This window comes from Neobacillus sp. SM06 (genome assembly GCF_050496765.1).
GTDB lineage: Bacteria > Bacillota > Bacilli > Bacillales > Cytobacillaceae > JAEVLT01.
On record NZ_JBNWEO010000018.1, the window covers coordinates 1 to 57,671 of the forward strand.

Consider the following 57,671-nt stretch of genomic DNA (forward strand, 5'->3'; position numbering starts at 1 on the left):
GTGCTACAAGAAGTCAAGACAGTTTTTTTGAAAAATTAAGGTGTATACAAGATTAATTACTTAGATATTTCTATAATACAAAGGTCTTGATCTCCTCTTCCTGTATGGAAATTGAGGGGAATAGCGCCAATTAGACATTGTCCACAGGTGGAGGACATAGTATAAGCGAAGGCGTGGGAGAAATGGTTTCCTCCTACACCCAAGATCACCCCAAAGCGCTGAAATGTTGGTAAAATTTCATCCTCTTCATAAAAGATTGGTTCGTTAGAACGAATCTTTTATGAAGAGGGCAGCAAGCGAAGCGCGGTAGGATTTTTTAAGTTTAGATATAAATATAAGACAACTTTCTTGACGAACACCGCTACTGTTATTCACATGTGGATAACAGTACAACATCCCGGTTATACACAGCAGCTGGTGTATGGTTATCCAATGACTGGTGTGGTAAGTAGTGGTTGTGTAGATGGATATAGCGTTCCACACCTTGCCTCGTTTCTCGCGGGCTAGTATAGTCGTTGATATAAATCTCATTGTACTTCAGGCTACGCCAGAACCGTTCTATAACGATGTTGTCCTTTGCACGGCCTTTGCCATCCATGCTGATGCGGATTTCGTTCTCCTTTAGCAAATCTGTGTACTGTGGGCTGGTAAAGTGGCTCCCTTGATCACTGTTAATAATGGCGGGTTTGCGTTTGGCTAGCGCCCTTCTCATAGTCTCTAATACGAACCCGATTTCAAGGCTTTGATCCAATTGCCAATCCACAATGAAGCGAGAATACCAATCCATGATGGCGTAGAGGTACATCCAGCCTTGCTTCATCCGGATATACGTGATATCCACACTCCAAACCTGGTCGGGCTGAGTAATGTTTAGCCCTCGAAGTAGGTAGGGGTAGATCCGGTGCTGGAGATCCCGTTTGCTAAGGTTCGGACCGGGATAGATAGCCATAATACCCATCTCTCGCATGTACTTTCTTACTGTATTTTCGTGAATAAGATCCCCTTCTCGATTCATAATGGCAGCTATCTTTCGATAGCCCAGAAAAGAATGCTTTGTGTATAGCTCATCAATCCGGTGCTTGAGGCGAATTTCCTCCGGAGAGGGAGGGACCGGCTTATAGTAAAGACTGGTGCGGTTTAGATTAAGTAAATCCGCTTGTACGAGGATGGAGTGTTCGGAGCAATCCCATTCTATGAGATCAATACGCTCTTCACGAGTAAAGTTAGAGGCCAGATTTTTTTTTAAGCCACGACAATTGGGTGGTTAACTTACCAACCTCGGCGTAGAGTTCATTGATTTGTTGTTCATATTCTTTTTTCATTTTGGTGATACCTTTACGATCATCAACAAACAGCTGTGAGAGGTTTTGTACCACCTCGGATTTCCACCGGTTGAGGACATTGGTATGGATCCCATGCTCAGAAGCGAGCTGTGAAACTGACTTTTCTTCCTTTAGGATTTCCAGTACAATTTGCGCTTTTTCTTCTGGGTTAAACTTTCTTCGAGTGGTTGACATACAACTAAGAAACTCCTTTTTTATTGTCTAGTTTATATGTAGCATTATAAGACGAACAAGGAACATTTATTCTGATTGATATTGATAATTTTAAAACGATAAATGACACACATGGCCACCAGATTGGCGATGAAGTTCTAATTCAAGTAGCCAATCTCATTAAATCGAATATTCGGGAGAGCGATGTTGGTGCCCGGTGGGGCGGAGAAGAGCTGGCCATTTATTTGCCAAAGGTTCCTTTAGCTTCAGGAGTGGAAATTGCCAAAAGGCTTGTTGAAAAAGTGGCTGAATTGTCCAATCCGCATGTGACCGTTTCCTGCGGTGTGTCCTATTGGACGAAAGAAAAAATCGATACCGCAAAGTTTTTGTTCAAACGAGCAGATGAAGCGCTATACGTTGCAAAACGGACAGGAAAAAACAAAGTTGTTACCCAAGAAGAACAATCCTTGGAAGCCCATGTATAACAGCATTAAGAAGTATAAGATGGTAAAAAAAGGCACTCGCAAATTGCAAGTGCCTTTTTATAATATCACCAGAATTTATAGGTTGACCCTTTTTTACATTTCCAGAAAATTATGACATAGAGTCTATTCTTAAATGAATCTTTTTTAAATCCGTAACATGAAAAGTATATATGCAAGGAATTTATTCCATAAGTAGGGTGTTTCGTGGTTGACTGTTTGATCTCCGCTCCAGGCGGTTTTTGCCCGGTTGCTTTCTAAAGATGCTGAACCAGCAGTTCGACAAATTCCTCTAATTTTTCTTGATCCACCTCATCGAAACGGTTTTTTTCTGGTGCGTCGATGTCTAATACACCAAGCAATTCTCCGTTTTTGATCATGGGGATGACGATTTCGGACTGTGATGCAGCGTCACAGGCAATATGGCCGGGAAACTGATTGACATCTTCCACCCGAATCGTTGTTTTTGTTGCCGCAGCTGTTCCGCATACTCCTTTTCCGAAGGGAATTCGGATGCAGGCAGGAAGCCCTTGAAAAGGTCCTAAAACAAGTTCCTCGTTCGTATCGGTTAAATAAAATCCAACCCAATTGATCCGATCAAGAAATTGATTTAATAACGCAGAGGCATTGCTTAAATTGGCGATTTGATTTGTTTCATCATGCACAAGTGCCTGCAATTGTTTTTTTACAAGATCATAATTTTCCACGCGCGTTCCGCGATATCCTTCGATATTAAACATATATTTTCACCTTATTCTTTGAAGTTTCACTTTTTCTTTCATTTTAGCAAAAAATCGTGAATTTAGGGAGACTTTGTCGACAAGATCTTGGAGGAATCTGAAAGAAAGGCGAGAAATGTTTAAAGGACGCAGAAAAAAAGGTAAATGACTTTTTTCGGAGGGAGCAATATGAAAAAAAATTCGAAAGATGCGATCGTCCAGGCGGCCATTTCTTTATTTCAGACAAGTGGATATTCCGGAACGTCCATTCGGGATATTGCCAAAAAAGCAAAAGTAAACCCTGCTAATATTTCTTATTATTTCCATAGCAAACAAGGATTGCTTGAATATTGCTTCACATCGTTTTTTGAACAATATCTTGCCATTATCGAAGAAGCGCATTTGCAACTGCAAGAGGGAGCCGTTAAGTGTTTAAAGCAAATTTCCAAAGGCATTCTTCATTATTTCAGCAAAAATAGTTCATTGGCGAGCTTTGTTTTAAGGGAAATGTCAATGGATTCCCAAGTCGCAAGGGAAATCATGTCCACTTATTATGCAAAGGAAAAGTTTTTTTTGCAGGAGGTTTTTGAAGTTGGAATGGAGCGAAAGGAATTTCATTTGCAATCGGTTTCGTATGCAGTTATTCAGCTGAAGGCCTTATGGGTAATGCCGTTTATCAATGCGCCGTATTTGCGAGAGGTTTTCTATTTATTTCCAAATGAGTATTTTTTTGCTGAAAAGTATACTGAGGAAATTGATCAGTGGATTGACAAAACTTTGTGCTGCAAAGAGGTTGTCGTTTAGCGCTGGCAAGCTAAAAACGAATAAAAAACGGTCCTCTCATTCTTCAAATCAGAATGATATTCCACGAAATTGATGCTCCACATAGTTATTTTTTTCCGGCCAACGTATTTTTTTGAAAATCCCGTTTTTTTTTTGTTCTTTTATGCAAAAAAATTGAAATTAATAGTCAAAAAATGTCGTTTACATGGTATCATTAAAGCATTGAAATTGAACGAATCATTTTTGCATACATAAACGTTGAGCGGCATTCAAATGAATTGGTGTTTGAACAGGGGGATTACGCGTGAAGTACATCATTGGATTTATCATTCTTCTGCTAGTTATCATTGTGACAGGTTATTTTATAAAGAAAAAGTATTATCGGGAAATGGATCGGTTGGAAGCATGGAAAATTGACTTAATCAATCGCCCTGTACTTGACGAAATGTCGAAAGTGAAGCAGCTCAATATGACGGGCCAAACAGAAGAACTGTTTGAACGATGGCGCAGTGAGTGGGATGATATTGTGACGGTTCGCCTGCCAGACCTGGAGGAATTGCTATTTGATGCGGAAGAGCATATTGACCGCTACCGGTTTCGCAAAGCCAAAGAAGTTCAGTATCTTATCTCGAAAAATTTGCAAGAAACAGAGGATCAGATTAAACGAATTCTTAATGAGCTAAATGAACTAGTCGGCAGTGAAGAAAAAAATCGGGTTGAAATCGAACAATTGAGAGAAACGTATCGGGAAGCAAAGAAAGAGCTGCTGGCACATCGATATACGTTCGGAAAAGCTGAAAAGCAGCTTGAAAGCCAATTAAATGATGTCATTGAAAAAATTCAGGAGTTTGATGATAAAACCGAGAATGGAAACTACTTGCAGGCAAGGGAAACGGTTCTGTCAATCAAAAGTCAACTGGAGCTGATTCAATCCGAAATGGAGCAGATCCCTGACCTCTTACATGAATTTCAAACGGCACTCCCCTCTCAATTAACTGATGTTCGGGATGGTTTCCGCGAAATGGAACAGCAAGGCTACTATTTAGAGCATATCGAAGTGGAAAAAGAGCTTAGCGAGCTTGAGAAACTAATTGCCGTATGTTTGAACGATGTGGAGCAAATTGAGGTCGACAAGGCTGCGGAAGGACTGAAGGATATAAAAGCAAGAATTGATGTGCTTTTTGACTTGCTTGAAAAGGAAGTACACGCCAAGCACTACATCATTCAGAACGAAAAAGAAACAGAACAATTGCTTCTCGATCTTAAAGAAGGAAACAGTCAGCTGAACGATGAAGTAAACGAAGTCGGCCAAAGTTATCATTTAACGGATGAATTTTTCCAATCCAGAAGGAAAATCGAAAAAGAACTCCATGCCGCATACAAGCGGTTTGAACATTTGGCGGCAGAGCTTGAAGACAACGATACGGCACAAACCGTTCTAAAAGAAGAACTGGCGGAAATTAAGGAGCAGCTTGATGCAGTGCGCAATGATCAGGAAGCGTTTTTTACCAAACTGCACGCGTTACGGAAAGATGAAATGGAAGCAAGAGAGAAGATTCAGGAATTGAGGAAAAAAATTGCCGAAGCGATCCGACTTGTATCAAAAAGCAATATTCCCGGGCTGCCTGATGATTATGTATTTCTTTTTGAAGAAAGCAAAGAAAGTATTGAAAATGTGAAAAAACAGCTGGAAGAGAAACCGCTCAATATTTCAGCGATTAACCAATTTTTAGAGATTGCCGTCTTGACAGTTGAAAAACTTGTCGCCACGACGACGGAATTAATTGACAATGCCTTTCTTGCTGAAAAAGTGATCCAATATGGCAACCGCTACCGCGGCAAATATTCCTCTGTTTCAAAAGGATTGGAGGAAGCAGAGGAGCTATTTCGCAGCTATGACTACCACAAGGCTTTAGAACAGGCAGCAGCGACGATTGAAGCAGTTGATTCCGAAGCATTAAGAAAAATCGAAGCACTGTTTTCAAAAGATTAGCCAGAAAAACCGATTCCGCTTTTACCGGATCGGTTTTTGTTTGCCTAAAGGAATGGTAAAATAACAATGGCATTTTGTTTGTGTGGGTGAATAGTTAAAAATTTACCGAGCCTTGGTTTATAACTCCAAGAAGAAATTCGTTTAGATAAGAGAGGATCGTCTCATGATTTATTTCGATAACAGTGCGACAACGAAACCTTATCGGGAGGTTCTTGAGTCGTTTTTAACCGTTTCAAGTGAATATTTTGGCAATCCGTCTTCGCTGCATGGGATTGGAGCTCAGGCGGAAAACTTGCTTACCCAAGCAAGAACGCAAATAGCCGATTTATTGAATGCTAAAGCATCGGAGATCTTTTTTACTTCCGGAGGTACAGAAAGCAACAACATGGCGATCAAAGGTGTCGCAATGAGACACCGAAACAGAGGCAGGCATTTGATTACAACCGCCATTGAGCATCCTTCTGTTGCGAGGGCAATGGAGCAGCTGGAGCAGCTTGGGTTTGAAATTACCTATTTGCCTGTTAACCGACAAGGAATGGTAATGGTGAGTGAGGTAGAAAAGGCGATTCGGCAGGACACCATTCTTGTATCCGTCATGCATGTGAACAATGAAGTCGGAACCATCCAGCCGATTAACGAAATTGGCGCACTGTTAAAGAACTACCCGAAAGTGCTGTTTCATGTGGATGCCGTTCAAAGTATCGGAAAAGTGCCGCTTCATCTGCATGAGTGGGGTGTCGATCTTTGTTCCTTCTCTGCCCATAAGTTTCACGGTTTAAAAGGAACCGGCTTGCTGTTTATCCGCGAGGGGGTGCAGCTTGATCCGCTATTAGCGGGCGGTAACCAGGAATGGAAAAGGCGGAGCGGGACAGAAAACGTAGCTGGTGCAGTGTCAACCGCCAAAGCTCTAAGGATGCTGCTGGAAAAAGGAAAAACCGGTACCTTAATGATGAAAAGAATTCAAAGCTTGTTAACGGATGGGCTTTATGAAATAGATGGCGTACAGGTTCAAACCTCGCCAAGCATCGCAGCGCCGCATATTGTTAATTTTACAATTGACAGTATTAAGGCGGAAACGTTTATTCATATGTTGGAAAAAGACAATATTTATGCTTCTACAACAAGTGCATGCTCATCCAGAAAACAATCGCCGAGTAAAACCCTTTTGGCAATGGGTGTATCCGAACAAGAGGCACTGCGGTCAGTTCGGCTGAGCCTGTCCTTTGACAATACAGAAGAGGAAGCACGGTTTGTGCTCAAGGCGATTAAAAAAGCCATTTGGCAGTTAAGAAAGGAATGACAGGAATGCTTTACGATCATATTTTAATTCGATACGGGGAAATTTCAACAAAGGGGAGAAATCGCAAACAATTTATCGATAAGCTTCGCGACAGCATTAAAGCTGCACTAAGCGCTTATCCCAAAATTAAAATACAGGCTGAAAGAGATCGAATGTTTATTCAATTAAATGGGGAAAATAGCGAAGAAATGATTGTAATTTTACGCAAAATATTCGGAATTCAATCTTTTAGTCGGGTTATAAAAGTCGAAAAAGACATTGAAAAAATGAAAATGGCTGCTTTGGACTTAGCAAAGCAGTTTTATCATGACGGACAAACATTTAAAATCACCGGCAAACGTGCTGATAAAACATTTGATTTAAGTACTGATGAGATCAATCATGAGTTTGGCGGGCATTTATTAGCGAACATTCCCGGTTTGCGTGTAGATGTAAGAAATCCGGATATCAATGTGCAGATTGAAGTTCGGAAAGAAGCGGCTTATTTATCGTGTGAGACGATTGCCGGAGCTGGAGGATTGCCTGCTGGTTCCAGCGGAAAAGCTATGCTGATGCTATCCGGCGGAATCGACAGTCCCGTTGCCGGCTATTTATCCATGAGGCGCGGTGTCGAACTCGAAGCGGTTCATTTTTTCAGCCCCCCCTATACAAGTGAACGGGCGAAGCAAAAGGTGATAGACCTCGCCGAAAAATTGGCGGAAATTTCCGGATGGATCAAGCTTCATATTGTTCCCTTCACAGAAATCCAGGAAGAGATCCGAAGACAAGTTCCGCAAAATTATTCGATGACAACCACGCGGAGGCTTATGCTGAAGATTACCGATGAAATACGGAAAAAAAATGAAGGCCTAGCGATCATCACAGGTGAAAGCCTTGGGCAAGTGGCAAGCCAAACATTGGAGAGCATGTTTACGATTAATGAAGTGACGAATACACCGGTTTTAAGGCCGTTAATCTCAATGGATAAAACGGATATTATAAAAATTTCCCAGCAGATTGGCACTCTCGACATTTCGATTCGGCCGTACGAGGACTGTTGCACAATCTTTGTTCCCGCCTCTCCCAAGACAAAACCACGAAGGGAAAAAGCGCAGTTTTTCGAAAGCTTTGTTGATTTTGATCAGCTTGTTGCTAAAGCCGTTGAGGAGACGGAAATTTTAATGATCAAGCCGGGAAGTAACGCCCCGTCATCGTCATCGCCATGGAAGGATCTATTCTAAAAATTGGGTTTACTGCCAGCATTCCAAGATTTTGTGAACAATTACCAACATCTATATCGAATGAAGCCATGTGATTCTACACATTCTATACTCACAAGGAGGTGAAAATCACATGGCAAACAACAGTAATTCAAATCAATTGTTAGTTCCTGGCGTACAGCAAGCACTTGATCAAATGAAATATGAGATCGCTACTGAGTTTGGTGTACAACTTGGTGCTGAAACCACTTCTCGTGCAAACGGATCTGTTGGTGGTGAAATTACAAAGCGCCTAGTTCAAATGGCTGAACAGCAAATGGGCGGAGGATTTTCCCGCTAAAAAGTGAATACAATGGCTACAAGAGAGTGGGACAAGTTCCCCTCTCTTTTTATTTTCTAACTATTATTTTCATTTTTCTAAAGATTTTGTATAATTAACTTTAGGTGTTGGACAATTCTATGTTAGGGGGAGAGGTATGAAGAGGGAAGATTTAATTGCTCCTGAAAAATACAATTTGGTTTCCGAAGTAGAACGGTTTGCGGATGATCCGGAACGGATTGCACTGATGTGGGAGAATGAAGCCGGACAAAAAAGACAACTAACGTACAACGAATTGGTCAAGCAGGTGAATCAGATTGGCAATGTTTTAAAAAGTCATGGGCTTGCAAAGGGGGATGTTGTTCTCGTCATGATCCCGAGGCTGATCGAGGCCTATACTGTTTATTTGGCAGCGCTAAAACTTGGTATTGTCGTGATTCCAAGCTCTGAAATGCTGAGGGAAAAAGATCTCCAGTATCGAATTTCCCACGGGGATGTAAAGGGGGTTGTCAGTTATTACGAATATGCCTCTCAATTCGAGCATATTACTGGCTCGGTTGTTAAATTTGCGCTTGGCGGCAGCCATCCAGGCTGGCTAGATCTTGATGAGGAGCGGAAGAAAGCATCGAAGGAACTTGCTTTTGGAGATACGCTTCGGGATGACATGGCCTTCTTATCTTATACCTCTGGGACAACAGGAAACCCAAAAGGGGTTGTTCATACACATGGATGGGCTTATGCACATCTGAAAACAGCAGCGAAAAACTGGTTGTGCATTGAAGACGGTGACACCGTTTGGGCAACGGCGGGACCTGGCTGGCAAAAATGGATTTGGAGTCCCTTTTTATCGGTGTTAGGTTCTGGGGCAACGGGTCTTGTCTATCATGGAAGATTCGAACCGGAGAAATACCTGCAAATCCTTGAAAAATATGATGTGAATGTCTTGTGCTGTACGCCAACGGAATACCGTTTAATGGCGAAGGTCGATCACTTGCAGGAGTATAAGCTGCCAAATCTGCATAGTGCCGTATCAGCAGGTGAACCGCTCAACCGCGAAGTCATTGACACGTTTCGGAAATATTTTAACGTAGATGTTCGGGACGGATATGGACAAACAGAAAATACATTGCTTGTTGGTGTGACAAAAGAGATGGAACTAAAACCGGGTTCAATGGGGAAACCGACGCCAGGGAACCGGGTGGAAATTCTAAATGAAGAAGGCGAAATTTGCGGCGTTGGTGAAGTTGGGGATATTGCTGTGCATGTTGAATCACCGGCATTATTTAAAAATTATTACAAGGATCCTGAAAGGACGGCCATGCAGTTTCGCGGGAATTATTATATTACCGGAGATAAAGCGAAAAGGGATGAGGATGGCTATTTTTGGTTTGAGGGTCGTGGTGATGATATTATTATCAGCTCAGGCTATACTATCGGCCCGTTTGAAGTGGAAGATGCTCTTGTGAAGCATCCTTTCGTAAAAGAGTGTGCAGTTGTTGCAAGCCCGGACGAAATCCGTGGAAATATAGTCAAGGCTTTTGTTGTTTTAAAGGATGGAATTGATGCAAGTGAACCGAACTTAATCAGCAATCTTCAGGAACATGTGAAAGCGCTGACAGCACCTTATAAATACCCAAGAAAAATTGAATTTTTAAAAGAACTTCCAAAAACCACATCAGGAAAAATCCGCAGAATTGAACTTCGCCAAAAAGAAATACAGCAATTTAAAGCATAATGTGGCATTCAAACAAAAGCAGGCGCTTTTTTGCGCCTGCTTTTGTTTGGCCTCTGACGTAGATTATAAGCGGAAAGTAAGTTCCTGCAGTGAACGGTGGTTAGGGACTTACCTAATGCCCAATTCACAGGATTACCAGGTCAAAACGGTCATTAGGGGTTTTCCTAATATTTCTATTTAATCAGCCAAATCAAAAAGGACCAGGCTTTTGCCCGGTTTTTCTTACAAAAATGTTCTTTTCACTTTTTCCCAAAACGAATTGTCTTTAAGTTTCAAGGTTTTTATTTTTTGCTCACTTAATTTGATTTGAATTTTTTCAACATGGCGGATGCTTAATGCTTCATTGTCCATTCCCATTGTTGGGTGGTCGTTGCCTTCAGAAACAACTTTCAATGTCAGTGTCCGTTCTTGGCCGAGAATAAATGATGAACCAAGCGTACGGTAGCGGTTATTGTTAATTGAAGCCAATTCGCTTACTTGCATGCACGAAAGAAGCGGATCGACAACGGCTCCATTGACAGATTTATTATAGGCAGTGCTTCCGGTAGGAGTAGCAACAATCATGCCATCGCCGCGGAAGGTTTCAAAATGTAGCTGATCAATGAAAACATCAATAACCAAGGTTTTAATAATCGCTGAATGGAGACTGAATTCATTTAAACAACGGAAGGTTCCTTGCCCATCAATCGTTACTTCAATCACTGGATAACGCCTGACTTCCACCAGCTCATTTGCCATCGCCTCAATCATTTTCGAACGATCTTCAATTTGAAAATCACAATACATACCAAGCCGGCCAAACGTTGAAATGCCTGCATACAAGCAGTCATCGCGGAACCCAGTTTTTCGGACAGCCTGCAGAAAAGTCCCATCACCGCCGATGCTGGCGATAATATTGGCTTTGCGGAAATCTTCCACGATTGTAAAATCATATCTTCTCGCCAAATCATATAGCGGTGCAACCTGTGATAAGGAAGCAGGGTCTTTTTTATGGTAAAGAAACAAATTGCGGCGTTGATCCATTAGCCATTCCTCCGTTTAAAAATACAATAAGTTTTTTTACTATTTCTCATTTCTGTTTGGTAAAATAACAAGAAGTAACCGATTTCATCTTAACATTTTTTTGAAACGAAATGAAACAATGTCCGTATAAAAAGAGACATTTGAAAAAGGGGGCATTCGTATTGTCGGGAAAGCGCTGGGCAGCGTTGGGAATTGCTGCTGCTTTGTTTGTTGTGTCTATTGTGATCAATTTTTTATCCTCATTTGCGTATAAGGGTGTCAAGACCGATTTTACCGATTTACTTGCTGCAAGTGACCAGCCGTTTACAGAGGAAGTCGTAAAAGATGGAAGTGAATTGAAGAAAATTGCGATTCTTGATGTGAATGGGGTTATCCAGGATTCGGGTGATGCCCAATCCTTGTTGCAAAGCTCGGGTTATGATCACCAATTGTTCTTGAAAAAGCTGGATTATGTAATGAAAGACGATGCGGTGAAAGGGGTGATCATCCGCGTCAATTCTCCTGGCGGTGGAGTAGTGGAAAGCGCGGAGATCCACGATAAGATTTTACAAGTTGAACAAAAGGCCAAAAAACCTGTCTATGTTTCAATGGGGTCGATGGCGGCATCGGGCGGTTATTATATTTCCACAGCTGCCAACAAAATCTATGCCAGTCCAGAGACGTTAACGGGTTCACTTGGGGTGATTATGGAAAGCATCAATTACTCAGATCTTGCTAAAAAATACGGCGTTGACTTTGTCACAATTAAAAGCGGCCAGTTTAAAGACATTATGAGCCCAACGAGAAAAATGACGCCGGAGGAACAGCAAATTCTGCAAACTATGGTGAACAATTCCTATGAGGGGTTTGTCAAAGTCATCTCCGAAGGACGTCATATCCCGGTGGAACAGGTCAAGAAGATTGCCGATGGTCGCGTTTACGATGGTCGTCAAGCAAAGGACCTAAATTTAATTGACGGTTTCGGCTATCTTGATGAGGTGATTGCCAAAATGAAAAAGGCGGAAAAATTGACTGGCGCCAAAGTGGTCCGCTATACAGATCATTTGGGAATCGGCTCCTTATTAAGTTTTCAGGCACAAAAAATAATTGGGAATAACGTGGAAATGGCTGGGTTTATGAAAATTTTAACGAAACCCAATTCACCCCGCTTGATGTATTTGTATGCCGAATAGGAGGGGATGAAAATGGACATTCAAGAAAACCAGGAAAACAATTGGAAGTTGGAAGAACCAGACGATAGCAGCCAGCCATTGCCGTCAAAAGCAGATGTCCGTCCTTCATTTCGCTATGCGGGATTTTGGATGCGCTTTTGGGCATACCTCCTCGATTTGGTGGTTGTCGGGAGCCTGAACCGCTTGCTGGTTAAACCAGTCTTCCGTTTGCTTGACATTCCACTCGTTGATTTTAATTTCTTTGCGCCAATATCGATTGTTACCGCGATCGTTTATTATCTTTACTTTGTCCTGATGACCAAATTTTTCGGTCAGACGCTTGGAAAAATGGTTTTTGGATTAAAAGTAATCAATTTAAAAAACACCCGATTAACATGGGGAACGGTGTTATTCCGTGAATGGATCGGCCGGTTCATTTCTTCGGCTATCATTGTGGGATATCTGATTTCGGCTTTTCTGCCGAAAAAGCAGGGGCTGCATGATCTATTTGCAGATACGACCGTCGTTCACTCCGAGTACCCAGGATAAACAACACATCTTAGAAATGCTTAGGAGGTGTTGTTAGGGGGGGGCGGGAATTTATAAAATTTTTTAAAAACCAGCATCATCCCAAATTTCAGCTTGGTTTTGAAAAGGTTTTACTTGGTTTAATGCTTGCATATAAAAATAGTAAATAAACAAAACAGGATGGGGCGCGGTATTTCCCACGCTTTGCGCAACATTTGAAAGGGGAGAAGAAATTGATGACAACGAAAAGTTCATCAAGTGAAGTGATTGAAAAAACAGAAAAGTTCGGAGCCCATAACTATCATCCATTGCCAATCGTTATTGCAAAAGCAGAGGGGGTATGGGTTGAAGATCCGGAGGGATTCCGTTATATGGATATGCTGAGTTCATATTCGGCATTGAATCAAGGACACCGTCATCCAAAAATCATTCAGGCATTAAAGGATCAAGCTGATAAGGTAACGCTGACATCACGCGCATTTCACAACGATAAACTTGGAATATGGTATGAAAAGGTTTGTCAATTAACGAACAAAAATATGATACTCCCAATGAATACAGGGGCAGAGGCCGTTGAAACGGCTATAAAAGCTGTACGCCGTTGGGGCTATGAGGTAAAAGGAATTCCAGAAAATCAGGCAGAATTGATTGCTTGCACCGGTAACTTCCATGGCCGGACGATAGGCGCCGTGTCACTATCATCCGAGGCGGAGTACAAACGGGGGTTTGGCCCGTTGGTACCAGGTATGAAATTAGTCCGATACGGTGATATTGAGGAATTAAAAGCAGCGATCACACCGAAAACAGCGGCCTTTATCATTGAACCGATCCAAGGAGAAGCAGGAATTGTGATCCCACCTGAAGGCTATTTAAAAGCGGCGTTTGAAATGTGCAAAGAAAACAATGTATTGTTTGTTGCCGATGAAATTCAATCCGGTTTGGCCCGTACGGGGAAAATGTTTGCCTGCGATTGGGAGAATGTTATTCCAGATGTATATATTTTAGGAAAAGCACTGGGCGGCGGTGTATTGCCGATTTCGTGTGTTGCAGCCAATTCCGACATTCTTGGTGTTTTTAACCCGGGTTCCCATGGATCTACCTTTGGTGGCAATCCGCTTGCCTGTGCTGTTTCGATTGCGGCAATAGAAGTGATTGAAGATGAAAAACTGGTTGAAAGATCGCTGGAATTGGGTACCTATTTTCTTGAACAGCTAAAGACGATTGAAAATCCGGTCATCAAAGAAATAAGAGGGAAAGGTTTATTTATTGGTGTAGAATTAACTGAGTTGGCAAGACCGTACTGTGAACGGTTAAAAGATGAAGGATTATTGTGTAAAGAAACACATGATCTCGTTATTCGTTTTGCGCCGCCGCTGATCATTGAAAAAGAAGAAATTGACTGGGCTGTTGAGCGGATTAAAAAGGTTTTATCCTAAAAATAGTCTGATTAAAACGAAGTATAAACCTAATCATTAGGTTTATTTTTTTTTATTCTGCCGATACTAGTAGGCTGAAAGGTTGTGAACGGATTGAAATGGCTGGTCTTTGCAGTGATCATTGGCTTGTTTTTGCTGATCCTCGTCCTTTTTACAAAGTTAACAATCTATATTAACTATTATCATCGAAACGATAATGATGATTTGAAAATTGAATTTCGGGCTTTGTTTGGATTATTTAAGTACAAAAAAGACATTCCGCTCATTAAAGTGGATGATGATTCACCAAGTATCATTTTAAAGGGAAAAACGAAAATGGGACCGCAAGAAAGTGAATCGGATCTGCAAGTAAATAAAATAACGCCGAGCAAAGTTATTTCCAGTTTAAAAAATTTCCGGGAAATCCTTGAGCATGTTATTCAATTTAATGTGGTACTACGAAAATTTTTAAGAAAAGTAACCATTCAACAGTTTCATTGGTCAACGGTTGTCGGTGTCGGAGATGCGGCACTTACCGGGATGCTGACAGGCGGATTGTGGGCGGTAAAAGGAAGTATAGTAGGCTTATTGAGCCGCTATTTTCGATTGAAAGAAAAGCCTGAAATCAAGATTCTGCCGCAATTTCAACAAATGATCATACAGACAGAGCTTTCATGTATGTTTCAATTCCGGATTGGGCATGCTATAATAGCAGGATTAAAATTAGTTAAATTTTGGAAGTGCGGACTCCCTCATCTTGAAAAGAATACTGTTTTATCAGATGAAAAGACGAAGTCCGTGTAAAAGAGGAGGAAAACTTCGATGTCTGACCACCCAATCCAAGGATTGATGACCACAGCAATGGAAAGTTTAAAAGAAATGATTGATGTCAATACGATTATTGGAGATCCAGTGGAAACGCCTGATGGCAGTGTGATTTTAACGGTCTCAAAAGTAGGTTTTGGTTTTGCTGCAGGAGGAAGCGAATTTAAACTGGATCAATCACAATCTTCCTCGGGCAACCAAGGGCAGGGGAGCAGCAGCCAATCACACCCGTTTGGCGGCGGAAGCGGCGGCGGTGTTTCAATTACGCCTATCGCTTTTTTAATTGTCAATTCTCATGGTGTGAAAATGCTCCATCTCGATGAAAGCACTCATTTGTATGAAAAAATTCTTGAGGTTGCACCGCAGGCAGTTGATAAAATCCAGCAGATGTTTTCCAAAAAGGATGAGAATAATCAGCCAACCGCCCAGCCGGTACAGCAGAAACAGCAAGATTTAGAATTTTAAATTCGGACAAAGTTAGTCTTCGGGCTTCACGAGGATTAACTTTTTTTCATCATTTATTTTAAGAGAAAATCTTTGCAAAAAAGATTCTGAAAAGTTATAGTAGCAATGTACATATTACAAAGGAGGGTGTTGAAATGGCAAACGTTACGTTTAAGGGGAATCCTGTTACACTACTTGGAAGCGAAGTAAAGGTAGGGGACAAAGCACCGAATTTTACTGTGCTTGCAAATGATTTATCAGAGGTTACACTTGATGACACAAAGGGACAAGTTCGTTTAATCAGTGTAGTGCCTTCGCTTGATACAGGTGTTTGTGATGCTCAAACACGCCGTTTTAATGAAGAAGCGAATCAATTGGGCAATGTGAAAATTTTAACGATCAGTGTGGACTTGCCATTTGCGCAAAAGCGCTGGTGCGGGGCAAATGGAATTGAAAATGTGCAAACATTATCAGACCATAGAGATCTTTCGTTTGGAGAAGCATACGGAGTAGCGATTCAGGAGTTAAGACTATTAACACGCGCTGTTTTCGTTGTCGATTCAACTGACACTGTCACATATGTGGAGTATGTCCCAGAAGCAACCAATCATCCAAACTATGAAGCAGCGATTGAAGCTGCTAAAAGTGCAAAATAATCTTAAATGTGTACCCCTTTAGAGAATTATTCTAAAGGGGTTTTTTGCCTATCTAGATTCTATTCGCAAAATCCGAACGCCTCCCGTTATTAACCATCTGTATTGATGTCCTGGCCTGCGAGTTTTGATTTGAATAAATAATCAGTTGTTTTTGAAAACTAGAATAGTGATTATTAAAAATTTCAAATGAAAATTTAATTGTCCGGTTCTTGCTAATTGGTTTTTGAAGTTTAAAATGAAATCGAGAACCAATGGAGGACTAAAAATGAGAACACAATTTGCCATTTGGGCGGGGAAAATAGCCGGGAAAATAAGTAAAATGATTGGTTTTGGGGGCAGTACCATACCTGGAGTTATTGCAAGGATTGTCGATGGAGCCTTTTTACGCCATTTACGGAGAAATGCGAAAACCATTATCTATATTACGGGGACAAATGGAAAAACAACAACGACTAATTTGATTGCCAAAATACTCGAAACTTCAGGTAAAACAGTAATTGCCAATCGTGAGGGGGCAAATATGGTGACAGGAATTTCTGCAACGATCGTTCGTAATGCCCCTCTTCTAGGGGTATCGTTGCATGATGTTGCAGTAATTGAAGTTGATGAAGCCAGCTTACCCCGAGCGTTGTCAGAATGTCAGCCAGATTATTTAATTGTAACGAATTTTTTTCGCGATCAGCTGGATCGATATGGGGAAATTGATATGTTAATTCAAAAAATGATCACAAGCCTTCAATCAACAAAGGTTAAATTGATTTTAAATGCCGATGATCCATTTGTACACAGGTTTGCTGCGTTGCCAATTGAGAAATTGTATATTGGAATGAGCGAAAATGCATGTCAGTTTCCATCCTATAAAATGGGGGAATCTAAATTTTGTCCAAATTGCATGAATGAGCTTTCTTATCGCTATGTCCATTTTGGACAGCTTGGTCACTACGAATGCAGTTGTGGATTTTCTCGCCCTCATCCTGATTTCTCTGCAGAAAAGGTCTATCAAAATGACAAAGGAATCCATTTGCTAAGTGATCGGGAATATTATCAAACTACCTTGAAGGGATTGTATAACGCCTATAATGTGTTATTTGCGATTAGCATCTGCAAGACTCTTGGAGTAGAGTCAAATGTAATCCGAACAGGATTGTTAACCTATCAATTACTGGCTGGAAGAATGCAGGAATTTATTATCGATCATGTTAGCTGGAAGCTTAATCTCGTCAAGAACCCTGCAGGTGGTAACTTAACACTTGCTGAATTTATGCGTACAAAGGAAGAAAAACAATTGATTTTTTGTTTAAATGATCTTTTGGCGGATGGCGAAGACATTTCATGGATATGGGATATCGATATGGAAATGGCAAATCAGGAGGAAGTAAAATTTTTCATAGCCAGCGGAAAGAGAGCCCACGATGCAGCACTTCGAATGAAATACTCTGGTATTCCGACGGAAAAGATTGTCATTATTCCTGATTTAAAGGAAGCAGTCTTAGAGGCAAGACGAAATGGCCTGCCAACAAATATTATGGCTACCTATACATGCCTTTCACCGATTGGCGCTCTTTTACGGGGAGAAACAGGGAAGGAAAAAGTTTATCGGCGTTTCCATTTTTGGGGTTTAACATTAAGAAATAGAGGTTAATGTGAATTACCCCCATATTTTCGAAAAAAAATATATCCCATAAACTAAGACACGAATAGGCAAAATCAAATTCTTCTCCCTATTCGTGTCTTTTTATCTATTTATAGTCAATTTAAAAGCGAAAATGATTGGAATTACCCCGAAAGTATATTTTTTAAGCTTCATTCTTATATTTTGTTCGCTTTTTGTTTAAAAATCGATTCCAAGTGGATTGATTCGCTTCATTTTCTAATTTATCATAAAGAGGCTCAAGTGTTTTGCCAGTTTTCCTTTCAAGAGCCTTTCCAATTAAATAGTCGGCGATTTTCGGGTTTTTTGATAAAACGGGGCCATGGAGATAGGTTCCAATAAGGTTGTTATAGTGTAAACCTTCCTCACCGCTTTGACCGTTATTCCCATAGCCGTTAATCACTTTTCCTAAAGTAGGGAGCCCGTGGTAAGTTTTTCCCCCGTGATTTTCAAAGCCGATAATATGACCAAAAGGTTTTGAATCCACGAGGAGATTTGACATGAACCTGTCTTCCCCGGATTTTGTATAGAATGGTAGTATCCCCATTCCTTTTAATTTTTCTCCATTTTTCATTTCATAATATTCACCTAAAAACTGATAACCGCCACAGATGGTTAACCCGGAGACCCCATCTTCAATCCAAGCCTTGATTTCACTCACAATTGATTCCAGCCTAGCAGTAGCAATGGATTGTTCTCTATCGCTGCCGCCGCCAATCATAAATAGATCACAGCCATCCCGATCCACATCTGCAGGATCATTGATTTCTTTCACTTCCAGAGTAATGCCTCTCCACTCACATCTCTTTTTCAGACAAATAATATTTCCTCTGTCTCCATATAAATTTAATGTATGTGGGAAAAAGTGGTACAAGGTTAACTTCACGATTTCCATCCTCTTTCTTGTTAAATGATGTGAATTAAAACCAGTGGAGAAATTTGTCGTAATATACGCTCTAACATATTTTATCATCATTCTTATTCGTCGGTACATTTTAATGGAATAAGTTTTTTCTCATGCCTTTGTCATTTTACTTAATCGTATTTTAATCTGCTTTAAACCTTAAACTTGTGAATAAGAAGCAAACTCGCTAAAATGTAGAGAGAATGTCAGGAGGCATAAAAAGAAATGCAGATATCACAAGTTGAACAACTGTTTGCTTTATTTAATGAAACCGCAATTATTTTACAAGAAGAGTTTTCGTGTACTTATCTGGAAGCACTTGTTGAAACGGGTGAGAACCTCTTTCAGCAAATGGTTCTTCAAGATGAGTTAAGTGAATTAACGAGTAAAAGATTAAAAAATCGCTATCAACAAATTGATCTCAATCAATTTTCAAAAGAGGATATTCGGAAAGCCTATCAACTTGTTATATTAAAAGGCATGAAGGAAGCCGTACAGCCGAATCATCAAATGACTCCAGATACTGTAGGAATGTTAATCAGCTATTTAGTTGCTACCATAATAAACAAACAAGTATTCACCGTACTGGATCCGGCAGTTGGTACTGGAAACTTACTAACAACAGTGTTAAATCATCAACCACAGAAAAATATTGAATCATTTGCTGTGGATGTTGATGATTTGCTGCTTAAATTAGCCTATATAAATGCCAATTTGCAACAGCATCCGATCCAATTTTTTAATCAGGATAGCCTTGAACCCTTATTTATTGATCCGGTTGATGTGGTAATCAGTGATTTGCCTGTAGGCTACTATCCGAATGACGTTCGGGCAGCAGCTTACCAATTGGCGGCAAAAGAAGGGCATTCGTATGCGCATCATTTGTTCATTGAGCAAAGTGTCCGCCATACAAAGCCCGGCGGATATTTATTTTTTATTATCCCTAACGGATTGTTTGAAAGCGAACAGGCAGGACAGCTGCACGAGTACATAAAAGAAAATGTCTTTGTTCAAGGTGTGTTGCAGCTACCGTTTAGTATGTTCAAAAATAAACAATCGGCCAAATCCATTTTTATTTTGCAAAAAAAAGCAGAGGGAATTCAACCGCCAAAAGAAGCGATGCTGGTGAAACTTCCAAGCTTGTCGAATGCAAGGGAAATGGATGCGGTCTTAAGAAAAATCAATCAATGGGTTAAAGAAAATAAGCGATAACTTAAGCCGGTGCAAACGTGCATCGGCGCGTTTTCTTTATTAATTATCATAATTATGTGAATAGATGAACATTTTTCAGAAAGCGGTTTAATCAAAACTACTCCTTGAAATGTGGTACATACAATGATTAAATGAGGAATTGGAAGAAATATTCGTGATTGGTTTGTACAGAATAAGGTTGTACTAATCAACTTTTGTTTATCATTGATGTTGTTATATAAAAGGAGCGGTAGCAAAATGTCCAAAATTATTGCCATTAATGCCGGCAGTTCTTCTTTAAAGTTTCAATTATTCGAGATGCCGAATGAAGAAGTGATTACAAAAGGAATTATTGAAAGGATCGGCTTAAACGACTCGATTTTTACGATTACCGTAAATGGAGAGAAAATAAAAGAAGTTACTGACATACCAAACCATGCAGTCGCGGTCAAAATGCTGCTTGACAAATTGACAAATCTGGGAATTATTCAATCGCTTAATGAAATTGAAGGTATCGGTCATCGCGTTGTCCATGGAGGTGAAGCATTTGGTGATTCTGCCTTGATTACCGATGAAGTTTTAGCAGAAATTGAATCATTATCCGAATTGGCGCCATTGCACAATCCAGCCAACGTAACGGGAATTAAAGCATTCCAACAGGTGCTGCCAACTGTTCCAGCCGTTGCAGTTTTTGATACGGCCTTCCACCAAACAATGCCTGAAAGTTCATTCCTATACAGTCTGCCATATGAATACTACGAGAAATACGGCATTCGTAAATATGGTTTTCACGGGACTTCCCATAAATATGTGTCTGAACGTGCGGCTGAACTTCTTGGCCGTCCAATTGAACAATTGCGCTTGATCTCCTGCCATCTTGGAAATGGCGCAAGCATTGCCGCCATTGAAGGCGGTAAATCCATTGATACGTCCATGGGCTTCACGCCGCTTGCCGGTGTAACGATGGGAACGCGCTCCGGCAATATTGACCCAGCACTCATTCCGTTTATTATGGAAAAAACGGGAAAGACAGCTGAAGAAGTGCTGGATGTATTAAATAAAAAGAGTGGTTTGTTAGGTGTATCCGGATTTTCAAGCGATTTACGCGATATTGTTGTACAAGCAAACCAGGGAAATGAACGGGCACAGCTGGCATTGGAAGTATTTGCTAACCGCATCCATAAATACATTGGTTCGTATGCATCTCGCATGTGTGGGGTTGACGCGATCATTTTTACAGCCGGAATTGGTGAAAACAGTGATGTGATCCGTGCAAGTGTTCTGAAAGGATTGGAGTTTATGGGCGTGTATTGGGATCCATCATTGAATAAAGTGAACGGACAAGAAGCGTTTATCAACTATCCACATTCACCTGTGAAAGTTATTATTATTCCGACAAACGAGGAAGTCATGATTGCCCGTGATGTCGTCCGCCTTGCACATATACAATAATCGATTCATCTTAGGCAAAAGTCTTTTTCACGGCTTTTGCCTTTTTTTATGAATTCTTTTTCGTATGCTATACTGAAGAAAAACAGTTTTTTTGATCGGGAGGGATGAGAGATGGCGCTGACCAAGCTGGAGGAAAGATTGCTGCGTGAGATCCATGAATGGGAAAATCAGCTGGCTCGTTATGAACCAAACGATTTCCAGCTCACTTTTGAAAAATATTTTGAGCAGTCTTTTTCTATGCTGCCTGACGAAATTCAACAGCAATTTTTTTCCGCGATTGATAACTGGCTGTTTCACCTGCATGCAATGATTCAAGGATCCCAACTTCAGGCAAACGAAAAAGAACGGATTCTCTCAGCAGCCCAAGTCTTTAATCCTTCGATTGAAACGATCAAAGATTTGAAAACATTGGAACTGAATCAATTGCAGTATATTGCCCAGCAGCAAATCGCCAGGCATCGTTTTTATTCGTTTGCCCAAGGGGGATTATCCGGTTCGGGCAGCAGCGCATTGCTAGGAATGGATATTCCGGCAATGGCCGTCATTAATTTGCGGGCAATTCAGCTGATTGCCATGAGCTTTGGATTTGAACCCAATACCCCTTACGAAATGATGACTTCTCTGAAAATATTTCATGCAGCAACCGTTCCGAAACGAATGCAGCATGCTGCTTGGAAAGAAATAATAGCCGATTTCCATGTTGGACCAGAGCCTTATTTTTATGAAGGAAGTGAAGCGATCATCGAAGCTGCCTGGATGGAACAGCCGCTTCAACAAATGCTGAAAGCAATGGTGATCTATTTGTTTCGCCAAAAGACGGTTCAGGGGATACCGATGCTGAGTATCGCAATCGGCGCGGGAATGAATTATCGATTTACCAAAAAAACAACAACCTTTGCCCATCATTATTATTTATTGCGTTTTATGCAAGAGAAAGAGGAGAGTTTTGATGAGTACTCAAGAACATAAACAGCAAGCACCGAAAACCGTTCGCTGCAAAATTATTACCGTTAGTGATACAAGGAATAAAGAAACAGATAAAAGCGGTAAGCTGATGATAGAACTTCTCGAGCAAGCGGGTCATCAAGTTGTCGATTATGTGATCGTCAAAGATGAAGAGGCGCCGATTCGGGAAGAAATTGAAAAAGGCTGCAGCCGGGAAGATGTGGAGGTGGTTTTAACAAATGGCGGGACAGGAATTGCCAAGCGGGATGTAACCATTGAAACAGTCAAACAACTGCTTGAAAAAGAAATCGTTGGGTTTGGGGAGCTGTTCCGGATGCTCAGTTATCAAGAAGATATCGGTTCGGCAGCCATTTTATCACGGGCGATTGCCGGTGTGATCAACAATAGGGCCATTTTTTCAACTCCAGGCTCATCCGGTGCCGTAAAGCTTGCGATGAACAAGCTGATCCTCCCTGAAATGGGTCATGTTGTCCGTGAGTTGAAAAAGGATTTGTAATCGCCTATCCTTTTTTAAATCGAATAGTCCCTCATTGTTGAGGGACTATTGGTGAACTTTCGGCGAAATGGTTTGATCGGCTCTATACCAAATCCACAGATCATTGATGATCGAAGCAAGTTCTGAAATTTCACTGTTCAGTTGGCATGATCGTAAGAAACTGCCTTCATTGGAAAGTTCGGCTTGCTTTTGGTTGATGAACTTTTCCAGATCGGCAATGCGGTCCGGAATGGAACCGCGAATTTTTTCCCATTGAAGCAATACAGCTTGCTGTGTTTCTAAGGAGTAGTCTTCCCAGTCGGATTTTAAGTTCGGAAGCGAAATTCCAAGTCGTTGATCAAAAGAAAAATGTTCTTCCATATTGAACCTCCGTTTTTTGGCTAATTTATATCCATAAATTCTGAACGCGTAAATTCAACTACGCCTCTGTCTTCGTCCAAAGGACTCGCCAGTCGGCGAGTTTTCATTTATTCTTACTACTTATTCTACTACAGCTTTTTACCGTTTTTCATGAATCTTTTGCCTTTTAGAAAAAAAGCACTCGATAAAATCGAGTGCTGCTTATTTTGTATCACCTATTCTTCTTCTTTTTCGGTTCGAACGACGAGGACATCACACGGGGCATACCTGGTAATATGTTCGGAAACACTCCCGATAAAAAATCGTTCGACTGCATTCAAACCGGTTGCACCGCAAATGATTAAATCAACTTGGTTCTTTTTCGCAATTTCTTTCGGTATTTTTACTTTAGGAGAGCCAAATTCAATGACATACTGCACTTGTGAAAGGCCTGCTGCTTTTGCGAGTTTTTGATAATTTTCAAGCAGTTCGGTCGCAAACTGATCGGCTCTTTCCGCAATGGTTCGATCATACGCCTCAACCGTTGCAAATGTTCGTGTATCAATGATGTGGGCTAATAACAGTTTTGCGTTGTTCCGTTTGGCAATTTCAATGGCTTTTTTAAAAGCCCACTCCGCTTCCGTCGATCCATCGATGGCTACCAATATATTTTGGTATTTATTCCCCATATCAACCGCCTCCTTTTCTAAATTATACCATATTAAAATTGAATATGTGTTTCAATTTATCGAACAATAATGGGGTACCCACTATTCAAAAAGGAGCCGTATAGCCATGAAAGAAAATGAATTTAAAAGCCAAAATGTGTTTGAATTTGATGAACAGGGAGCCGTTGAAGTGAATCGGCAAATAATGGATTCGTATAACAGCGGATTTATTGATCAAAAAGAGCAGGTCGTCAGCGGTGAATCTGATCAAATGAGGTGAGGTTGACCATTATTCGTTTTAGTTGGCTTGTATCATCGTGTATAGGACGGCCGAAAAAAATGTTGGAGGCATGATATTCACCCAAGAGTCCGTTTTTTTCCTGCATATCCTTTAAGTGTATAAAGAAATGAGGAGGAAAATGGATGAACACATATGCGCATTTGATGCCTGGAAATGGTTTTCAAAGGGAACCTGGATATTATAATCCAATGGATTCAAGGATTGGACCATGGGGATTTGGTCGGCCATGGGGATATGGCTTTGGCGGTCCATTCTTCGGCGGCTTTTTGGGCGGCTTAACGGCTGGAGCTTTACTAGGACCATATGGCGGCTTTGGATATGGATATCCATTCTTTGGCGGCTACCCATTTTTCTATTAAAAGAAATGATACAAAAGCTTTGCCCGTTATCGGCAAAGCTTTTTAAGTAAATTCAAATAGAAAAATTAACAGGGACAATTGCAAAGGTGCTATAGTTAGAATAGCTTTTTGTTTTGGCAGTGAAAAGAGGAGGAGGTATTTTCATGCGAATTGGGGTACCGAAAGAAATCAAAAACAATGAAAATCGGGTGGCTATGACGCCCGCTGGGGTTGTCAATTTGCTAAAATTCGGCCACGAGGTATGGATTGAAAAGGGTGCCGGTTTAGGGTCTGGGTTTACCGATGCAGACTATATTGCAGCGGGAGCACAAATGGTGGGTACTGCTAAAGAAGCTTGGTCGATGGACATGGTCATGAAAGTAAAAGAGCCCCTTCCAACTGAATACTCATACTTTCGTGAAGGACTGATTTTGTTTACATATTTGCATCTCGCCGCAGAAACTGAACTAACAAAAGCACTAATCGATCGCAAAGTTACCGGGATTGCCTACGAAACCGTACAGCTTCCAAACAGGTCCCTTCCATTGCTTACGCCGATGAGTGAAGTGGCTGGGCGGATGGCACCGCAAGTAGGGGCTCAGTTTTTGGAAAAAGTAAATGGTGGAAAAGGCATCCTTTTGTCTGGGGTTCCAGGTGTGCAAAGAGGAAAAGTGACGATTATTGGCGGTGGTGTTGCTGGAACAAACGCGGCAAAGATGGCGATCGGGCTTGGTGCAAAAGTTACGATCATCGATTTAAACCCAGAGCGTTTGCGCCAATTGGATGATATTTTTGGATCGGACGTAACAACGCTTATTTCCAATCCTTATACTATTGCTGAAGCGGTCAAAGAATCTGACTTGGTCATTGGTGCTGTATTAATTCCGGGAGCAAAAGCGCCAAAGCTTGTGACAGAGGAAATGATTCAATCAATGAATCCAGGCAGCGTTGTTGTGGATATCGCAATCGACCAGGGAGGCATCTTTGAAACAACCGATCGGATGACAACCCATGATCATCCAACATATGAAAAGCATGGGGTAGTCCACTATGCAGTTGCGAATATGCCGGGAGCTGTGCCGCGAACGTCTACGATCGCACTGACAAATGTCACAGTTCCGTATGCACTTGAAATTGCCAATAAAGGATATCGTCGGGCTTGCCTTGAAAATGAAGCGCTACTGAAAGGAATCAACACCCTTAATGGTTTTGTGGCGTATAAAGCGGTAGCGGAAGCCCATGGGCTTGGATATGCCAATGCAAGCACCCTTCTAACAAACTAAATGGAAACTCGCAAATTTGCGGGTTTCCATTCGGCTTCGCAGTAAATTTCCAGCCAGGCTATCTGATAATCTGCAGTTCTTTTGGGTAGTGGGTAAGAACTCTGACTCCATTTTCAGTTATGTACACATCATCTTCAATCCGCACCCCTGCGACTTCAGGTACGTATATTCCCGGTTCGATAGTAAAGACCATGCCTTCTTCCAATTTAAGATTATTGGTTTCCGTTATGGAAGGGTACTCATGAACACTGATTCCAAGGCCGTGCCCCAATCGATGGGGAAAAAACTCCGCGTATCCTGCTTCGCTGATCATGCGGCGGGCCGTAAGATCGACTTCCGCAGCCGACTTTCCCGGTTTGCTTGCTTCAATTGCGGCGAGCTGGGCTTTTAAAACGGTATCGTATAGTTCCTTTTGTTTTTCGCCGATTTCCCCAAAGGCCACCGTTCTTGTAATATCTGAACAATACCGGTCAACTACAACGCCGAGATCGAATAAAACGAAATCCCCTTTTTGAATTTTTGTTAAACCAGGGGTGCCATGCGGACTTGCGGCATTTGCGCCAGTCAACACCATCGTTGCAAAAGACATCTCGGTTACCCCTTTTTTCTTTAAGGCAAATTCAATGGCAGAAAGGATTTCCAACTCGGTTTTTCCTTCTTTTAGTTCATGGACACCGACCTCGACAGCGTAATCGGCAAGGGCGCAGGCTTCCTCAATCGTTTTGAGTTCTTTCGCATCCTTGATCATCCGAAGTGTTCGGAGCTTTTCTTCAACTGAAAGGAAGACGGCCTTTGGAAAAAGCGCTGACAGTTGTTCATATCGTTCTACGTTGAGATGCTCTTTTTCAATCGCTGCTTTTGTGATAGTGTTGCATCTTTTGTTAATCGCTTTCTGGATCAATTCCCACGGGTGGTCAATGTCGCTGTAGCCAATGATCTCATCGGTCCATCCTGATTTTTTCGCTTCACCCTTTTCCATGGCTGGACAAAGAAGGAATGGTTCATCCTCTTGGAAAACGGCTAATGCCAGCAGCCGTTCGTGTGGATTACTGTAAAAACCGCTTAAATAAAAAATATTTTCCGATGATGTCAGAAAACATAACTCAATATCGTTCTGTTTCATCCACACTTGCAATTTTTTCATACGCTGATTCATTAAAAAACCTCCTTTAAGGTAAATCCTAAATTGAGAGTAGCAATTTAATGGAAAAAAGTAAACAAGAAGCGCTTTTTTGAAATCGTATTAGTTTTCAATTGGCGGCTCCATTCACTATAATGAAATTGGTGAAAGCGAATACTTATTGTTTGGAGGAAAAATTGACATGAAAGTTTCTTATCATGGCCATTCTGTTGTTCGAATTCAAACAAGTGGGAAGACCATTATGATTGATCCGTTTATTTCCGGAAACGATTTAACCGATTTAAAAGTAGAAGAGGTTATGAAGGGAAAACGATCTACCATGCAGGGGACACAGCTTTATTCTCTGATATGAAGCTGATTGGAGAGCGGCATCCGATTGATATTGCCTTCCTGCCGATTGGTGACAATTTTACAATGGGGCCTGAAGATGCGGCTTATGCTGCTAAATTATTACAAGCAAAAACAGTTGTGCCGATTCACTATAACACGTTCCCGCCAATTAAACAGGATCCGCATGCGTTTGTCCAAATGCTGGAGGATGGAAATGGAAGAGTGCTTCAGGCGGGGGAAGAAATTGAAATTTAATACTGTGGGCTCCGATCATCGGAGAAAATAGACTTTTTTGTCTCTTCCAAGCATACAAATGAAACAAGCAGTTTTGGAGGAGGAGAGTGGAAGAAATGAAAAGAAACAGGTATTTGCTTTGTCTATTGGCTTCTTTCTTCTTGCTTTATTATGCTGTGCCGCGCCTTTCGGTTACAGCTGAGGGTCCACAAGGTGTTTTTGCGCTTGCTTGGCTTGTTTTGGCACTTTTTGTGATTGCCGGAAACCTAACCGGTTTGCTTTATCATCCGAAACGACCTGCAAAAGCTGGCAGGCCGCAGTCCGAACGATTCAGAAAAAAAACCCGCTCCTATATGAGATAAAACACGACAGAATGACAAAATGGTACTCCGCAGTTTTAATGCTTCGGAGTTTTTTTAGGTATTAGTCGAGAACCCTCGTGACTTCAGTCATGGGTTGTTGACTCCCCATATTCCTATCCTTTGAAAATGCCTCATTGAATCAAATCCTGTTAAACTTTATAATTGATTTAATAAAGAACAATGTCATCGGATTCTATTCATAAAGGGTGAAGGTCTTGGCTACAAAGCATGAACAAATTTTACAATATATTGATGAACTTCCGATTGGAGAAAAAATATCGGTACGGCAAATCGCCAAGGCGATGAATGTGAGCGAGGGAACGGCTTACCGTGCAATCAAGGATGCAGAAAACAAAGGATATGTCAGCACGATTGAAAGAGTCGGCACCATTCGCATTGAACGAAAGAAAAAAGAAAACATTGAGAAGCTCACCTTTGCAGAAGTGGTAAACATTGTCGACGGCCAAGTTCTTGGGGGAAGGGCTGGACTACACAAAACATTAAACAAATTTGTCATTGGCGCGATGAAGCTGGAAGCAATGATGCGCTATACCGAAGCGGGCAACCTGCTAATTATCGGCAATCGCACAAAGGCGCACGAGCTTGCCTTGAAAGCAGGGGCGGCAGTGTTGATTACCGGTGGATTTGATACAGAGGATGAAGTAAAAAAGCTCGCTGATACACTGCAACTGCCGATTATTTCAACCAGTTATGACACCTTCACGGTTGCAACGATGATCAACCGCGCAATTTATGATCAATTGATTAAAAAGGAGATTATTTTAGTTGAAGATATTTTAACACCAATGGCTGAATCGTATTTTTTGCAAATTTCCGATCCTGCGGGAAAATGGCACGAATTAAACAGCGAGACAAAGCACAGCCGTTACCCGGTTGTCGATCATAATAAGAAGATCCAAGGAATCGTCACGGCAAAAGACATTGTTGGACATGACGAGGAAACCCCAATTGAAAAAATCATGACGAAAAATCCAATGACAGTCAATGGTAAAATGAGTGTGGCGTCTGCTGCCCATATGATGGTGTGGGAAGGCATTGAGCTTCTTCCGGTTGTCGATGATGCCAACAAACTTGAAGGAATTATCAGCAGGCAGGATGTTTTAAAAGCATTGCAAATGATTCAACGTCAGCCGCAGGTTGGCGAAACGATTGACGACATTGTTACAAGCCAGCTAACCTTGTTAAATGGAAAAGCAAAAGGGGAAGATGTTTATTCCTGTGAGGTTACCCCGCAAATGACCAATCATATCGGGACCATTTCCTACGGCGTTTTAACAACGATCGTGACGGAAGCGGCAAATCGGGTGTTGAAAGGATACAAAAAAGGCGATCTTGTTGTTGAAAACATAACAATTTATTTTATTAAACCGGTTCAAATTGAAAGTATTCTTGAGATTTATCCAAAAGTCTTGGATGTGGGCCGAAAGTTTGGAAAGGTAGACGTTGAAGTGTTTAATGATGGGATTTTGGTAGGAAAAGCAATGATGATGTGCCAGCTGATTGACCGGAATTAACATTCTTCCATTTTGTAAAATACATAACACAATAGTGAAGGGAGACCTATATGAAAGACCAAATAGTCGAGACGATTCAAAAATATGAAACCATCATTATTCACCGCCATGTCAGGCCGGATCCAGATGCATACGGCTCCCAGGGGGGATTGGCCGAAATCATTAAAACTTCATATCCGCAAAAAAAGGTCTATACAGTCGGGCAGGAAGACCCATCATTGTATTTTATGCGCAGGATGGATGTGATTGACGATTCGGTATACAATGGTGCGCTTGTAATCGTTTGTGATACTGCCAATCAGGAACGAATAAGTGACAGCCGCTATTCGCTGGGGGATCAATTAATTAAAATTGACCATCATCCGAATGAAGATCCGTATGGCGATCTATTGTGGGTTGATACAAATGCAAGCTCGGTCAGCGAAATGATTTATGAATTCTATTTGTTTGGCAAGGATAAAGGACTGAAAATGAGCGATGAAGCAGCCCGGCTCCTATATGGAGGAATTGTTGGCGATACCGGCAGATTTCTATTTCCAAGCACCACAGAAAAAACGTTTGCGTATGCCGGAGAATTAATTCATTATGATTTTTCGCGTACAGCGCTTTACGACAAACTGTATGAGCTGAAAGCCAGTATTGTAAAATTAAATGGCTACATACTGCAGAATTTTGATTTCCGTTCAAACGGAATTGCTTCGATGAGGATCACAAAACAGCTGCTGGAAGAATTTGAAGCGGTTCCTTCTGAAGCATCATTGCTTGTAGGAACACTGGGAAATGTAGCGGGAATGAAGGCATGGGTCTTTTTCATCGAGGAAGAGGATCAAATTCGTGTCCGCCTGCGGTCAAAAGGGCCGGTGATCAATGGTATAGCCAGGAAATTTAAGGGCGGAGGCCATCCTCTTGCAGCAGGGGCATCCATTCATTCTTGGGACGAGGCTGAAGCTGTGATAAAAGAATTGGAAAAGGTTTGTAACGAAGGGTAAACAGGAAAGTTGAAAGGGAAGGGGTTTGACGAATACCCTTCCCTTATTTCTCGTATTGAAGCTCCAATTGAATCGAAATCGTTGTATAGATGACGATTTCTTTTATAACCAATTTGTACCTTTTTCCATTTATGCGAACAGGTTTGTTTTCAATGATTTTTTTCAGGAGATCCTTACTTTTATAGACGGTATCCAAATCTTTAGCAACCATCATCTGCAAGTCTTCTTTAACGGAATCTTCCTCCACATACACGCTGTAGGAATCAAGATCATATTTTTCTCCATTGGTGATTTTTACGTTGATTTTTTGCACGGTCAACTGCTCGATGTTCCGTTTGTTTGCTGCTTTATATTCATCCTGCCATATCTTGATTTCATCGTTTAAATCGGTGATATGCTCTTGTTGTTCGCGAATCAGCTTTGTATGCTTTTCCTGCCAGACGCCGAACATGTACAAAAAAATCAACCAGCTGATTACACCGCCAATCGCTGCGCCTGCAAAAAAACGCTGCCATGAACGTTTTCGGTACAATGGCGGGATTCTCATGATGAAATATGCTCCCCTGTCAGCCAGTCAATCAGCAATGCGCCCGTCTGTGCTCCCCCTAAAGCCGAGATAATCAAAAGCAGCTGTTTGACAATATCCTTTGTTTCTCCATCAAAAAGACCGCGCTCAAAACTGTAAACAGCATCGAATGTACCGCCGATAGCGGCGACAATGGCCCAGATTCTTAAAAGGGAGGACAAGCGGTGAATGGTTGTAAAGAGCGGCTGGCCTGTGAGAAAAGCAGCTATTCCCCCGATTAAAGAACCCCCAAGCAGTACGCCTAAAGCAATAAAATAACTTTCTATGAATGACGGGAAAAAGCCAATCTCTTTCATTTTCTAATCCCACCTTACCAAAAATCAAATGGCCTTTTTACCATCATATGGACAAACAGAGCCAATTATGTTAAATCAAAATGAGAACATATTTTCTTTTTTTGCCGAAAGGACTATAATAAATGAAGAACAAGTAGGTAAGGGAGTGACAGTATGTCTTTTATTCACCTGCATGTATATAGTGCGTACAGTCTTTTATCGAGCACGATTTCGATTGAGCGCTTGATTGAAAATGCGAAAGCGATGCAGTTTCAAGCGCTTGCGCTGACAGACCGGAATGTGATGTACGGTGCGGTTGAGTTTTATAAATCGTGTAAAAAGAAAGGAATGAAACCGATTATCGGTTTAACGGCAGATATCTTGAGCGATCTTGATCATGCAGAAGCGTTTCCCCTTGTCTTGCTTGCGGAAAATGATAAAGGCTTTCAAAATCTGCTGAAAATTTCGAGTGCCATTCAAACAAAAGCGGAAAAAGGGATTCCCGAGAAATGGCTGAAGCATTATTCACAAGGGCTGATCGCTATCACCCCCGGCCTTGAAGGAGAAATTGAACAGCAGGTGCTGATGGAAAAAGAAATTGAAGCAAAAAACAGCATTCAAAAATGGCTGAACTTTTTTGGAAAAGAAAATTTTTACCTATCTATTCAACATCACAAGCTTCCTCAAGAAGAGCGAATTCGGCAAAAATTTGTTGAGTTCTCCCAAGAAATGAAAGTCTCCCTCGCGGCAACAAATCAAATTTATTATTTGAAACAAGAAGATGAGTTTGCGCATGAATGTCTGCTGGCAATCAAAAACGGTACGAAATTGCAAGATGAACAAAGGCAAAGACTTGGCAGCGATCAGTTTTATTTAAAATCAGCTTCTGAGATGGCGGAGTGTCTGGCGGAATATCCGGATGCATTGGAAAATACCATTCGAATTGCAAACCGCTGCAATGTTCATATCGAACTCAACAAAAGCTATTTGCCGCGTTATCCCACCGAAAATGGAAAAGGGGCAGATGAATTTCTGGAAGAATTGTGTTTTAACGGTTTAAGAGGGCGCGTTCGGTTGCCGAATGACCAGTATGTGAACCGATTGCACTATGAACTAAGCGTTATCAAACGCATGAAGTTTAGCGACTATTTTTTAATTGTCTGGGATTTCATTCGCTATGCCCGTGACAACGGAATTTTAACAGGGCCGGGCAGGGGGTCGGCTGCCGGTTCTCTCGTTGCCTATGTCCTTGAAATAACCGATGTTGATCCGATTGAACACCAGCTGTTGTTTGAACGTTTTTTAAATCCAGAACGTATTTCGATGCCTGATATCGACACTGATTTCCCAGATAACAGGCGCGATGAGGTCATTGAATATGTGGCGAAAAAATACGGGGAATTGCATGTTGCCCAAATTATCACCTTTGGTACGTTGGCAGCAAAGGCAGCTTTAAAAGATGTCGGCAGAGCCTTTGGACTGAATCCGAAGGAACTTGATCAGCTCTCAAAGCTGGTGCCTTCCCGCCTCGGAATCACCCTTTCCGCTGCGTTGAAGGAATCGGGCAAACTAAGGGCTTACATAGATGAAGACCCTGTAAAAAGAAGCTTAATTGAAACAGCTTTAAAGCTGGAAGGGTTGCCGCGCCATACCTCTACACATGCAGCAGGAGTTGTCCTAAGTGAAAAACCACTTGTTGAATTGATTCCGATTCAGTCGGGACACAGCAATGTATTTCTAACACAGTATTCAATGGAACATCTTGAAGAAATCGGCCTTTTGAAAATGGATTTCCTTGGCTTACGGAATCTGTCATTGATGGATGCAGTATTGCGCTCAGTCTATCAAAAAACGGGAAAGAAGCTTAAGATTCGCTCCATCCCGCTAGATGATCAAACAACGTTTGCCTTGTTATCCAATGGAGAAACGACAGGTGTGTTTCAGCTTGAATCTGAAGGTATGCGCAAAGTTTTAAAACAATTAAAACCATCAAGATTCGAAGACATTGTAGCGGTCAATGCACTCTATCGTCCGGGGCCGATGGAGAATATTCCGCTGTTTATTAACCGAAAACACGGACGTGAGCCGGTTGTCTATCCGCATCCCGATTTAAAGTCAATCCTAGAAAATACGTATGGCGTCATCGTCTACCAAGAGCAAATCATTCAAATTGCTTCGACGATGGCCGGGTTTACTCTTGGTGAAGCCGATTTGCTTCGGCGGGCGGTTTCGAAAAAGAAAAAAGACGTCCTCGAACAGGAAAGAAGGCATTTTCTTGCAGGTGCATTAAAAAAAGGTTACAGTGAAGCACTTGCCAATGAAGTATATGATTTAATCGTCCGTTTTGCCAACTATGGATTTAACCGCAGCCATGCAGTTGCCTACAGTTTGATTGCTTATCAGCTTGCTTATTTAAAGGTTCACTATCCTCTTCATTTTATGGCAGCCCTGCTTACATCAGCCATTGGCAACGAAGAGAAAATTTCCCAGTATATTCGGGAGTTAAAGCAACTGGACATTCGGATTCTTCCGCCGTCCATTAATGGGAGCGGCTTCTCTTTTCGTGTCGAAAACGATGGCATACGCTATAGCCTTGCTGCGATAAAAGGAATCGGTGCAGCGGCCTTGAAAGAAATTTTTCAAGCAAGAAATCGTAAAAAGTTTACCGATTTATTTGACTTTTGTATCCGAGTATCGACAAAGGCGGTGAATCGGAAAACCCTTGAAGCCCTCGTTCATTCAGGCAGTCTGGATGAATTTGGCGAAGATCGGGCTGTACTGCTGGCAAGCTTGGATGCCGCAATCGAGCATGCGCAATTAGTCAAACCGAATGATGCAACACAAGTCGATTTTTTTGCGGATGAAGGGTGGTTTCCTAAGCCTAAGTACACCCAGGTTGACCCGATCTCCACGGAGGACAAACTATCTTTTGAAAAAGAAGTTCTCGGCCTCTATCTGAGTGATCATCCCATCTCGATTTTTGAAAAAGCCCTTAAGCAAAGCGGGGCAAAAGAATTGTTAACTCTATCCGGCCGAGGAACATCGGCTGCCGTTGGGGTCTATATTGCGTCAATGAAACGGATTCGGACAAAAAAAGGTGACTCAATGGCATTTCTCACCATCAGTGATTCAAGCGGCGAAATGCCTGCCGTCGTATTCCCGGACATCTATCGCAAACATCTAGTATTGCTCGATCAAGGAAGTAAAGTGGTGGTTGAGGGAAAAACGGACGAACGTGACGGCATCTTGCAATTCATTGTCCAAAAGGTGACACGTATAGAAGAGTGGCTGGAAGGAAAGAAAAATAAAGATTCGATTCTTTATTTACGAATTCCTATCGTGAGGCAAACGTCTGATCATTTAAAGCTTCTTCAAGAATGGTTTTTAAAAAATCCCGGAAAGACAATGGTTGTGCTGCATTATGAAAGCGGCGGGAAGACCGTAAAACTTCCCAAGGAGTTTTCGATTGAGCCAAAAGAGCCGTTTCTACGGCAATTGAAGGATTTCCTTGGGGATGGCAATGTCATTCTTGCGGATTAGTTCTTTAACAACTCGTATAGATATGTTATAGTGAGGTAGAGACTATCGTGGTCTGACCACTTTTAGACAAAGAAAGAGAGCAGCTTCTTGTAAAAATTTGAAGGAGTGACGTTACCGTGACCTTGCGCGAAGAAGCATTGCACATGCACCGAATCAATAAGGGGAAACTGGAATCAAAATCGAAAGTACAAGTAAGAAACGCGAAAGATTTAAGTCTTGCATATTCACCAGGAGTAGCAGAACCGTGTAAGGATATTTATGAGAAACCTGAAAGGGTTTATGATTACACAATGAAAGGGAACATGGTGGCTGTCGTTTCAGACGGGACGGCTGTGCTCGGTCTCGGCAATATTGGGCCTGAGGCAGCATTGCCTGTTATGGAAGGGAAAGCTGTCCTGTTTAAAAGCTTTGCCGGTGTAGATGCTTTTCCAATCTGCCTTAATACAACGGACGTTGAGAAAATTATTGAAACAGTAAAGCTGCTCGAACCAACATTTGGCGGCGTCAACCTTGAAGATATCGCTGCGCCAAATTGTTTTGTCATTGAAGAAAGATTAAAGAAGGAAACAAACATACCTGTGTTTCATGATGACCAGCACGGAACTGCAATCGTAACCGTGGCAGGGCTTGTGAACGCTTTAAAACTGATCGGCAAAAAAATGACGGAGATTAAAGTTGTAGCCAATGGTGCTGGTGCGGCAGGAATCGCTATTATCAAACTTTTGTACAGCTATGGTGTAAGAGATATCATCATGTGTGATACAAAAGGGGCAATTTATGAGGGAAGGCCCCAAGGTATGAACACGGTTAAAGAAGAAGTGGCGAAATTTACAAATCGTGACAATATGCAAGGCAAACTTGAAGATGTCATCAAGGGGGCCGATGTATTTATCGGTGTGTCGGTTGAAGGTGCCCTGACAAAGGAAATGGTTTCAACCATGAACCCGAATTCAATTATATTTGCGATGGCAAACCCGGTTCCAGAGATCATGCCGCAAATTGCAAAAGAGGCTGGGGCGAAAGTTGTTGGAACAGGCCGTTCCGATTTTTCGAATCAGGTGAATAATGTGCTTGCATTCCCTGGTATTTTCCGCGGTGCTCTTGATGTCCGCGCTACCCATATCAATGAGAAAATGAAAGTCGCAGCTGTTGAAGCCATTGCCAGCTTAATTCGTGAAGATGAACTTCATGCCGATTATGTCATTCCAGGACCTTTTGATCCCCGTGTTGCCCCAGCAGTTGCTGCTGCAGTTGCCAAAGCAGCAATGGAAACGGGCGTCGCAAGGATTAAAGTTGACCCGGAACAAGTAAAGGAAAAAACGAAAAAGCTCGCGATTATTGGTAAAAGTGAGTGATTCTTTAAGTGAGCGGCCAGCAGCGAACAAAAGTATATCTGGAGATTGTGAAGCAGCTGAGAGAAATGATCACGAACGATCGATTGAAGTCTGGGGATAAAATCCCTTCTGAGCGGGAACTATCAGAGCGCCTGAACGTTGGGCGCTCTTCCGTTCGAGAAGCATTGAGAGCCTTAGAGCTATTAGGATTGATCGAAAGCCGGCATGGTGAAGGTACTTTTATCCGCGATTTTAAAGGACACCAGCTTGTGCAGCTTTTAAGTTCGTTTATTTTACAAGACGAAAAAGCTAAGCAAGACGTGGTTGAAACCAAACACTTTATTGAGATGGATTGTCTGAGGCTGCTGTTGCAAAAGACTAGAGATGGACAAGAACTTTCGGCGTTGCAATCGTGGGTTGAAAGCGGGGGCGAAAATGATGATGAGTTTTTTTCCCTTGTTGCCGAATTGGCGGATAACTATTTAATCAAGCGGATTTGGTTTATTTTAAAGGATTATTACAGCCTGCTTTCGTTCGAAAAACCGGAAGGAAATAAGGCGGGTTATGTTCGTTTAATCCAGGCTTTGCGGGAGAGGGACGAAGAAAAAACGGTTGCTGCATACCGGGACCTTAGAAAATTGTCGAGTTTCTAATGACATAAAACGACAGTTTTTGAAACTTTCTTATTTTATAGTGAAAGACAAGCAAATAAGCCCAATTGGAATGGGCATTTTTAATAGGTTAAGTGGCCTGACCAATAATCGCTTGCAATAATGATGAGTGTTTGGAAGAGGAAGGCAACTCGATAGCCAAAAAGAAAAATTACCAGCTTGCCTAAAGCTTTAGCAACAAGGGAGGTTTTACCTTGCTTAAAGAGCTATTTACAAAAAATGCTCCAAAGAAGAAAAAGTATGCAACAATTCCTTCAGAAGCAGCAAAACAAGACGTACCTGAAGGAATTTTAAGCAAATGTCCTTCATGTAAAAAAATCATGTACACAAAGGAATTAACTAAAAATTTAAAGGTTTGCCTGCAATGTGGGTATCATTATCAAATGAATTCTGCCGAACGCCTGAATAGTTTTCTTGATGAGGGAAGCTTTGAAGAGCTAAACGAAAACATGATCTCAGAGAACCCGCTCAACTTTCCGGATTATCTTGAAAAAATTGAGAAGGATCGCCGCAGCACCAAGCTGAATGAAGCAGTTGTCACTGGTATAGGTGCGATACTCGGCCATAAAATAGTTGTTGCCGTGATGGACGCCTCCTTCCGAATGGGAAGTATGGGGTCTGTTGTTGGCGAAAAGATCACAAGAGCGATTGAAAAAGCAGATGATTTGGGAGTACCTTTTATCATTTTCACGGCATCAGGCGGGGCGAGAATGCAGGAAGGTGTCTTGAGCTTGATGCAAATGGCAAAAACAAGTGTTGCCCTAAAGCGTTTCAGTGAAAATGGCGGCTTGTTTATTTCGATCATGACTCACCCGACAACTGGAGGGGTCTCAGCCAGCTTTGCATCCGTCGGAGATTATAATTTTGCCGAACCTGGGGCTTTAATCGGCTTTGCAGGAAGAAGAATTATTGAACAAACGATTCGGGAAGAGTTGCCGGAGGATTTCCAAACGGCTGAATTTTTATTAAAGCACGGCCAGTTGGATGCGGTAATCCCAAGACTTGAGCTGAAAGAACAAATCGGAAAGATTGTGGCATTGCACCAGCCGGGAGGTGAGTTGAATTGGTAGGCGAATTGGATTTCGAACGACCTGTCGTTGAGTTGCGAAAAAAAATCGCTGAGCTTCAAGAGTTTACAAAAAATAGTGATGTGAATTTATCAGCAGAGATTGAGAAGCTGGAATCCCGACTTGAAAAACTTGAAAAAGAAATTTATGAAAACATAACGCCGTGGGATCGCGTGCAAATTGCCAGACATCCAAACCGTCCAACGACGCTCGATTATATTCCCTATTTGTTTGAGGATTTTTTTGAATGCCACGGCGACCGATTTTTTGGTGATGATGAAGCGATTGTCGGCGGAATTGCCAGCTTTCATGGGCTTCCGGTTACGGTGATTGGCCACCAGCGGGGGAAAGATACAAAAGAAAATATCCGCAGAAACTTCGGGATGCCTCACCCGGAAGGATACCGTAAAGCACTGCGATTAATGAAGCAGGCGGAGAAATTTAACCGACCAATTATTTGCTTTATTGACACGAAAGGTGCATATCCTGGAAAGGCAGCTGAAGAGCGGGGGCAAAGTGAAGCGATTGCCCGCAATCTTGTTGAGATGGCAGGCTTGCGTGTTCCGATTATTTCTATTGTCATTGGAGAAGGCGGAAGCGGCGGCGCACTTGCGCTTGGAGTCGGCAACTATATTCATATGCTTGAGAATTCAACCTACTCGGTTATTTCTCCTGAAGGAGCAGCAGCAATTCTTTGGAAAGATGCTTCAAAGGCGAAAGCTGCTGCAGAATCGATGAAGATCACCGCACCTGATTTGAAACAGCTTCGGATTGTCGATGAAATCATTCCGGAAGTGAAGGGCGGCGCTCACAAAAATGTCCAAAAGCAGGCACAGGAAATCGAGAAAGTGTTAAAGCGCTCGCTAATCAATTTGCTGAAACGTACAGATGCTGAATTAATTGATCAGCGCTATCAAAAATATCGGGCGATTGGGCAGTTTTCGTTTGAAAACGAAGCTATCAGGGTAAACTAAAAACGTACTCATTTGAGTACGTTTTTCATGTGTTCACAAAACTTTCGTTAAAAAGTTAAAAAATCGCCAATGAAAGCGAATTTTTAACATGATGAAACGCTTTCAGTTAACCGATTATTCCGTCTATTTTTTTTACTCATATGATTAGGTTGTGATAGACATTTCTTCATGGTATTTTATAAATATTCCAAGTTGTTATAGACAAAAAAATGGAACCTCGCTGAAGGCAAAAAATAGCATCAATCACTTAGGAAAAGGGAAAACTCTTAAGATAGTTTTAAAAATCATATGGCATTGAAGCATTATTTTTGAATCAACCAATTGAGGTGAGAATGGTGAAAAAAATTGGCGTTTTGACTAGTGGAGGGGATTCCCCGGGTATGAATCCGGCGATTCGTGCCGTTGTCCGAAAAGGAATTTTTCATGATTTAGAAGTTTATGGCATATACAATGGCTATGCCGGGTTAATTAATGGAAACATAAAAAGGCTTGAACTTGGTTCAGTGGGTGATATTATCCACCGCGGCGGAACCATGCTGCATTCGGCTCGTTTGCCCGAATTTAAAAATCCTGAAGTTCAACAGCAAGGAATTAAACAACTGCAAAAACATGGGATTGAAGGACTTGTTGTCATTGGCGGCGACGGCTCTTACATGGGCGCAAAAGCCCTTACAGAGCAGGGCTTTCCATGTGTTGGCGTGCCAGGGACAATCGACAATGACATTCCGGGAACAGAATTTACAATTGGCTTTGATACGGCACTGAACACGGTTATTGACGCTCTTGATAAAATCCGTGACACTGCTACATCACATGAAAGAACTTTTATTATTGAAGTAATGGGTCGTGATGCAGGTGATCTCGCTCTTTGGTCAGGTCTTGCCGGCGGAGCTGAAACCATTTTAATTCCGGAAGCAGGCTATGACATGCAGGATATTGCCGATCGTCTGCGTAAAGGGCAGGAACGCGGCAAAAAGCATAGCTTAATTGTTGTTGCTGAAGGTGTCTGTAGCGGAATTGAATTTGGTAAGGAACTTGAGAAAGCAACGGACTTTGATACAAGAATATCTGTTCTTGGCCATATTCAGCGCGGGGGTTCCCCAACAGCATTTGATCGTGTCCTCGCAAGCCGACTCGGCGCGCGTGCTGTAGAACTGCTAATCGAAGGAAAAGGCGGCCGTGCAGTCGGAATTGAAATGAATCGTCTCGTTGATTACGATATAATTGAAGCATTGGGAAGAAAACATACACTAGATATAGATCTCTACAAGCTTTCTCAAGAATTATCGATTTAGGTTTGAAAAGATCTTAGGAGGAAAAAAGATGTTGCGCAAAACGAAAATTGTTTGTACGATCGGTCCTGCAAGTGAATCTGTAGAAAAGCTGACTCAACTTATAAATGCCGGCATGAATGTAGCCCGTTTAAATTTTTCGCATGGCGATTTTGAAGAACATGGAAATCGAATTGTAAATATTCGCGAAGCATCGAAAATTACTGGTAAGACGGTTGCTATTTTGCTTGACACGAAGGGGCCGGAAATTCGAACGCATAACATGCTGAACGGTTCAATCGAACTTCAAGCAGGCAAAAATGTAATTGTCTCCATGAATGAAGTAGAAGGCACTCCTGAAAAATTCTCGATTACATATCCAGGTTTGATTGATGATGTCCATGCTGGCTCGAAAATTCTTTTGGATGACGGGTTAATTGGACTTGAAGTCACAAGTATTGATAAATCCGCCAATGAAATTCATACAAAAATTTTAAACAGCGGAATTTTAAAAAATAAAAAAGGTGTCAATGTACCTGGTGTATCGGTTAATTTACCGGGAATTACAGAGAAGGACACAAAAGATATTCTGTTTGGAATTGAGCAGGGCATTGATTTTATTGCTGCCTCTTTTGTTCGCCGGGCTAAAGATGTTTTGGAAATTCGGCAGCTTCTTGAAGAAAGCAATGCCACGCAAATTCATATTATTCCAAAGATTGAAAACCAGGAAGGCGTAGACAATATTGATGAAATTCTCGAAGTTTCCGACGGTTTAATGGTAGCCCGTGGCGATCTTGGGGTTGAAATTCCAGCGGAAGAAGTGCCGCTTGTGCAAAAAATGCTAATTAAAAAGTGCAATGCACTTGGCAAGCCGGTTATTACTGCAACACAAATGCTTGATTCCATGCAGCGTAACCCGCGGCCGACCCGTGCTGAGGCTAGCGATGTTGCCAATGCCATTTTCGATGGAACTGATGCCATCATGCTTTCTGGTGAAACGGCTGCCGGCCTATATCCTGTAGAAGCGGTACAAACAATGCATAATATTGCCACTAGAACGGAACAGGCGTTGGATCATAAAGAAATTTTATCAAACCGAAGCAAGGATACAGAGCACAATATTACCGATGCAATCGGTCAATCTGTTGCCCATACAGCCTTAAATCTTGACGTGAGCTCGATTATCACGCCAACCGAGAGCGGCCATACCGCTCGTATGATTTCAAAGTATCGGCCAAAAGCCCCGATTGTGGCCGTTACTGCAAAAGAAAGCGTTCAGCGCCGCTTATCGCTTGTTTGGGGTGTTTATCCGCAATTGGGCTTAGAGGTTAACTCTACAGATGAAATGCTTGATATTGCTGTAGAAGAAAGTGTAAACAGCGGGATTGTTAAGCACGGCGATTTAGTTGTCATTACTGCGGGTGTTCCTGTGGGTGAAGCCGGAACAACCAATTTGATGAAAATTCATGTCGTAGGCGATATTATCGCAAGAGCACAAGGAATTGGCAGAAAATCGGCTTTTGGCAAAGTGGTGATCGCACAAAATGCGAAGGAAGCACTTGAGAAGGCTCAAGCTGGATCGATTCTTGTCACGTTAGGCTCTGATAAGGAAATGATGCCAGCGATTGAAAAATGCAGTGCCTTAATTACTCAGGAAGGCGGACTGACGAGCCATGCTGCGGTCGTTGGATTAAATCTTGGTATCCCGGTTATTGTAGGGGTGGAAAACGCCCTGAACCTTTTTAAAGACGGGCAGGAAATTACGGTTGACGCTACTAGAGGTGTCATTTACAACGGTCACGCAAGTGTTCTTTAATCTATAAAAAAGAAGGGTTATCCCTTCTTTTTTTCATAAGAATTACGAGTGGGGGAAAAGAGATGCGCTATCTTATGTTACTGATCATTTTGGTACCAGCAGCAGATATTGGGGTGCTGCTGTTTTCCGGAAAAACACTAGGGGTTATTCCAACGCTTAGTCTGATCATTCTTACAGGCGTTTTAGGCGCCTATTTAGCCAAAAAGCAAGGGCTTGAAACGATTCGCAAAGCACAAGCACAGCTTCGTTCCGGACAAATCCCGCAAGAGGCGGTCCTAGACGGAATTTGCATCCTGGTTGGCGGAACGCTACTCTTAACTCCTGGTTTTATAACGGACATTCTCGGCTTCTTGCTTTTAATCCCATTTACTAGAAAATGGTTTAAATGGTTGATGATCCGTGCATTTCGAAAAAAAATAAAAATAATCAAATAAAACGTCAACTTCTTTGCAAGAAGTTGACGTTTTTGTTACGGTCGAAAAACGATCGATTTTACATTGTGGATCACTTTATATAAGGTTATCTAAAATTCTGCTCTGGCGCGTTATGTTTCATTCACCTTTAATATAGTTCCATAGATCGCGAAAAACATTGGCGCGGTGCAAGGTGCTGATGATCACCAACGTAACAGGACCGACAATTAACCCTAAGAATCCAATCGTTTTAAAGCCGACAAACAAGGCGATCAGCGTTGCCAAAGGGTCTAGACCAATATTCGTTGAGAGAATTTTCGGCTCCATAATTTGCCTCTGTGTTAAGACGATAATATAGAGTACTCCTAAGCCAATGGCCAGTCCCATATCGCCGGCAATAATCTCATAAATTATCCACGGCACGAAAATTGCACCAGTTCCCAAGTAAGGAATAATGTCTACAATCCCCATAAGAAGCGCAATTGTTATCGCATAATCAACACGCAGAATCAGCAAACCGATCAATATAATAACCGTTGTGATCGAGATCAAGGTTAATTGGGCTCGTAAAAATCCAAAAAGTGCTTTTTTTAAATCGCTAAACACTGTCTTGCTGCTTCTTTTTGCTTTTTCAGGCATCATTCTCCCTGTAAAGGCCGCAAGTTTGTTCCAGTCTTTACTAATAAAGAAAGTGGCCAGCAATGAAAAAATTAACACTGTCGCCGCATTCGGAAACCACGATAGGATATTGGGAATATTTAAGAAAAAGTTTTGAATAAATGTACCGACAGTCGTACCAAATTTTTTGCCGACATTTTGAATGTTATCAATTATCGTACTTTGCTGGCCGGCATCCAGTTTATTAAACATACTGTTAATATTATTGTAGAATGGGATAATCTGGGCGGCAAATATATTCTCAATATAGGCGATTAAAGTATCCAGATGTTTGGGAACTACATTTGCCAAATAATTTGCCCCTGAAACAATTTCTGCAATCAATAAGGTAATCAGTCCGGCGAACAGCGCGATTATAATCAAAAGGGCTAATAGAACAGAAAGGACGCGCGGCATCCGCCCTTTTTGTTCGAAAAAATTAACAAGCGGGTTAATCAGGAAGGCGATTGCGAGCGCAATAATAAATGGATAGGTCACCTTCGATAAATAGAAAAGAGATAGACCGGCTAAAATCACAATCCCGACAACGAAAAAAAATCTTAATGAGCGGTTAAGATAGGTCCGATTCAAAAAAGAGCCCCCTTTATGCAATTAATCAGCATTTTATCGAAAAATAGTTGAATGAATTAGAATAGCGAAATTGAATTTATTTTCTTAGTTGCATTTTACCATGTAATGAATAAACTGTATAATTCCTAATGGGCTGTAGGAAGAAAGACGATTGTTATTTTACGTTTATCATCAAGAAAAGTTTCGCTGCGGTAGCGTTCAAAAGCGAACAGCGAACAATTATGGTAAGATAATTTTGTTGCGTTCTGATTGCAGAATATTGCTCGAACTGCTATCCAATCGTAAACGGCCGTTTTATCGGGCGATTGGCAACGGATATTTAGTCAATGTGTACATTGCTTGGAAAGGTGATTTTTATGTTTAATCAATCATTGTTATTTTTGCTCTTGCTTCTCGGAATCGGGTTTATAGCAAAAAATAATTCCCTTATGATTGCCATCGGGGTTTTGCTTTTGTTGAAAATCGGCGGTCTGGAAGCGAAAGCTTTTTCGTTTATTCAATCGAAAGGGATCAATTGGGGTGTAACGATTATAACAATTGCGGTGCTTGCTCCGATTGCCAGCGGTGCCATCGGCTTTAAAGATTTGACGAGTTCCTTTAAATCGCCATATGCCTGGATCGCCCTAATCTCGGGGATGCTTGTTGCCCTATTGGCACGAGGAGGAGTCAATCTGCTTGCAAAAGACCCGCAAATTACAACCGCTCTTGTCATCGGTACCATTTTGGCAGTATCGATTTTTAAAGGGGTTGCTGTCGGTCCGCTAATCGGAGCCGGAATTGCGTATACATCAATGAAAATCTTTGATTTTTTCAGCTAGTTTTTTTGTAAAATAATATTTTTTTTATTTTTTTAGTCCTTTTCATTCACAAAAATCTGATAATTGTTTATAATAGGACTTGTAAGCGCATCCTTTTTTACATATGTCATATTTATATGCTAAAATGCATATTAAATTATCCTTTTGCTTTGTAAGTTAAGGTGAACTCCGTTTTGGCTTAATTTCGAGCATGCGCTCAATCTAGATTAATAGGGAAATGAAAGGGTAATGAACTGATGGCATTCGTTATAAAATATTAACCGATTTCTGGCTCCTGACTAAACGGTGCCTTAACGATTACGGAGGATGCTCTTTTCATCTGCAGTTTTACAGATGGTTGCAAAATGCAATTTGCAATGGGTATGGGGAAATTAGAAATGTGAAGGAGAGGGTTTATGATGACAGTTACACGTGGTCTCGAAGGGGTAGTGGCAACTGCTTCCTCCATTAGCTCCATCATTGATGATACGCTGACATATGTTGGCTACAACATTGATGATTTAGCGGAGAATGCTAGTTTTGAAGAAGTAATCTATTTGCTATGGCATCGTAAATTGCCAACAGAGCCTGAGTTAAATGAATTAATAAAACAATTGTCTGAAAATGCAGCACTGCCGCCTGAAATCGTGGAGCAATTTAAGCTGATACCGATTCAAAAGGTTCATCCAATGGCTGTCCTCCGCACGGTTGTATCTTCGCTCAGCCTTTATGATGATGAGGCTGACTTGATGGATGCAGAGGCGAACGATCGAAAAGCAATCCGTCTTCAGGCGAAAATGCCATCCATCGTGGCTGCGTTCGCGAGAATCCGCAAAGGACTCGAACCAATTGCTCCTAGAAAGGACTTAGGCTTTGCAGCGAATTTCCTTTATATGTTAACTGGTAAAGAACCGGAGCCGATCGCAGTAGAAGCAATGAATAAGGCACTTGTTTTGCATGCAGACCATGAATTGAACGCTTCTACCTTTACAGCACGCGTATGTGTTGCGACGCTTTCCGATGTTTATTCAGGCATCACAGCAGCCATTGGGGCATTAAAAGGTCCATTGCATGGCGGAGCGAATGAGGCCGTAATGAAAATGCTTACCGAAATCGGCTCAGTTGAAAATGTAGAACCATATGTCCGCAAAAAACTCGATAATAAAGAAAAAATCATGGGATTTGGCCACCGGGTTTACCGGCAAGGAGATCCGCGTGCGAAACATTTGCGCAGCATGTCCCAAAAATTGACCGAATTGACAGGTGAACCGCATTGGTACGAGATGTCGATAAAAATTGAAAATATGGTAACAGGAGAAAAGAAACTTCCGCCAAACGTAGATTTCTATTCTGCGTCTGTCTATCATAGCTTGGGAATTGACCATGACTTATTTACGCCAATATTCGCCGTCAGCCGGGTATCAGGCTGGCTTGCGCATATTTTGGAGCAATATGAAAACAACCGCCTGATCCGTCCTCGTGCAGAGTATACGGGACCTGGAATGCAGCAGTATACACCAATTTGGCAGCGCGGGTAAGGCAGGCAAAAGGTTTACAATTGATTAAAAAATTGGTTTAATTATGAATGTTGAAAAGGTTAGAGGGCGAGCCTTCTAACCTTTGATTCGGCATAGAAAAGCAGTTTGGTTTTTTACATACTTAGGAGGGGAATTCAATGCAAGGAGAAAAAATCACAGTTAAAGACGGAGTACTAAATGTACCAAACAATCCAATCATTCCATTTATTGAAGGGGACGGTACAGGTCCTGATATTTGGGCAGCATCCTACCGCGTATTGGATGCGGCAGTAGAAAAAGCTTACAAGGGTGAGAGGAAGATTGTTTGGAAGGAAGTTTTTGCCGGGGAAAAAGCTTTCAATCAAACAGGCGAATGGCTCCCGCAAGAAACGCTTGATATGATCAATGAATATTTAATTGCCATTAAAGGTCCATTAACCACTCCGGTGGGCGGCGGTATCCGTTCTTTAAATGTTGCCCTTCGCCAGGAGTTGGATTTGTTTGTATGCCTGCGTCCAGTCAGATGGTTTGAAGGGGTTCCTTCGCCGGTAAAACGTCCGCAGGATACAGATATGGTTATTTTCCGGGAAAATACGGAAGATATTTATGCCGGTATCGAGTATGCAAAAGGTACGGAAGAAGCGAAAAAAGTAATTGATTTCCTCCAAAATGAAATGGGTGTAACCAAGATTCGCTTCCCTGAAACATCCGGGATTGGAATCAAACCCATTTCACAGGAAGGGACATCACGGCTTGTCCGCGCTGCGATTAACTACGCAATTAAAGAGGGGCGCAAATCCCTTACAATCGTCCATAAAGGCAATATCATGAAGTATACAGAAGGGGCCTTTAAAAATTGGGGCTATGAGCTTGCGGAAAAAGAATTTGGCGATAAAGTCTTTACATGGGCACAGTATGACCGCATCAAAGCGGAACAGGGGGCAGAAGCTGCAAATAAAGCTCAGGCTGATGCTGAAGCAGCAGGAAAAATCATTGTAAAAGATGCAATCGCAGATATTTTCTTACAGCAAATTTTGACAAGACCGCGCGAATTTGACGTTGTTGCAACGATGAATCTGAACGGAGACTATATTTCTGACGCTCTTGCTGCCCAAGTTGGCGGAATTGGAATTGCGCCGGGAGCAAATATTAACTATGAAACTGGTCATGCAATTTTTGAAGCAACGCACGGTACTGCACCAAAATATGCCGGCCTTGATAAGGTAAACCCTTCATCCGTTATCTTATCCGGTGTGCTGATGCTTGAGCATTTGGGCTGGAATGAGGCTGCAAACCTGATTGTCAAATCAATGGAGAAAACAATTGCCTCCAAAGTTGTAACGTATGATTTTGCAAGATTAATGGATGGGGCAACCGAAGTGAAGACATCGGAGTTTGGCGATGAATTAATTAAAAACATGGACTAAGATTCGCATGCAGGGCTGCTTTTTAGAGCAGCCTTCCATAAGGTGAAACTTCAATCAGTGGGGGTTTTCTTCCATCCCCCACTGATTGTTAGTTGAACCAATCCGGTTTTTACGAGCAGTTCCCCCACCTATGCATCTTCGATTTCTCCTACCCTTGAGGTGGGGCTTACTGCCCGTTAATGCGGGATAGATTTGCTTAGTAAAAAATACCAAGCAGCAAATAATGCGAAAAGGGGAAATGAATCATGTCATTAAATCGGAAGAAGATTTCGGTCATCGGCGGAGGTTTTACAGGAGCTACTACTGCATTTTTACTTGCACAAAAAGAACTTGGAGATGTCGTTTTAGTGGATATTCCGCAAATGGAAAATCCGACAAAAGGAAAAGCGTTGGATATGCTTGAAGCAAGCCCTGTTCAAGGATTTGATGCAAGCATTATCGGGACTTCCAATTACGAGGACACAAAGGATTCCGATATTGTCATCATTACCGCTGGGATTGCCCGCAAACCAGGTATGAGCCGCGATGATCTTGTTCAAACAAACCAAAAAGTAATGGTTGCAGTGACAAAAGAAATCGTCAAGTATTCTCCAAACTGCCACATTATTGTTTTGACTAATCCTGTTGACGCTATGACATATACCGTTTACAAAGAATCAGGTTTTCCGAAAAACCGGGTAATCGGTCAATCCGGTGTCCTTGATACTGCAAGATTCCGAACTTTTATCGCCCAAGAATTAAATCTATCTGTGAAGGATGTTACCGGTTTTGTTTTGGGCGGTCACGGCGATGACATGGTTCCGCTTGTTCGCTATTCGTATGCTGGCGGTATTCCGCTTGAAACCCTTATACCAAAAGAGCGTTTGGACGCCATTGTCGAACGAACCAGAAAGGGCGGCGGCGAGATCGTTAATTTGCTTGGAAACGGAAGTGCTTACTACGCTCCGGCAGCATCCCTTGTTGAAATGGCAGAGGCTATTTTAAAAGACCAGCGCCGTGTACTTCCAACAATCGCTTACTTGGAGGGCGAGTATGGGTATGAGGGAATTTATCTCGGAGTGCCAACGATTCTTGGGACAAACGGAATTGAAAAGGTTATCGAGCTGGAACTGACTGAAGAAGAAAAAGCAGCTTTGGATAAATCTGCGCAATCTGTTCGCGGTGTTATGGCAGTTTTAGCATAAAAAAGTATAGTAGAAAAAATTCGAGGGGGCTGCCCCTCGAATTTTCAGCTGATTTTGATAACGCTTACAAAGGAGGGCGCGCGATATATGGTACTTGACAAAAAACGAAAATTGGGCAGAAACATTGAAGAAATAAGCGTAGGGGAAAAGTTGTCCATTTCAGAAAAAGTAGAGGATAAAGACTTGCTTCTTTATTTAGGGCTCTCTGATGACGCAAATCTACTTTATATCCAGCATGACTATGCCTCGCAAACCCCATACAAAAAGCCAATTGTTCCAAGCATGATGCTTGCGGGAATGATATCTTCGGCAGTATCGAAATATTTGCCGGGACCAGGGAGCCACATTTTAGGCCAAAATATTCAATTTGTAAAACCTGTCTACCATTATTCCACGATCCACTTTTTATTAAAAGTTGTAAATGTAGATATTTCAAACCACTTGATCGAAATTGACGTCACGGCCGAAAACGACAGCTTTGAAACCGTTCTGAACGGGAGCTTGACGGTCAGCCCTCCATATCGACCAAAAGGGATGAATGGGAAAGCGCTTGAAAATTTTTAACACGCGGGAGTGTACACTGTACATTCCTTTTTTATTTTGAAAAAATGAGGACAAGTAATTATTGCGGATTTATATTATAATGATAGTTGGTTACTTGGATAATAAATAAGGGGTATATTACAATTTGCGGAGGATTATATGAGAAATAAAGTGCTTGTTGTCGATGATGAGCAGTCCATTGTTACATTGCTTCGCTATAACTTGGAACAGGCTGGATTTGAGGTCATAACGGCGATGGACGGAGAAGAAGGCAGACGCTTAGCTGAAACAGAGTCTCCTGATATTATTGTATTGGATCTGATGCTTCCCAAGCTTGATGGTATGGAAGTATGCAAGCAGCTTCGTCAAAAAAAAAATATGACCCCGATCTTAATGTTAACAGCTAAAGATGATGAGTTTGATAAAGTGCTCGGATTGGAACTCGGTGCAGATGATTATATGGTTAAACCATTCAGCCCGCGTGAAGTCAATGCAAGGGTAAAAGCTATTTTACGAAGGACACAGGTTCAGACAGAGTCAGGGCAAGAGAAGCAGGAAGAAAATGAATATTTGCAAATTGGTGATCTAAAATTGTCATCCGAACAATTTGAAGCGCATTTTAAAGATGAACTTTTGGAACTTACTCTTAAGGAATTTGAATTGCTTTTGTACTTGGCAAAAAACAAAGGCCGTGTATTGACGCGCGACCAATTGCTAAGCGCCGTTTGGAATTATGATTTTGCCGGAGATACACGAATTGTGGATGTCCATATTTCCCATTTAAGAGAAAAAATCGAAGAGGATTCAAAAAAGCCAGTTTATATTAAAACAATCAGGGGTCTTGGCTATAAGCTGGAGGAGCCTAAGGGAGAATGACAAAATTCCGTTCGCAGCTTTTTATTGCAATCATTACGTTAATTATAGCGGTTTTATTTGGTCTGGGTCTTTTGCTTGGCCAGTTGTTTAAAGGTTATTATTTACAGTCTTTTAATGAACAATTGAAGAAGGAAAGCAACCTTCTCGGTTTGTATATCACAGACCATGGGGGATTGAAATCGGTTCGTGAAGACCGTTTGCAGGAAATTGGCAAAATGCTTGATGTCCGGGTTACATTGACCGATACAAAGGGAAAAATTTTATATGATAGCGGGATTCAAAACAATACCGATAAAAACAGCCTGACGAAAAAAATTCGTGAAGTGATTGAAAATAAGCTGAACAGTACGAATAAAGTGGAAGAAGGCGACAATTATGACCTTCACTACTATTGGAAACCAATTGTAAAAGAAGGAAAAAATGAAGGGTATATTTTCTTAAGTTCTCAATCAAGTGAAATTAAAAAGGCATATCAGCAAATTTGGTGGATCTTATCGGTCAGTTTAGGAATTGCCTTACTGTTGATAACGTTTCTCGTTATCCGGATCACAAGAAGGTATACAAAGCCGATTGAATCGGCAACAAATGTTGCAATTGAACTGGCGAAAGGCAATTACCGGGCACGTACATCTGTTGAGCGCATGGATGAAACAGGGATGCTGAATTCGGCAATTAATATTCTGGCAAGAAATCTTCAAGAAATGGTAAAAGCGCAGGAAATGCAGCAGGATCGGCTGAGCGTTTTGATTGAAAACATCGGGGCAGGTCTCATTTTGATCGACAGCCGCGGCTATATCAATTTAATCAACAAAGGGTATAAAGAAATTTTTCATGTCGACCCTTCGGATTATTTATTCCAACTTTATTATGAAGTGATTGAACAAAAGGAAGTCTGCCAGCTGGTGGAAGAAATTTTCATTACCGAACAAAAGGTAAGCAAGCAATTGCTGTTGCCTCTTTCGATTGAAAGACGGTATTTCGATGTGTACGGGGTTCCGATTATCGGGACGAACAACGTTTGGAAAGGTGTTTTGCTCGTTTTCCACGATATTACCGAAATCAAAAAGCTCGAGCAAATGCGCAAAGATTTTGTTGCCAATGTCTCGCATGAATTAAAGACACCTGTTACATCGATCAAAGGATTCACTGAAACGCTTTTAGACGGGGCAATGAATGATAAAGACGCATTGGAAGCCTTTCTTTCGATTATTTTAAAAGAAAGCGACAGGCTGCAATCACTTATTCACGATCTTCTTGAACTGTCAAAAATTGAGCAGCAAGGTTTTCAATTGAATGCCCAGGAATTGGATTTAGTTGCCACACTGAATGAAATCATTACGATGGTAAAAAGCAGAGCTGAGGAGAAGGAAATTGAGCTTGTGCTTCACTGCGAAAAAAACGAGGTCATCATTCAAGGAGATATGCACCGGCTGAAACAAGTTTTTATCAATCTAATTACGAATGCGATTGCCTACACGCCCTCAGGCGGCCTTGTGGCGATTTCGCTAAAAGAACAAGATCAGAAAGTTCAAGTGCGGGTAAAAGATACCGGCATCGGGATTGAAAAAGAAGAAATCCCAAGAATTTTCGAAAGGTTTTACCGGGTCGACCGGGCAAGAAGCCGGAATTCAGGCGGAACAGGCCTTGGGTTGGCGATTGTCAAGCACTTAGTCGAAGCGCATCACGGAACAATTAAGGTCAAAAGTGAAGTTGGAAAAGGGAGCGAGTTTATTATCACCCTTTTTCGCAAGCTGAAAAGTTAATCACTGAAGGATGAAGGGCAAGTGAATTTGAAAGTTTACATTAAATTTACACCTGCTTTATTTTTATTTAATAGAATTGGGATATGATAATACATGAAAAGCCCTTCATCCAAGGAGCCAAACAAGAAAAAGGTGAAAGCCGACCCCGCTTTCGCCTTTTTCTTTTTTATGAATCGATTTTAATAATAATGTGACATAAATCACACTGTTACCGTTTTTTTATCTTTATGATAGAATGGAAAAAGCAAAGGTGGGTGGAAATATGGAATATAATTTTAAAACACTTTATGAGGAAATTGGCGGGCAAGAGACGATTGATCAGTTAGTAAATGCGTTCTATCCCCGTGTATATGCTGATAAGGATTTAAGCCCGCTATTTATTGGGGACATGGAGGAAATCAAGAGAAAGCAGCGAATGTTTTTATCGCAATTTCTGGGTGGTCCCGCGCTTTATAGCCAGGAATTTGGACCGCCTGCGATGCGAGTACGGCATTTGCCTTTTGAAATAACACCGAAAAGAGCCCAGTGCTGGCTAAACTGTATGAAAGAGGCGTTTCAAGAAGTCGGCATATATGAAACACCAGCAGGAAACGCTTTTTACGATCGATTAACACAAGTAGCTGGAATTATGGTGAATAGTCCAGACAATGAATAAAGAAAAGCCTTCCGGAAATAATAATCAAAGTTTTGTAATCAGTTTTTAAACACTCCAACAAAAAGCCTATTTATAGGCTTTTTGTTTTACCTCAGGCCGCAATAAGGAAATGTAAATAAACTTAATTCATTTTATGCAATAAGTTTAAGACAAAGGCCATTTGTGGTATGATGAAACCAAGAACAAAGAAAAAAGTTTCCAATAAACCAGAAATTTGTATAAATCTTAAAAGAGGAGGCATATACTATGGGGAACGTACTTGAGTCGGTAAAGGAGACAATACACATGGGAAAGCCTAAAAGGATTTCTGTGTCCAGCAAACGGCAAATCACCATTCCAAAAGAGTTTTATGAAGATTTAAAGATCGGTGAGGAGGTGCTGTGCCAAGTAGTGGACGGGGCATTGGTCATAAAGCCAGTGCAAGAGGAAGTGGATTTCAGTGAATTCATCCTGCGAGACTTAATCAATGAAGGATACCAAGGGGAAGAATTGCTTCGTGAGTTTACCCATCGGAAATCACAGATCAACCCTGCACTGGGACAGATGATTGCGGAAAGCCGTGACCACATAGTCTATTCCAATACAGATGACTTCTTTGATGAATTGAATGGCGAGGCAGAGGATGAATAGACAGGAACCTTTACATTTTGAAATATTGCCAGGAGCAAAATCCTTTTTTAAATCAATCAGGAAAGACAAATTGCTCCTTAAGAAATTCCAGGATGCAATCGAGGCACTCCGGCTGGATCCGACGCTGGGGGATTCGAAAAAAGGGGATTTATCCGGAGTTTCTTCCTTAGACATCCGGTATAACCGGACGAGCTATGAACTTGCGTATTTTGTGGAAGAACAGGAAAACGGGGATTTGCTATTAATCGTAATGGCTGGAACTCGGGAGAATTTTTATGATGAACTGAAAAAATACATCAAAACATCGGGAATCAAACAGCGGATCCGACGAAAATAAAATTTTAACAGGAGCAATCCGATAAGACTTGCTCTTGTTTTGTTCATTTGATTTATTTCATTTTCTTATAATGTCTTGTATTTGATAATTGAATTTTGAGCCGCTTGGAACTTTTGAACTGGAAAATCCACCATAAAGCTGTCAAAATGACAACTCCGACTATTAGGATTGCATATAATAATAGCATCAATCGCAAGCATCCTTCATATGAAACATCAAAACCTGTGAAATGCTGTACCTTATCCATAAGCACATGAAATTTTTCCTCTTTGAGTATCTACTATTGTTTAAAATATTGTCCGTCGTTTACAGATAAAATGAATCGTTTATCTGTTTTTATTTTACCATTTTTTCTTCTTCACACGTCTCACGTCTACTGTTCGTTTATTGCAAAACCTTCACCCATTCTGTTGGGATCCTTGAAAGTCAAATATTTAATTTTGATACTCCACCCATTTCAGTAATAGAGTACGAACCATCTTCCTGCGTACTTTTTCCTTTCTAATCAAAGGCATGGTAGAATGGGACATAGAATAACAATGATCAATTTTTCGGAATGGGGTCATTGAGGAGGAAATTGGATGGACAAGAAAAAGCTAGTCTTAATTGATGGCAATAGCATTGCTTACCGAGCGTTTTTTGCGCTTCCGCTTTTAAATAATCAAAAAGGGATTCATACGAATGCGATTTATGGGTTTACGATGATGCTGATGAAGGTGCTTGAGGAAGAGAAACCGACCCATCTGCTCGTCGCGTTTGATGCCGGCAAAACGACTTTTCGCCATCAAACGTTCAGCGAATATAAAGGGGGGCGGCAAAAAACACCGCCAGAGCTATCTGAGCAGTTCCCGTTTATTCGCGAATTATTGGATGCCTATCAAATTTCAAGATATGAACTTGACAACTATGAGGCCGATGATATTATCGGGACGCTTTCCTTATCAGCGGAAAAAGAGGGCTATGAAGTAAAAGTTATTTCTGGTGATAAAGATTTAACACAGCTGTCTTCTGATCACATTACGGTTGGAATCACCCGCAAAGGAATCACCGATATTGAAGAATACACCCCTGAACATATTAAAGAAAAATACGGACTCTCGCCACAGCAAATCATCGATATGAAAGGATTGATGGGAGATACGTCCGATAACATCCCAGGCGTTCCGGGGGTTGGTGAAAAAACGGCGATTAAATTGTTAAAAGAGTTTTCGAACGTAGAAAACTTGCTGAATTCAGTTGATCAAGTCAGCGGAAAAAAACTGCAGGAAAAACTGATAGAGTTTAAAGATCAAGCGATCATGAGCAAGGAACTTGCCACAATCGAACGCCAAGCGCCGGTTGAGATCGAGTTAAGCGAGCTGGAATATGAAGGCTTTGAACGGGAAAAAGTGCTTGCTCTTTTCAAAGAGCTCGGCTTTCAGTCACTGCTTGAAAAACTTGGGGACGAGCCGGAGACAGCTGAACCGGCAGAAATGGAGAATGTCGATGTTGTCATACCAGACGAGATTACCCCGGAAATTTTTGCTGCGGAAAATTATTTTTACGTGGAAATTTTAGATGACAATTATCATTATGCGGATATTATCGGTTTTTCAATTGTGAACAACAAGGGTCAGTTTTTTCTCCCAACGGAAATGGCGTTGCAGTCGGCGGCATTTAAAGAGTGGGCAGAAGATGAACAAATGAAAAAATGGGTGTATGATGCCAAGCGCTCGGAAGTAAGTTTAAGACGGCGTGGCATCCATTTACAGGGGATTGTTTTTGATGTGCTAATTGCTTCCTATATTATTGATCCTTCGGAAACCATTGAGGACTTTTTCTCTGTTGCCAAACGGTTCGGGTTTCAGAACATCCAGTCAGATGAGTCCTTTTATGGAAAAGGTGCGAAGCGGCATATCCCTCCAATTGACGAATTGGCTAAACATCTCGTGCGCAAAAGCCTGGCGATGGCAGAATTAAGTGAAAAACTGACAGATGATTTGGAGAAGAATGAACAATACCAGTTGTTTAAAGAACTGGAGATGCCGCTGTCGCTTATTTTGGCGGATATGGAGTCAACAGGGGTGAAAGTCGATGTTGATCGGCTTCATTCAATGGGACAAGAAATCAATGAAAAGCTGGTAAAAATCGAAAATGAAATTCACGAGCTGGCAGGCGAAAAATTTAATATCAACTCACCAAAGCAATTAGGCATCATTTTGTTTGAAAAATTAGGTCTGCCGCCTTTAAAGAAAACAAAGACCGGTTATTCCACTTCAGCTGACGTGCTGGAAAAGCTTGCACCCGATCATGAAATCATTGAGAAAATTCTTCAGTACCGGCAATTAGGGAAATTGCAATCCACTTATATTGAAGGGTTGTTGAAGGTGGTGGATCCGGAAACAGGTAAAGTGCATACACGCTTCAATCAGGCACTGACACAGACAGGTCGATTGAGTTCAACAGATCCGAATCTGCAAAACATTCCCATTCGCCTTGAGGAAGGGCGGAAAATCCGCCAGGCGTTTGTTCCATCTGAAGAAGGTTGGGTTATTTTTGCCGCGGATTATTCCCAAATTGAACTGCGCGTTCTAGCCCATATTGCTGAAGACGAGAAGTTGATCGAAGCATTCAAAGAGGGGATGGATATCCATAGGAAAACCGCGATGGACGTCTTTCATGTAAGCGCGGATGAAGTTACTTCCAATATGCGCCGCCAAGCAAAGGCGGTTAATTTTGGCATTGTTTACGGGATCAGTGATTATGGTCTTTCGCAAAATCTGGGGATTACAAGGAAAGAAGCAGGCAAATTTATCGACCGATACTTAGCCAGTTACCCGGGTGTTAAGGAATATATGGAAGATATTGTCCGTTTGACAAAACAAAACGGTTATGTGACGACATTGTTGCACCGCCGCCGGTATATTCCGGAAATTACAAGCCGCAATTTTAATGTTCGCAGTTTTGCGGAGCGAACGGCGATGAACACTCCAATCCAAGGCAGTGCTGCAGATATTATAAAAAAAGCGATGATTGATATGGCAGACGCTTTAAAAAACCGCCGTTTAAAAACACGCCTGCTGCTTCAAGTTCATGACGAGTTAATTTTTGAAGCACCAAAAGAGGAAATTGAAATTTTGAAAGAACTCGTGCCATCGGTAATGGAAAACGCGCTTGAGCTGCTTGTTCCGCTAAAGGTTGATTACGCGTACGGTCCAACTTGGTTTGACGCAAAATAAAAGAAAGAGGGGATATCATGCCAGAATTGCCAGAGGTCGAAACCGTCCGAAAAACATTGGAAAATCTGGTTCTTCATAAGCAAATAGAAGGTGTGTCGGTTTTTTGGCCGAAAATCATCAAGAATCCCCTGGAAATCAAACAGTTTACGGATGCTTTAAAAGGGGAAACGATTTTAGAAATTGGCAGAAGAGGAAAATTCCTACTAATTTATACGAATCGATTTGCACTTGTTTCCCATTTGCGAATGGAAGGCAGATATGGTGTGTATCATAAAGATGAACCATATGACAAGCATACCCACGTTCTCTTTCAGTTTACGGATAATTCGGAGCTCCGCTACCGCGATGTCCGGAAATTCGGGACGATGCATTTGTATAAAAAGGGGGAGGAATTTCAGAATCCTCCCTTAAGCGGACTTGGTCCGGAGCCTTTTGCAGAAGCGTTTACGAAAGAGTATTTGGGGAAGGTGCTTAAAAAAACAAGTCGAAAAATCAAACCGGCCTTATTGGATCAGAAACTCTTGGTCGGACTTGGTAACATTTATGTCGATGAAGCCCTTTTTCGCGCCGGAATTCATCCGGAAAGAATCGCTTCTACTCTAACTAAAAAAGAAGTTACTGCTCTTCATCATGAGATTGTTGCGACATTAATGGAAGCAGTGAAAATGGGAGGAAGTACGATTCGCTCATATGTGAATTCGCAAGGTGAGATGGGCATGTTTCAGCTTGAGTTGTATGCGTATGGCCGGAAAGGCGAACCATGCAAAAAATGTGGTACATCAATGGAAAAGATTGTAGTTGGCGGCAGAGGAACACATTTCTGTCCCAATTGCCAAAAATAAATGGAAACTCGCCAGCCGGCGGGTTTTCGTTAAAAAATAATTTTGACCAAGATCGTTGTTTACTGGCGATTGGATTGTTGATAAAGAGGTTGAATTTTTCAATGATCCATGTCAAAATTGGTATAGACAACTATACCCTATGAATAAACGGAAGGGAAGAAGGGCTAATGACTTTAAAAGCGGGAGCACTTTTGCTGAAAGGAATGTCGATTTTTACTGAAGAAGAAACGATTGAGACCGGGTATATAAAAATAAACAATCACAGAATCATCGAAATCGGTTCTGTGGACCAGCTTACAGAAATGAACGGTTTTGAAGTGATCAATGTCCCCGCAGATTACACCGCGGTGCCTGGATTTATTGATGTTCATATTCACGGTGTGAACGGGGCAGATGTGATGGATGCCACGCCGGAAGCACTCAATACAATGGCAATGAC

General features: G+C 41.6%; 55 protein-coding genes and 2 pseudogenes (1 of these 57 running past the window's edge). 47 read left to right on the top strand and 10 right to left on the bottom strand.

The window, feature by feature from the left end; translation table 11 throughout:
- Positions 1-367 precede the first annotated feature (367 nt).
- Positions 368-1,517, bottom strand: a protein-coding gene (locus ACQYAD_RS15095) for an IS3 family transposase (RefSeq protein ID WP_430234555.1) whose coding sequence is annotated in 2 segments (ribosomal slippage) — positions 368-1,244 and positions 1,243-1,517 — 1,152 coding nt in all. Because the reading frame shifts where the segments join, the coding sequence is not laid out codon by codon here.
- Positions 1,518-1,567: 50 nt separating this feature from the next.
- Here ACQYAD_RS15095 and ACQYAD_RS15100 point away from each other — a divergent pair.
- Positions 1,568-1,981: pseudogene (locus tag ACQYAD_RS15100) on the top strand (diguanylate cyclase); the annotation flags it as partial.
- A gap of 254 nt (positions 1,982-2,235) precedes the next feature.
- On the opposite strand, the gene ACQYAD_RS15105 reads toward ACQYAD_RS15100, so the two are convergent.
- Positions 2,236-2,718 carry a GAF domain-containing protein gene (locus tag ACQYAD_RS15105; RefSeq protein ID WP_430239414.1) on the bottom strand — a complete coding sequence of 161 codons (483 nt, stop codon included), beginning with the start codon at positions 2,716-2,718 and terminating at the stop codon, positions 2,236-2,238.
- A gap of 168 nt (positions 2,719-2,886) precedes the next feature.
- Here ACQYAD_RS15105 and refZ point away from each other — a divergent pair, with 168 nt between their 5' ends.
- The 6 genes from refZ (at position 2,887) to mbcS (ending at position 10,026) form a co-directional block, all read left to right on the top strand.
- Positions 2,887-3,501 (top strand): forespore capture DNA-binding protein RefZ, encoded by a 615-nt coding sequence (refZ, locus tag ACQYAD_RS15110; RefSeq protein ID WP_430239417.1) that lies wholly within the window; start codon positions 2,887-2,889, stop codon positions 3,499-3,501.
- Positions 3,502-3,784: 283 nt separating this feature from the next.
- Positions 3,785-5,473: a septation ring formation regulator EzrA gene (ezrA, locus tag ACQYAD_RS15115; RefSeq protein WP_430239419.1), complete on the top strand. Its 1,689-nt coding sequence runs from the start codon at positions 3,785-3,787 to the stop codon at positions 5,471-5,473.
- A 163-nt stretch (positions 5,474-5,636) separates the two neighbouring features.
- A complete protein-coding gene (locus ACQYAD_RS15120) occupies positions 5,637-6,773 on the top strand; it encodes a cysteine desulfurase family protein (RefSeq protein ID WP_430239421.1) in 1,137 nt (378 codons plus the stop codon).
- Between the two features lie 5 nt (positions 6,774-6,778).
- Complete coding sequence (thiI, locus tag ACQYAD_RS15125) at positions 6,779-7,993, top strand: tRNA uracil 4-sulfurtransferase ThiI (protein ID WP_430239992.1); 1,215 nt, start codon at positions 6,779-6,781, stop codon at positions 7,991-7,993.
- A 112-nt stretch (positions 7,994-8,105) separates the two neighbouring features.
- Positions 8,106-8,312 carry a small, acid-soluble spore protein, alpha/beta type gene (locus ACQYAD_RS15130; protein WP_430239424.1) on the top strand — a complete coding sequence of 69 codons (207 nt, stop codon included), beginning with the start codon at positions 8,106-8,108 and terminating at the stop codon, positions 8,310-8,312.
- Between the two features lie 136 nt (positions 8,313-8,448).
- Positions 8,449-10,026 (top strand): acyl-CoA synthetase MbcS, encoded by a 1,578-nt coding sequence (gene mbcS / locus ACQYAD_RS15135; RefSeq protein ID WP_430239426.1) that lies wholly within the window; start codon positions 8,449-8,451, stop codon positions 10,024-10,026.
- A gap of 222 nt (positions 10,027-10,248) precedes the next feature.
- On the opposite strand, the gene ACQYAD_RS15140 is transcribed toward mbcS, so the two are convergent.
- On the bottom strand, positions 10,249-11,049 hold the full coding sequence (locus ACQYAD_RS15140; protein WP_430239429.1) for an NAD kinase: 801 nt from the start codon (positions 11,047-11,049) through the stop codon (positions 10,249-10,251).
- A 161-nt stretch (positions 11,050-11,210) separates the two neighbouring features.
- On the opposite strand from ACQYAD_RS15140, the gene sppA reads away from it, so the two are divergent.
- The 7 genes from sppA (at position 11,211) to ACQYAD_RS15175 (ending at position 17,710) form a co-directional block, all read left to right on the top strand.
- On the top strand, positions 11,211-12,221 hold the full coding sequence (gene sppA, locus ACQYAD_RS15145; protein WP_430239430.1) for a signal peptide peptidase SppA: 1,011 nt from the start codon (positions 11,211-11,213) through the stop codon (positions 12,219-12,221).
- A gap of 12 nt (positions 12,222-12,233) precedes the next feature.
- On the top strand, positions 12,234-12,749 hold the full coding sequence (locus tag ACQYAD_RS15150) for an RDD family protein (RefSeq protein ID WP_430239432.1): 516 nt from the start codon (positions 12,234-12,236) through the stop codon (positions 12,747-12,749).
- A 215-nt stretch (positions 12,750-12,964) separates the two neighbouring features.
- Entirely contained in the window at positions 12,965-14,164 is a 1,200-nt protein-coding gene (locus ACQYAD_RS15155) for an ornithine--oxo-acid transaminase (RefSeq protein ID WP_430239434.1), read from the top strand.
- Between the two features lie 84 nt (positions 14,165-14,248).
- On the top strand, positions 14,249-14,947 hold the full coding sequence (locus ACQYAD_RS15160; protein WP_430239436.1) for a DUF2953 domain-containing protein: 699 nt from the start codon (positions 14,249-14,251) through the stop codon (positions 14,945-14,947).
- Between the two features lie 18 nt (positions 14,948-14,965).
- Entirely contained in the window at positions 14,966-15,433 is a 468-nt protein-coding gene (ytfJ, locus tag ACQYAD_RS15165; RefSeq protein ID WP_430239438.1) for a GerW family sporulation protein, read from the top strand.
- Between the two features lie 134 nt (positions 15,434-15,567).
- On the top strand, positions 15,568-16,068 hold the full coding sequence (gene tpx, locus ACQYAD_RS15170) for a thiol peroxidase (protein ID WP_430239439.1): 501 nt from the start codon (positions 15,568-15,570) through the stop codon (positions 16,066-16,068).
- Between the two features lie 265 nt (positions 16,069-16,333).
- A complete protein-coding gene (locus ACQYAD_RS15175) occupies positions 16,334-17,710 on the top strand; it encodes a MurT ligase domain-containing protein (RefSeq protein ID WP_430239441.1) in 1,377 nt (458 codons plus the stop codon).
- Positions 17,711-17,864: 154 nt separating this feature from the next.
- Here ACQYAD_RS15175 and ACQYAD_RS15180 read toward each other — a convergent pair whose 3' ends face one another.
- Entirely contained in the window at positions 17,865-18,614 is a 750-nt protein-coding gene (locus ACQYAD_RS15180) for a type 1 glutamine amidotransferase (protein ID WP_430239443.1), read from the bottom strand.
- Positions 18,615-18,848: 234 nt separating this feature from the next.
- Here ACQYAD_RS15180 and ACQYAD_RS15185 point away from each other — a divergent pair, with 234 nt between their 5' ends.
- The 4 genes from ACQYAD_RS15185 (at position 18,849) to ACQYAD_RS15200 (ending at position 22,728) form a co-directional block, all read left to right on the top strand.
- Entirely contained in the window at positions 18,849-19,835 is a 987-nt protein-coding gene (locus ACQYAD_RS15185; protein ID WP_430239444.1) for a class I SAM-dependent methyltransferase, read from the top strand.
- A 237-nt stretch (positions 19,836-20,072) separates the two neighbouring features.
- Positions 20,073-21,266 carry an acetate kinase gene (locus ACQYAD_RS15190; RefSeq protein ID WP_430239446.1) on the top strand — a complete coding sequence of 398 codons (1,194 nt, stop codon included), beginning with the start codon at positions 20,073-20,075 and terminating at the stop codon, positions 21,264-21,266.
- 111 nt (positions 21,267-21,377) lie between these two features.
- Complete coding sequence (locus tag ACQYAD_RS15195) at positions 21,378-22,235, top strand: EcsC family protein (protein ID WP_430239447.1); 858 nt, start codon at positions 21,378-21,380, stop codon at positions 22,233-22,235.
- Positions 22,216-22,728, top strand: a complete 513-nt coding sequence (locus tag ACQYAD_RS15200; RefSeq protein ID WP_430239448.1) for a MogA/MoaB family molybdenum cofactor biosynthesis protein — start codon at positions 22,216-22,218, stop codon at positions 22,726-22,728. The genes ACQYAD_RS15195 and ACQYAD_RS15200 overlap by 20 nt, the downstream gene beginning before the upstream one ends.
- 45 nt (positions 22,729-22,773) lie before the next feature.
- Here the strand turns inward: ACQYAD_RS15200 and ACQYAD_RS15205 are convergent, their stop codons facing one another.
- Positions 22,774-23,088 carry a hypothetical protein gene (locus tag ACQYAD_RS15205; protein WP_430239450.1) on the bottom strand — a complete coding sequence of 105 codons (315 nt, stop codon included), beginning with the start codon at positions 23,086-23,088 and terminating at the stop codon, positions 22,774-22,776.
- A gap of 215 nt (positions 23,089-23,303) precedes the next feature.
- Entirely contained in the window at positions 23,304-23,756 is a 453-nt protein-coding gene (locus ACQYAD_RS15210; protein ID WP_430239451.1) for a universal stress protein, read from the bottom strand.
- 106 nt (positions 23,757-23,862) lie between these two features.
- Between ACQYAD_RS15210 and ACQYAD_RS15215 the strand changes: the two genes are divergently transcribed.
- The 3 genes from ACQYAD_RS15215 (at position 23,863) to ald (ending at position 25,657) form a co-directional block, all read left to right on the top strand.
- Entirely contained in the window at positions 23,863-24,015 is a 153-nt protein-coding gene (locus ACQYAD_RS15215; protein WP_430239453.1) for a hypothetical protein, read from the top strand.
- A 143-nt stretch (positions 24,016-24,158) separates the two neighbouring features.
- On the top strand, positions 24,159-24,395 hold the full coding sequence (locus ACQYAD_RS15220) for a hypothetical protein (RefSeq protein WP_430239454.1): 237 nt from the start codon (positions 24,159-24,161) through the stop codon (positions 24,393-24,395).
- A gap of 143 nt (positions 24,396-24,538) precedes the next feature.
- Complete coding sequence (gene ald / locus ACQYAD_RS15225) at positions 24,539-25,657, top strand: alanine dehydrogenase (RefSeq protein WP_430239455.1); 1,119 nt, start codon at positions 24,539-24,541, stop codon at positions 25,655-25,657.
- A 58-nt stretch (positions 25,658-25,715) separates the two neighbouring features.
- Here the strand turns inward: ald and ACQYAD_RS15230 are convergent, their stop codons facing one another.
- Complete coding sequence (locus tag ACQYAD_RS15230; protein WP_430239457.1) at positions 25,716-26,813, bottom strand: M24 family metallopeptidase; 1,098 nt, start codon at positions 26,811-26,813, stop codon at positions 25,716-25,718.
- Positions 26,814-26,979: 166 nt separating this feature from the next.
- Between ACQYAD_RS15230 and ACQYAD_RS15235 the strand changes: the two are divergent.
- The 4 genes and pseudogenes from ACQYAD_RS15235 to ACQYAD_RS15250 all read left to right on the top strand — a co-directional run bounded on the left by ACQYAD_RS15235 (position 26,980) and on the right by ACQYAD_RS15250 (position 30,248).
- Positions 26,980-27,383 (top strand): annotated as a pseudogene (locus ACQYAD_RS15235) (MBL fold metallo-hydrolase).
- A gap of 95 nt (positions 27,384-27,478) precedes the next feature.
- On the top strand, positions 27,479-27,724 hold the full coding sequence (locus tag ACQYAD_RS15240) for a hypothetical protein (protein ID WP_430239458.1): 246 nt from the start codon (positions 27,479-27,481) through the stop codon (positions 27,722-27,724).
- A 215-nt stretch (positions 27,725-27,939) separates the two neighbouring features.
- On the top strand, positions 27,940-29,259 hold the full coding sequence (locus ACQYAD_RS15245) for a DRTGG domain-containing protein (protein WP_430239459.1): 1,320 nt from the start codon (positions 27,940-27,942) through the stop codon (positions 29,257-29,259).
- Positions 29,260-29,309: 50 nt separating this feature from the next.
- Positions 29,310-30,248 carry a DHH family phosphoesterase gene (locus ACQYAD_RS15250; protein ID WP_430239461.1) on the top strand — a complete coding sequence of 313 codons (939 nt, stop codon included), beginning with the start codon at positions 29,310-29,312 and terminating at the stop codon, positions 30,246-30,248.
- 43 nt (positions 30,249-30,291) lie between these two features.
- Here ACQYAD_RS15250 and ytrI read toward each other — a convergent pair whose 3' ends face one another.
- Positions 30,292-30,795, bottom strand: coding sequence for a sporulation membrane protein YtrI (gene ytrI, locus ACQYAD_RS15255; RefSeq protein WP_430239462.1), 504 nt, complete (start codon positions 30,793-30,795; stop codon positions 30,292-30,294).
- Positions 30,792-31,130: a YtrH family sporulation protein gene (locus ACQYAD_RS15260; protein WP_430239463.1), complete on the bottom strand. Its 339-nt coding sequence runs from the start codon at positions 31,128-31,130 to the stop codon at positions 30,792-30,794. The genes ytrI and ACQYAD_RS15260 overlap by 4 nt, the downstream gene beginning before the upstream one ends.
- A 153-nt stretch (positions 31,131-31,283) precedes the next feature.
- On the opposite strand from ACQYAD_RS15260, the gene dnaE reads away from it, so the two are divergent.
- The 8 genes from dnaE (at position 31,284) to ACQYAD_RS15300 (ending at position 42,216) form a co-directional block, all read left to right on the top strand.
- Entirely contained in the window at positions 31,284-34,649 is a 3,366-nt protein-coding gene (gene dnaE, locus ACQYAD_RS15265; RefSeq protein WP_430239464.1) for a DNA polymerase III subunit alpha, read from the top strand.
- A gap of 116 nt (positions 34,650-34,765) precedes the next feature.
- The gene (locus tag ACQYAD_RS15270) at positions 34,766-36,004 is read left to right on the top strand and encodes an NAD(P)-dependent malic enzyme (RefSeq protein ID WP_430239466.1); all 1,239 of its coding nucleotides are present in this window, start codon (positions 34,766-34,768) and stop codon (positions 36,002-36,004) included.
- Between the two features lie 65 nt (positions 36,005-36,069).
- On the top strand, positions 36,070-36,636 hold the full coding sequence (locus tag ACQYAD_RS15275) for a FadR/GntR family transcriptional regulator (protein WP_430239993.1): 567 nt from the start codon (positions 36,070-36,072) through the stop codon (positions 36,634-36,636).
- Positions 36,637-36,848: 212 nt separating this feature from the next.
- Positions 36,849-37,724: an acetyl-CoA carboxylase, carboxyltransferase subunit beta gene (accD, locus tag ACQYAD_RS15280; protein WP_430239468.1), complete on the top strand. Its 876-nt coding sequence runs from the start codon at positions 36,849-36,851 to the stop codon at positions 37,722-37,724.
- Positions 37,718-38,695 (top strand): acetyl-CoA carboxylase carboxyl transferase subunit alpha, encoded by a 978-nt coding sequence (gene accA / locus ACQYAD_RS15285; protein ID WP_430239469.1) that lies wholly within the window; start codon positions 37,718-37,720, stop codon positions 38,693-38,695. The genes accD and accA overlap by 7 nt, the downstream gene beginning before the upstream one ends.
- A 335-nt stretch (positions 38,696-39,030) precedes the next feature.
- Positions 39,031-39,990, top strand: coding sequence for a 6-phosphofructokinase (gene pfkA / locus ACQYAD_RS15290; RefSeq protein WP_430239994.1), 960 nt, complete (start codon positions 39,031-39,033; stop codon positions 39,988-39,990).
- A gap of 31 nt (positions 39,991-40,021) precedes the next feature.
- Positions 40,022-41,782: a pyruvate kinase gene (pyk, locus tag ACQYAD_RS15295; protein ID WP_430239996.1), complete on the top strand. Its 1,761-nt coding sequence runs from the start codon at positions 40,022-40,024 to the stop codon at positions 41,780-41,782.
- Between the two features lie 62 nt (positions 41,783-41,844).
- Positions 41,845-42,216, top strand: a complete 372-nt coding sequence (locus ACQYAD_RS15300; protein ID WP_430239470.1) for an FxsA family protein — start codon at positions 41,845-41,847, stop codon at positions 42,214-42,216.
- Between the two features lie 117 nt (positions 42,217-42,333).
- Here the strand turns inward: ACQYAD_RS15300 and ytvI are convergent, their stop codons facing one another.
- Complete coding sequence (ytvI, locus tag ACQYAD_RS15305; RefSeq protein WP_430239471.1) at positions 42,334-43,443, bottom strand: sporulation integral membrane protein YtvI; 1,110 nt, start codon at positions 43,441-43,443, stop codon at positions 42,334-42,336.
- A 151-nt stretch (positions 43,444-43,594) separates the two neighbouring features.
- Between ytvI and ACQYAD_RS15310 the strand changes: the two genes are divergently transcribed.
- The 14 genes from ACQYAD_RS15310 to nagA all read left to right on the top strand — a co-directional run.
- A complete protein-coding gene (locus ACQYAD_RS15310) occupies positions 43,595-43,807 on the top strand; it encodes a hypothetical protein (protein WP_430239472.1) in 213 nt (70 codons plus the stop codon).
- Positions 43,800-44,261 (top strand): DUF441 domain-containing protein, encoded by a 462-nt coding sequence (locus ACQYAD_RS15315; RefSeq protein ID WP_430239473.1) that lies wholly within the window; start codon positions 43,800-43,802, stop codon positions 44,259-44,261. Before ACQYAD_RS15310 ends, ACQYAD_RS15315 begins: the two co-directional genes overlap by 8 nt.
- Positions 44,262-44,659: 398 nt before the next feature.
- Complete coding sequence (gene citZ / locus ACQYAD_RS15320) at positions 44,660-45,778, top strand: citrate synthase (RefSeq protein ID WP_430239998.1); 1,119 nt, start codon at positions 44,660-44,662, stop codon at positions 45,776-45,778.
- Positions 45,779-45,915: 137 nt separating this feature from the next.
- The gene (gene icd, locus ACQYAD_RS15325; protein ID WP_430239474.1) at positions 45,916-47,184 is read left to right on the top strand and encodes an NADP-dependent isocitrate dehydrogenase; all 1,269 of its coding nucleotides are present in this window, start codon (positions 45,916-45,918) and stop codon (positions 47,182-47,184) included.
- A gap of 245 nt (positions 47,185-47,429) precedes the next feature.
- Positions 47,430-48,368, top strand: a complete 939-nt coding sequence (gene mdh / locus ACQYAD_RS15330) for a malate dehydrogenase (protein ID WP_430239475.1) — start codon at positions 47,430-47,432, stop codon at positions 48,366-48,368.
- 87 nt (positions 48,369-48,455) lie between these two features.
- Positions 48,456-48,932, top strand: a complete 477-nt coding sequence (locus ACQYAD_RS15335) for a MaoC/PaaZ C-terminal domain-containing protein (protein WP_430239476.1) — start codon at positions 48,456-48,458, stop codon at positions 48,930-48,932.
- A 138-nt stretch (positions 48,933-49,070) separates the two neighbouring features.
- Positions 49,071-49,787 carry a response regulator gene (locus ACQYAD_RS15340; RefSeq protein ID WP_430239478.1) on the top strand — a complete coding sequence of 239 codons (717 nt, stop codon included), beginning with the start codon at positions 49,071-49,073 and terminating at the stop codon, positions 49,785-49,787.
- Positions 49,784-51,550, top strand: coding sequence for a two-component system histidine kinase PnpS (gene pnpS / locus ACQYAD_RS15345; protein ID WP_430239480.1), 1,767 nt, complete (start codon positions 49,784-49,786; stop codon positions 51,548-51,550). Before ACQYAD_RS15340 ends, pnpS begins: the two co-directional genes overlap by 4 nt.
- A gap of 262 nt (positions 51,551-51,812) precedes the next feature.
- Positions 51,813-52,205, top strand: a complete 393-nt coding sequence (locus ACQYAD_RS15350) for a globin (RefSeq protein WP_430239482.1) — start codon at positions 51,813-51,815, stop codon at positions 52,203-52,205.
- A 285-nt stretch (positions 52,206-52,490) separates the two neighbouring features.
- Positions 52,491-52,835 carry an AbrB/MazE/SpoVT family DNA-binding domain-containing protein gene (locus tag ACQYAD_RS15355; RefSeq protein WP_430239484.1) on the top strand — a complete coding sequence of 115 codons (345 nt, stop codon included), beginning with the start codon at positions 52,491-52,493 and terminating at the stop codon, positions 52,833-52,835.
- Positions 52,828-53,172 (top strand): type II toxin-antitoxin system RelE/ParE family toxin, encoded by a 345-nt coding sequence (locus ACQYAD_RS15360; protein ID WP_430239486.1) that lies wholly within the window; start codon positions 52,828-52,830, stop codon positions 53,170-53,172. The genes ACQYAD_RS15355 and ACQYAD_RS15360 overlap by 8 nt, the downstream gene beginning before the upstream one ends.
- A 581-nt stretch (positions 53,173-53,753) precedes the next feature.
- Positions 53,754-56,390: a DNA polymerase I gene (polA, locus tag ACQYAD_RS15365; RefSeq protein ID WP_430239487.1), complete on the top strand. Its 2,637-nt coding sequence runs from the start codon at positions 53,754-53,756 to the stop codon at positions 56,388-56,390.
- Between the two features lie 17 nt (positions 56,391-56,407).
- The gene (gene mutM, locus ACQYAD_RS15370; RefSeq protein ID WP_430239488.1) at positions 56,408-57,232 is read left to right on the top strand and encodes a DNA-formamidopyrimidine glycosylase; all 825 of its coding nucleotides are present in this window, start codon (positions 56,408-56,410) and stop codon (positions 57,230-57,232) included.
- A gap of 167 nt (positions 57,233-57,399) precedes the next feature.
- Positions 57,400-57,671, top strand: partial view of an N-acetylglucosamine-6-phosphate deacetylase gene (nagA, locus tag ACQYAD_RS15375; protein WP_430239490.1) — the start only. It continues 919 nt past the right edge of the window; 272 of the gene's 1,191 nt are visible here — the first part of the coding sequence; it begins with the start codon at positions 57,400-57,402; its stop codon lies off the right edge, out of view.

Excerpts from the sequence above, each read along its gene's own strand:
- ACQYAD_RS15105 (WP_430239414.1), bottom strand. The coding sequence starts at position 2,718 with ATGTTTAATATCGAAGGATATCGCGGAACGCGCGTGGAAAATTATGAT.
- ACQYAD_RS15190 (WP_430239446.1), top strand. The coding sequence starts at position 20,073 with ATGTCCAAAATTATTGCCATTAATGCCGGCAGTTCTTCTTTAAAGTTT.
- ACQYAD_RS15150 (WP_430239432.1), top strand. The coding sequence starts at position 12,234 with ATGGACATTCAAGAAAACCAGGAAAACAATTGGAAGTTGGAAGAACCA.
- polA (WP_430239487.1), top strand. The coding sequence starts at position 53,754 with ATGGACAAGAAAAAGCTAGTCTTAATTGATGGCAATAGCATTGCTTAC.
- ACQYAD_RS15140 (WP_430239429.1), bottom strand. The coding sequence starts at position 11,049 with ATGGATCAACGCCGCAATTTGTTTCTTTACCATAAAAAAGACCCTGCT.
- pnpS (WP_430239480.1), top strand. The coding sequence starts at position 49,784 with ATGACAAAATTCCGTTCGCAGCTTTTTATTGCAATCATTACGTTAATT.
- ACQYAD_RS15180 (WP_430239443.1), bottom strand. The coding sequence starts at position 18,614 with ATGGAAATCGTGAAGTTAACCTTGTACCACTTTTTCCCACATACATTA.
- ytfJ (WP_430239438.1), top strand. The coding sequence starts at position 14,966 with ATGTCTGACCACCCAATCCAAGGATTGATGACCACAGCAATGGAAAGT.
- ACQYAD_RS15315 (WP_430239473.1), top strand. The coding sequence starts at position 43,800 with ATGTTTAATCAATCATTGTTATTTTTGCTCTTGCTTCTCGGAATCGGG.
- ACQYAD_RS15230 (WP_430239457.1), bottom strand. The coding sequence starts at position 26,813 with ATGAATCAGCGTATGAAAAAATTGCAAGTGTGGATGAAACAGAACGAT.
- ACQYAD_RS15120 (WP_430239421.1), top strand. The coding sequence starts at position 5,637 with ATGATTTATTTCGATAACAGTGCGACAACGAAACCTTATCGGGAGGTT.
- icd (WP_430239474.1), top strand. The coding sequence starts at position 45,916 with ATGCAAGGAGAAAAAATCACAGTTAAAGACGGAGTACTAAATGTACCA.
- ACQYAD_RS15130 (WP_430239424.1), top strand. The coding sequence starts at position 8,106 with ATGGCAAACAACAGTAATTCAAATCAATTGTTAGTTCCTGGCGTACAG.
- ACQYAD_RS15195 (WP_430239447.1), top strand. The coding sequence starts at position 21,378 with ATGGCGCTGACCAAGCTGGAGGAAAGATTGCTGCGTGAGATCCATGAA.
- mutM (WP_430239488.1), top strand. The coding sequence starts at position 56,408 with ATGCCAGAATTGCCAGAGGTCGAAACCGTCCGAAAAACATTGGAAAAT.
- ACQYAD_RS15335 (WP_430239476.1), top strand. The coding sequence starts at position 48,456 with ATGGTACTTGACAAAAAACGAAAATTGGGCAGAAACATTGAAGAAATA.
- ald (WP_430239455.1), top strand. The coding sequence starts at position 24,539 with ATGCGAATTGGGGTACCGAAAGAAATCAAAAACAATGAAAATCGGGTG.
- thiI (WP_430239992.1), top strand. The coding sequence starts at position 6,779 with ATGCTTTACGATCATATTTTAATTCGATACGGGGAAATTTCAACAAAG.
- ACQYAD_RS15210 (WP_430239451.1), bottom strand. The coding sequence starts at position 23,756 with ATGGGGAATAAATACCAAAATATATTGGTAGCCATCGATGGATCGACG.
- ACQYAD_RS15205 (WP_430239450.1), bottom strand. The coding sequence starts at position 23,088 with ATGGAAGAACATTTTTCTTTTGATCAACGACTTGGAATTTCGCTTCCG.
- dnaE (WP_430239464.1), top strand. The coding sequence starts at position 31,284 with ATGTCTTTTATTCACCTGCATGTATATAGTGCGTACAGTCTTTTATCG.
- ytrI (WP_430239462.1), bottom strand. The coding sequence starts at position 30,795 with ATGAGAATCCCGCCATTGTACCGAAAACGTTCATGGCAGCGTTTTTTT.
- ACQYAD_RS15155 (WP_430239434.1), top strand. The coding sequence starts at position 12,965 with ATGACAACGAAAAGTTCATCAAGTGAAGTGATTGAAAAAACAGAAAAG.
- mbcS (WP_430239426.1), top strand. The coding sequence starts at position 8,449 with ATGAAGAGGGAAGATTTAATTGCTCCTGAAAAATACAATTTGGTTTCC.
- ACQYAD_RS15275 (WP_430239993.1), top strand. The coding sequence starts at position 36,070 with ATGATCACGAACGATCGATTGAAGTCTGGGGATAAAATCCCTTCTGAG.
- ACQYAD_RS15175 (WP_430239441.1), top strand. The coding sequence starts at position 16,334 with ATGAGAACACAATTTGCCATTTGGGCGGGGAAAATAGCCGGGAAAATA.
- mdh (WP_430239475.1), top strand. The coding sequence starts at position 47,430 with ATGTCATTAAATCGGAAGAAGATTTCGGTCATCGGCGGAGGTTTTACA.
- citZ (WP_430239998.1), top strand. The coding sequence starts at position 44,660 with ATGACAGTTACACGTGGTCTCGAAGGGGTAGTGGCAACTGCTTCCTCC.
- ACQYAD_RS15220 (WP_430239454.1), top strand. The coding sequence starts at position 24,159 with ATGAACACATATGCGCATTTGATGCCTGGAAATGGTTTTCAAAGGGAA.
- ACQYAD_RS15340 (WP_430239478.1), top strand. The coding sequence starts at position 49,071 with ATGAGAAATAAAGTGCTTGTTGTCGATGATGAGCAGTCCATTGTTACA.
- ACQYAD_RS15300 (WP_430239470.1), top strand. The coding sequence starts at position 41,845 with ATGCGCTATCTTATGTTACTGATCATTTTGGTACCAGCAGCAGATATT.
- ACQYAD_RS15350 (WP_430239482.1), top strand. The coding sequence starts at position 51,813 with ATGGAATATAATTTTAAAACACTTTATGAGGAAATTGGCGGGCAAGAG.
- ACQYAD_RS15250 (WP_430239461.1), top strand. The coding sequence starts at position 29,310 with ATGAAAGACCAAATAGTCGAGACGATTCAAAAATATGAAACCATCATT.
- ACQYAD_RS15260 (WP_430239463.1), bottom strand. The coding sequence starts at position 31,130 with ATGAAAGAGATTGGCTTTTTCCCGTCATTCATAGAAAGTTATTTTATT.
- tpx (WP_430239439.1), top strand. The coding sequence starts at position 15,568 with ATGGCAAACGTTACGTTTAAGGGGAATCCTGTTACACTACTTGGAAGC.
- ACQYAD_RS15360 (WP_430239486.1), top strand. The coding sequence starts at position 52,828 with ATGAATAGACAGGAACCTTTACATTTTGAAATATTGCCAGGAGCAAAA.
- ACQYAD_RS15355 (WP_430239484.1), top strand. The coding sequence starts at position 52,491 with ATGGGAAAGCCTAAAAGGATTTCTGTGTCCAGCAAACGGCAAATCACC.
- ACQYAD_RS15200 (WP_430239448.1), top strand. The coding sequence starts at position 22,216 with ATGAGTACTCAAGAACATAAACAGCAAGCACCGAAAACCGTTCGCTGC.
- ACQYAD_RS15215 (WP_430239453.1), top strand. The coding sequence starts at position 23,863 with ATGAAAGAAAATGAATTTAAAAGCCAAAATGTGTTTGAATTTGATGAA.
- ACQYAD_RS15240 (WP_430239458.1), top strand. The coding sequence starts at position 27,479 with ATGAAAAGAAACAGGTATTTGCTTTGTCTATTGGCTTCTTTCTTCTTG.
- ACQYAD_RS15185 (WP_430239444.1), top strand. The coding sequence starts at position 18,849 with ATGCAGATATCACAAGTTGAACAACTGTTTGCTTTATTTAATGAAACC.
- refZ (WP_430239417.1), top strand. The coding sequence starts at position 2,887 with ATGAAAAAAAATTCGAAAGATGCGATCGTCCAGGCGGCCATTTCTTTA.